The 57,671-nt window shown below is 50.7% G+C and carries 48 protein-coding genes and 1 CRISPR repeat array (2 of these 49 cut by a window edge); of the genes, 35 read left to right on the forward strand and 13 right to left on the reverse strand.

Annotation, left to right across the window (positions count from 1 at the left end; all coding sequences use genetic code 11):
• A CRISPR array of direct repeats spans positions 1-2,722; the repeat unit is 30 nt; unit sequence GTTTGGATCTTACCTATGAGGAATTGAAAC (it extends 582 nt beyond the left edge of the window).
• 293 nt (positions 2,723-3,015) lie between these two features.
• Both BN1247_RS03875 and BN1247_RS03880 read left to right on the forward strand, forming a co-directional pair.
• Positions 3,016-4,278, forward strand: a complete 1,263-nt coding sequence (locus BN1247_RS03875; protein ID WP_231633119.1) for an esterase/lipase family protein — start codon at positions 3,016-3,018, stop codon at positions 4,276-4,278.
• A 39-nt stretch (positions 4,279-4,317) separates the two neighbouring features.
• Complete coding sequence (locus BN1247_RS03880) at positions 4,318-5,256, forward strand: alpha/beta fold hydrolase (protein ID WP_054949220.1); 939 nt, start codon at positions 4,318-4,320, stop codon at positions 5,254-5,256.
• Between the two features lie 6 nt (positions 5,257-5,262).
• Here the strand turns inward: BN1247_RS03880 and BN1247_RS03885 are convergent, their stop codons facing one another.
• The 3 genes from BN1247_RS03885 to BN1247_RS03900 form a co-directional block, all read right to left on the reverse strand.
• Positions 5,263-6,744, reverse strand: a complete 1,482-nt coding sequence (locus BN1247_RS03885; RefSeq protein WP_054949221.1) for an IS5 family transposase — start codon at positions 6,742-6,744, stop codon at positions 5,263-5,265.
• A gap of 316 nt (positions 6,745-7,060) precedes the next feature.
• The gene (locus tag BN1247_RS03890) at positions 7,061-7,933 is read right to left on the reverse strand and encodes a YitT family protein (protein WP_054949222.1); all 873 of its coding nucleotides are present in this window, start codon (positions 7,931-7,933) and stop codon (positions 7,061-7,063) included.
• Positions 7,934-8,584: 651 nt separating this feature from the next.
• Positions 8,585-9,250: a helix-turn-helix transcriptional regulator gene (locus BN1247_RS03900; protein ID WP_054949224.1), complete on the reverse strand. Its 666-nt coding sequence runs from the start codon at positions 9,248-9,250 to the stop codon at positions 8,585-8,587.
• 295 nt (positions 9,251-9,545) lie between these two features.
• Between BN1247_RS03900 and BN1247_RS03905 the strand changes: the two genes are divergently transcribed.
• Entirely contained in the window at positions 9,546-10,295 is a 750-nt protein-coding gene (locus BN1247_RS03905; RefSeq protein ID WP_054949225.1) for an arylamine N-acetyltransferase family protein, read from the forward strand.
• 158 nt (positions 10,296-10,453) lie between these two features.
• On the opposite strand, the gene BN1247_RS03910 is transcribed toward BN1247_RS03905, so the two are convergent.
• Entirely contained in the window at positions 10,454-11,230 is a 777-nt protein-coding gene (locus tag BN1247_RS03910; protein ID WP_054949226.1) for a DeoR/GlpR family DNA-binding transcription regulator, read from the reverse strand.
• Between the two features lie 319 nt (positions 11,231-11,549).
• On the opposite strand from BN1247_RS03910, the gene BN1247_RS03915 reads away from it, so the two are divergent.
• From BN1247_RS03915 to BN1247_RS03985, 15 genes are all read left to right on the forward strand, one after another.
• Entirely contained in the window at positions 11,550-12,659 is a 1,110-nt protein-coding gene (locus BN1247_RS03915; RefSeq protein ID WP_054949227.1) for an MDR/zinc-dependent alcohol dehydrogenase-like family protein, read from the forward strand.
• A gap of 235 nt (positions 12,660-12,894) precedes the next feature.
• Positions 12,895-14,220 (forward strand): MFS transporter, encoded by a 1,326-nt coding sequence (locus BN1247_RS03920; RefSeq protein ID WP_054949228.1) that lies wholly within the window; start codon positions 12,895-12,897, stop codon positions 14,218-14,220.
• A 94-nt stretch (positions 14,221-14,314) separates the two neighbouring features.
• A complete protein-coding gene (gene rpiB, locus BN1247_RS03925) occupies positions 14,315-14,797 on the forward strand; it encodes a ribose 5-phosphate isomerase B (RefSeq protein WP_054949229.1) in 483 nt (160 codons plus the stop codon).
• Complete coding sequence (locus BN1247_RS03930; RefSeq protein WP_054949230.1) at positions 14,778-15,782, forward strand: dihydroxyacetone kinase subunit DhaK; 1,005 nt, start codon at positions 14,778-14,780, stop codon at positions 15,780-15,782. Before rpiB ends, BN1247_RS03930 begins: the two co-directional genes overlap by 20 nt.
• A gap of 16 nt (positions 15,783-15,798) precedes the next feature.
• The gene (gene dhaL / locus BN1247_RS03935; protein ID WP_054949231.1) at positions 15,799-16,446 is read left to right on the forward strand and encodes a dihydroxyacetone kinase subunit DhaL; all 648 of its coding nucleotides are present in this window, start codon (positions 15,799-15,801) and stop codon (positions 16,444-16,446) included.
• A gap of 628 nt (positions 16,447-17,074) precedes the next feature.
• On the forward strand, positions 17,075-17,767 hold the full coding sequence (locus BN1247_RS03940) for an aspartate/glutamate racemase family protein (protein WP_054949232.1): 693 nt from the start codon (positions 17,075-17,077) through the stop codon (positions 17,765-17,767).
• 402 nt (positions 17,768-18,169) lie between these two features.
• The gene (locus tag BN1247_RS03945) at positions 18,170-20,305 is read left to right on the forward strand and encodes a hydantoinase/oxoprolinase family protein (RefSeq protein ID WP_054949233.1); all 2,136 of its coding nucleotides are present in this window, start codon (positions 18,170-18,172) and stop codon (positions 20,303-20,305) included.
• On the forward strand, positions 20,302-22,332 hold the full coding sequence (locus BN1247_RS03950) for a hydantoinase B/oxoprolinase family protein (RefSeq protein ID WP_315969588.1): 2,031 nt from the start codon (positions 20,302-20,304) through the stop codon (positions 22,330-22,332). The genes BN1247_RS03945 and BN1247_RS03950 overlap by 4 nt, the downstream gene beginning before the upstream one ends.
• 119 nt (positions 22,333-22,451) lie before the next feature.
• Positions 22,452-23,786 carry a 4-aminobutyrate--2-oxoglutarate transaminase gene (gene gabT / locus BN1247_RS03955; protein WP_054949234.1) on the forward strand — a complete coding sequence of 445 codons (1,335 nt, stop codon included), beginning with the start codon at positions 22,452-22,454 and terminating at the stop codon, positions 23,784-23,786.
• Positions 23,787-23,998: 212 nt separating this feature from the next.
• Positions 23,999-25,411 carry an APC family permease gene (locus tag BN1247_RS03960; protein ID WP_054949235.1) on the forward strand — a complete coding sequence of 471 codons (1,413 nt, stop codon included), beginning with the start codon at positions 23,999-24,001 and terminating at the stop codon, positions 25,409-25,411.
• A 100-nt stretch (positions 25,412-25,511) separates the two neighbouring features.
• Positions 25,512-26,954, forward strand: coding sequence for an aldehyde dehydrogenase family protein (locus tag BN1247_RS03965; RefSeq protein ID WP_054949236.1), 1,443 nt, complete (start codon positions 25,512-25,514; stop codon positions 26,952-26,954).
• 19 nt (positions 26,955-26,973) lie between these two features.
• Positions 26,974-27,309 carry a DUF3870 domain-containing protein gene (locus BN1247_RS03970; RefSeq protein WP_054949237.1) on the forward strand — a complete coding sequence of 112 codons (336 nt, stop codon included), beginning with the start codon at positions 26,974-26,976 and terminating at the stop codon, positions 27,307-27,309.
• A 310-nt stretch (positions 27,310-27,619) separates the two neighbouring features.
• Entirely contained in the window at positions 27,620-28,558 is a 939-nt protein-coding gene (glaH, locus tag BN1247_RS03975; RefSeq protein WP_054949238.1) for a glutarate dioxygenase GlaH, read from the forward strand.
• A 263-nt stretch (positions 28,559-28,821) separates the two neighbouring features.
• Positions 28,822-30,084, forward strand: a complete 1,263-nt coding sequence (gene lhgO, locus BN1247_RS03980) for an L-2-hydroxyglutarate oxidase (RefSeq protein WP_054949239.1) — start codon at positions 28,822-28,824, stop codon at positions 30,082-30,084.
• Positions 30,085-30,227: 143 nt separating this feature from the next.
• On the forward strand, positions 30,228-30,902 hold the full coding sequence (locus BN1247_RS03985) for a uracil-DNA glycosylase (RefSeq protein WP_054949240.1): 675 nt from the start codon (positions 30,228-30,230) through the stop codon (positions 30,900-30,902).
• Positions 30,903-31,067: 165 nt separating this feature from the next.
• Here BN1247_RS03985 and BN1247_RS18105 read toward each other — a convergent pair whose 3' ends face one another.
• The gene (locus BN1247_RS18105; RefSeq protein ID WP_231633123.1) at positions 31,068-31,970 is read right to left on the reverse strand and encodes a vWA domain-containing protein; all 903 of its coding nucleotides are present in this window, start codon (positions 31,968-31,970) and stop codon (positions 31,068-31,070) included.
• A gap of 41 nt (positions 31,971-32,011) precedes the next feature.
• Entirely contained in the window at positions 32,012-32,488 is a 477-nt protein-coding gene (locus BN1247_RS18110) for a hypothetical protein (protein WP_231633125.1), read from the reverse strand.
• A 341-nt stretch (positions 32,489-32,829) separates the two neighbouring features.
• Between BN1247_RS18110 and yhfZ the strand changes: the two genes are divergently transcribed.
• The 10 genes from yhfZ (at position 32,830) to BN1247_RS04040 (ending at position 43,915) form a co-directional block, all read left to right on the forward strand.
• Complete coding sequence (gene yhfZ / locus BN1247_RS03995) at positions 32,830-33,762, forward strand: GntR family transcriptional regulator YhfZ (protein ID WP_054949241.1); 933 nt, start codon at positions 32,830-32,832, stop codon at positions 33,760-33,762.
• Between the two features lie 109 nt (positions 33,763-33,871).
• Positions 33,872-34,249, forward strand: a complete 378-nt coding sequence (locus BN1247_RS04000) for a PRD domain-containing protein (RefSeq protein WP_054949242.1) — start codon at positions 33,872-33,874, stop codon at positions 34,247-34,249.
• The gene (locus tag BN1247_RS04005; RefSeq protein WP_054949243.1) at positions 34,246-34,608 is read left to right on the forward strand and encodes a DUF2620 domain-containing protein; all 363 of its coding nucleotides are present in this window, start codon (positions 34,246-34,248) and stop codon (positions 34,606-34,608) included. The genes BN1247_RS04000 and BN1247_RS04005 overlap by 4 nt, the downstream gene beginning before the upstream one ends.
• Positions 34,609-34,642: 34 nt before the next feature.
• Entirely contained in the window at positions 34,643-35,938 is a 1,296-nt protein-coding gene (locus BN1247_RS04010) for a YhfT family protein (protein ID WP_054949244.1), read from the forward strand.
• A gap of 17 nt (positions 35,939-35,955) precedes the next feature.
• On the forward strand, positions 35,956-36,870 hold the full coding sequence (locus tag BN1247_RS04015; protein ID WP_054949245.1) for a phosphotriesterase family protein: 915 nt from the start codon (positions 35,956-35,958) through the stop codon (positions 36,868-36,870).
• Positions 36,871-36,901: 31 nt separating this feature from the next.
• Positions 36,902-37,972: an aminotransferase class V-fold PLP-dependent enzyme gene (locus tag BN1247_RS04020; protein ID WP_054951478.1), complete on the forward strand. Its 1,071-nt coding sequence runs from the start codon at positions 36,902-36,904 to the stop codon at positions 37,970-37,972.
• Between the two features lie 174 nt (positions 37,973-38,146).
• A complete protein-coding gene (locus BN1247_RS04025; protein WP_054948550.1) occupies positions 38,147-39,442 on the forward strand; it encodes an IS110 family RNA-guided transposase in 1,296 nt (431 codons plus the stop codon).
• A gap of 509 nt (positions 39,443-39,951) precedes the next feature.
• The gene (locus tag BN1247_RS04030; protein ID WP_054949246.1) at positions 39,952-41,106 is read left to right on the forward strand and encodes a YhfX family PLP-dependent enzyme; all 1,155 of its coding nucleotides are present in this window, start codon (positions 39,952-39,954) and stop codon (positions 41,104-41,106) included.
• 1 nt (position 41,107) lies between these two features.
• Positions 41,108-42,310 (forward strand): phosphopentomutase, encoded by a 1,203-nt coding sequence (locus tag BN1247_RS04035; protein ID WP_054949247.1) that lies wholly within the window; start codon positions 41,108-41,110, stop codon positions 42,308-42,310.
• Positions 42,311-42,322: 12 nt separating this feature from the next.
• A complete protein-coding gene (locus BN1247_RS04040) occupies positions 42,323-43,915 on the forward strand; it encodes a serine hydrolase (protein WP_231633127.1) in 1,593 nt (530 codons plus the stop codon).
• A gap of 204 nt (positions 43,916-44,119) precedes the next feature.
• Here the strand turns inward: BN1247_RS04040 and BN1247_RS04045 are convergent, their stop codons facing one another.
• Entirely contained in the window at positions 44,120-44,965 is an 846-nt protein-coding gene (locus BN1247_RS04045; RefSeq protein ID WP_054949248.1) for a C40 family peptidase, read from the reverse strand.
• 267 nt (positions 44,966-45,232) lie between these two features.
• Here BN1247_RS04045 and BN1247_RS17595 point away from each other — a divergent pair, with 267 nt between their 5' ends.
• Positions 45,233-45,382 carry a DUF3789 domain-containing protein gene (locus tag BN1247_RS17595; RefSeq protein ID WP_147675175.1) on the forward strand — a complete coding sequence of 50 codons (150 nt, stop codon included), beginning with the start codon at positions 45,233-45,235 and terminating at the stop codon, positions 45,380-45,382.
• A gap of 184 nt (positions 45,383-45,566) precedes the next feature.
• Here BN1247_RS17595 and pdxR read toward each other — a convergent pair whose 3' ends face one another.
• Complete coding sequence (pdxR, locus tag BN1247_RS04050; RefSeq protein ID WP_054949249.1) at positions 45,567-47,084, reverse strand: MocR-like pyridoxine biosynthesis transcription factor PdxR; 1,518 nt, start codon at positions 47,082-47,084, stop codon at positions 45,567-45,569.
• A 328-nt stretch (positions 47,085-47,412) separates the two neighbouring features.
• Here pdxR and pdxS point away from each other — a divergent pair, with 328 nt between their 5' ends.
• A complete protein-coding gene (gene pdxS, locus BN1247_RS04055) occupies positions 47,413-48,345 on the forward strand; it encodes a pyridoxal 5'-phosphate synthase lyase subunit PdxS (protein ID WP_082415784.1) in 933 nt (310 codons plus the stop codon).
• Between the two features lie 152 nt (positions 48,346-48,497).
• Here the strand turns inward: pdxS and ctaG are convergent, their stop codons facing one another.
• The 4 genes from ctaG to BN1247_RS04075 form a co-directional block, all read right to left on the reverse strand.
• Positions 48,498-49,409, reverse strand: a complete 912-nt coding sequence (gene ctaG / locus BN1247_RS04060; RefSeq protein WP_074011240.1) for a cytochrome c oxidase assembly factor CtaG — start codon at positions 49,407-49,409, stop codon at positions 48,498-48,500.
• A gap of 204 nt (positions 49,410-49,613) precedes the next feature.
• Entirely contained in the window at positions 49,614-50,057 is a 444-nt protein-coding gene (locus BN1247_RS04065) for a FixH family protein (protein WP_054949251.1), read from the reverse strand.
• Positions 50,058-50,069: 12 nt separating this feature from the next.
• The gene (locus BN1247_RS04070) at positions 50,070-50,684 is read right to left on the reverse strand and encodes an SCO family protein (protein ID WP_054949252.1); all 615 of its coding nucleotides are present in this window, start codon (positions 50,682-50,684) and stop codon (positions 50,070-50,072) included.
• A 100-nt stretch (positions 50,685-50,784) separates the two neighbouring features.
• A complete protein-coding gene (locus tag BN1247_RS04075; protein WP_054949253.1) occupies positions 50,785-51,354 on the reverse strand; it encodes a DeoR family transcriptional regulator in 570 nt (189 codons plus the stop codon).
• Between the two features lie 338 nt (positions 51,355-51,692).
• Between BN1247_RS04075 and BN1247_RS04080 the strand changes: the two genes are divergently transcribed.
• Positions 51,693-52,037, forward strand: a complete 345-nt coding sequence (locus tag BN1247_RS04080; RefSeq protein ID WP_054949254.1) for a c-type cytochrome — start codon at positions 51,693-51,695, stop codon at positions 52,035-52,037.
• An 82-nt stretch (positions 52,038-52,119) separates the two neighbouring features.
• On the opposite strand, the gene BN1247_RS04085 is transcribed toward BN1247_RS04080, so the two are convergent.
• Complete coding sequence (locus BN1247_RS04085) at positions 52,120-53,064, reverse strand: 1,4-dihydroxy-2-naphthoate polyprenyltransferase (RefSeq protein ID WP_054949255.1); 945 nt, start codon at positions 53,062-53,064, stop codon at positions 52,120-52,122.
• A gap of 355 nt (positions 53,065-53,419) precedes the next feature.
• Here BN1247_RS04085 and BN1247_RS04090 point away from each other — a divergent pair, with 355 nt between their 5' ends.
• The 4 genes in view from BN1247_RS04090 to menB are tightly spaced (each overlapping or abutting the next) and all read left to right on the forward strand, a layout consistent with a single transcriptional unit that may run on beyond the window.
• Positions 53,420-54,844 (forward strand): isochorismate synthase, encoded by a 1,425-nt coding sequence (locus tag BN1247_RS04090; protein ID WP_054949256.1) that lies wholly within the window; start codon positions 53,420-53,422, stop codon positions 54,842-54,844.
• Complete coding sequence (menD, locus tag BN1247_RS04095) at positions 54,841-56,808, forward strand: 2-succinyl-5-enolpyruvyl-6-hydroxy-3-cyclohexene-1-carboxylic-acid synthase (protein ID WP_074011043.1); 1,968 nt, start codon at positions 54,841-54,843, stop codon at positions 56,806-56,808. Before BN1247_RS04090 ends, menD begins: the two co-directional genes overlap by 4 nt.
• Complete coding sequence (menH, locus tag BN1247_RS04100) at positions 56,792-57,610, forward strand: 2-succinyl-6-hydroxy-2,4-cyclohexadiene-1-carboxylate synthase (protein ID WP_054949257.1); 819 nt, start codon at positions 56,792-56,794, stop codon at positions 57,608-57,610. The genes menD and menH overlap by 17 nt, the downstream gene beginning before the upstream one ends.
• Positions 57,607-57,671: the 5' end (the start) of a 1,4-dihydroxy-2-naphthoyl-CoA synthase gene (gene menB / locus BN1247_RS04105; protein WP_054949258.1), read on the forward strand. The gene runs 757 nt beyond the window's last position; the window shows 65 of its 822 coding nt (coding positions 1-65); it begins with the start codon at positions 57,607-57,609; its stop codon lies off the right edge, out of view. The genes menH and menB overlap by 4 nt, the downstream gene beginning before the upstream one ends.

Here is a 57,671-nt window from a genome sequence, read left to right on the forward strand (position 1 = left end):
CTGAATGTACCGTTGGTCAACGAGTTTGGATCTTACCTATGAGGAATTGAAACTAAATCTCTGCCAACTCGCCAAACGTAACAAACTCGGTTTGGATCTTACCTATGAGGAATTGAAACAAAGTCATGTCAGGTGAGGCATATAATAGTGCTTCGTTTGGATCTTACCTATGAGGAATTGAAACATCCCAGCCATCCCACACTCGTTCCTCCGCGCGCCCGTTTGGATCTTACCTATGAGGAATTGAAACACGCTAATGCCGGTAACTAACGGCGCTAGCGCGTAGAGTTTGGATCTTACCTATGAGGAATTGAAACAAAGGAATGACGATCGGCATCATCGGAGGCTGGCGCCGGTTTGGATCTTACCTATGAGGAATTGAAACCCTGCTGGCACCTCGCGAATTACCTTGATGTACTCACCAGTTTGGATCTTACCTATGAGGAATTGAAACTCCGAATGCGGCAGCTCGTCCCCTTGAACCTGGAAGTTTGGATCTTACCTATGAGGAATTGAAACCAAGATCGTCATAATCCAGCCCTATTTCGATTTTCGTTTGGATCTTACCTATGAGGAATTGAAACAGTATAGTGACAGAGTGAAAGAGATCGTTGCGGTGGTCGTTTGGATCTTACCTATGAGGAATTGAAACGTCGCGGCTAAGCGAGAATTGAGCGCGAGCGGGAGTGTTTGGATCTTACCTATGAGGAATTGAAACTCCCGTTTTGTGATCAACCCGTACTCCGATTTGGAGGTTTGGATCTTACCTATGAGGAATTGAAACCTGTGAGTGGGATTTCCCCGCTCTGGCACGTAAGCGTTTGGATCTTACCTATGAGGAATTGAAACCACCACTCGGACACCTTTTCAGGCGCTGGAATGGCCGGTTTGGATCTTACCTATGAGGAATTGAAACTCTAATCTGGTCGGTATTCGATAACATCTTCGATTTTCGTTTGGATCTTACCTATGAGGAATTGAAACTCCCGCACAAGCTTTTCCATCCAGCCGAAGTCTTGTTTGGATCTTACCTATGAGGAATTGAAACTAAAATCTGGTCTCATCCTCGTCCAAGACCCGAAGAAAGTTTGGATCTTACCTATGAGGAATTGAAACACTGAGGATGAAATACGACGGCGGTTAGGCGTTGCTATGGTTTGGATCTTACCTATGAGGAATTGAAACGGTGTGGCGCGCAGGGTTCACGGGCTAGTGCCGCGTGTTTGGATCTTACCTATGAGGAATTGAAACGGAATCCAGCGTTGAGTAGCTTGTTTCCGAGCTCTGTTTGGATCTTACCTATGAGGAATTGAAACATTGTCATCTGCATCGCCTGTTCTCACCAGACGAATATGTTTGGATCTTACCTATGAGGAATTGAAACCGGCTGTACAGAAAAGATAACCGCGACGAGGTATTGAGTTTGGATCTTACCTATGAGGAATTGAAACGACGCTGGAGTTCACGGGGACATCCAAAAGGGGGCGGTTTGGATCTTACCTATGAGGAATTGAAACGGTGCTACCACGTCGTCGCGCTGAATTCCAGAATCTTTCAGGTTTGGATCTTACCTATGAGGAATTGAAACCACTGTTCAACCAGGTATTAGAACGGTTCGGCGCGGAGGTTTGGATCTTACCTATGAGGAATTGAAACATATATGGGGACATGTTGTTTCCATCCGGTCGTGCAGTTTGGATCTTACCTATGAGGAATTGAAACCCGATATCGAGAATGTGGATTGGCCGCACGCGACCGTGTTTGGATCTTACCTATGAGGAATTGAAACGTCGAACGAGACAAAGGTGTTTAGCAGCGAGCACAAAGTTTGGATCTTACCTATGAGGAATTGAAACGGGAACAATGATATTTGTTAGTGTCTTCATTTCAATGTTTGGATCTTACCTATGAGGAATTGAAACGAAAAAATCCAAGAAAAAAATAACCAAAAGGAGAAGTTTGGATCTTACCTATGAGGAATTGAAACCTGCGCATCGCCGACGATAGCACATTGAAGGTGATGGTTTGGATCTTACCTATGAGGAATTGAAACTTGTACGGGATATTCGTGGAAACAAAGACAATCCGGTTTGGATCTTACCTATGAGGAATTGAAACCTACTATGCAGGCTAGGAATAGTCTAGTGTTTTCAAGTTTGGATCTTACCTATGAGGAATTGAAATGTGATTTCCGCACTGAAAGATTCTGGCATCTCGTGGGAGTTTGGATCTTACCTATGAGGAATTGAAATCGAAAGACAGGCGTGTACCCGTACGTCGAAGCGCCGTTTGGATCTTACCTATGAGGAATTGAAATATCTCGACAAACACGATCCGACCGCCAGGAAACAAACAGTTTGGATCTTACCTATGAGGAATTGAAATACCCACGGGGCGTTCAAAGATGTGCTCGCGTACGACGCAGTTTGGATCTTACCTATGAGGAATTGAAATAGAAGAAAATACAAAAGAAGAACAAGACGAAGAACAAGTTTGGATCTTACCTATGAGGAATTGAAATCTCGTCCCTAAGGCCATACGAGGATAGAAAAGTGAAGTTTGGATCTTACCTATGAGGAATTGAAACGATGTATTCTACAGTTTCTCGGTACCACGCTCGGGAGTTTGTATCTTACCTATGAGGAATTGAAACCAGTAATACAGGTGATACCTTTTACCGAGCGCATTTTGAGTTTGGATCTTGCCTATGAGGAATTGAAGTGTGACATTTTCGGGAGGAAACTTGAATTACCTTACGGAATAATATACAATTATGTCCAGATGGGTTGCATCCAGTGACGTTTATTTTTTATGCTTTTCCAAGCGACCATCTTTTCATTAACTTTTATAGAAAGCGCTAACATCACTCGCATTCATTCGAAGCGAGCTGTAGTAGTGAGATTTCAGAAAGGTATTCTTTAGAGGTATTCGGTACATCTCTGCAGAATCATCTGAGTAAGAGCAAGACTTCGGATGTAGATGGGTCTTTAAATTGTCATGAGGGGATGGGTTAAAGTGAGTAAAAAGTCTTCTATTGTCGCTCTAACTATTGTTATGTTTCTGTCCCTTTCTCTTGCGATTGGTTCCGTCTCCAACGCAATGGGGAGTAGCACTCTTGAGCTGGAAGAGACGTTTACTACCGTGAGTAACGGTTGGAGTAAAGTTGAACGTTGGAGAGATACGCGCCAACTATTTTCGATGGAAGATTATCCACCGGACGGTCGGGGTGATCAGGATGGTCAGCGGTTAACTTTTTTTGGCGGGGTGAAGAAACCTCATTCTAGCCGTTTTCTATTGTATTACGGCCCAAACTACGATTCGAACCCGATGCCTGTTCCGGTGCTTCTCGTTCACGGAGCCAACGATCATGCCGACCGGGCGTGGGCGAACCCGAATGAACTAGGCTCATACGGATGCGGTGCCATAAAATGTCCTGATACCGGTTTGATGCAGTATCTAGTTGGGAAAGGTTACAAAGTGTTTGCCATTAATTTTCCACACAAGCAGGGTGACAATTACTATTCCGCTCAACAAATTAGCGATGCCATTACCATAATTAAGGACGAAACCGGAGCGAGTAAAGTCGATGTCATCGGTTGGAGCAAGGGTGCTTTTGCGGCGCGGATGTATGTTTCGTCTGTTACCAAGCCTAGTGGTACCGCTTACGCGAATGATGTCCGTAAGCTAGTTCTAATCGGTAATCCTAACAAAGGCTTCGATTACATTTTTCGTCACGGTTGGTGGCATAACTTCAGTATCTTTCCAGAATGCGGCGGCCAAGTGAATGCACCATCACCACATACGGAAATGGTTTGTTACGGATTATGGAATAAACACCCAGAATTGTCCATATTCAATACTGGCTCTGGTAACTTTTATCCAGGTCAAAAACAGATGTTGTCTAGATGGGACTTGAAATACCCTCTCCCAACCTATGAACAGGATTGGTATACAACATATTACGGAGGTAGGGGTCTCTACACAGCAGGTAACGGCATTGACGCGGCTATTGCGCAAGGATCGTTAGTACAAAAAATTCTCGATGCGGGCATCCCAGCGTCAATCGAAACGTATTTACTTTCGGGGGACCAGAATGACATTCCGACGATTCATAATGAACATATGGGGCCGAGTGATGGTGTCGTTTTTATAGAAAGCGCAGCTTCAAGTGAAGGTATTGGCAATATGGCTGGAAACGTCACTGTCCAGCATAACCATTTGGAACTCGGATGGGCTTCGGCTTCAGCACATCAGATTGATCGGTGGCTCAGGCAATAGGATAATACTTATGAAAATACTCATAAGGAGGAGCAACACATGGCACTACAAACGTATGAGAAGCGTTCAATCCAGACAAAGCGGCTCAACGTCTCTTATTTAGTTAGCGGGAAACCAGGGAATGAACCGCTCATTCTCATCCACGGAAACGTATCGTCAAATCTTTTCTTAGAAGATACCGTAAAATTGGTAGAAAACTACCATGTGTTCGCCCCAGACCTTCGCGGCTACGGGGAAACGGAGGCGCTCCCGATCGATGCGACGCACGGGTTGCGGGACTGGGCTGACGACCTAAAATCTTTTGTGGATGCATTAAATATTGATCAGCCGATGCACTTACTTGGATGGTCTATGGGCGGCGGTATAGCGATTCAGTATGCCATCGATCACCCTAAAGATGTAATGTCTATCACCTTAGTAAACCCCATTTCTCCATACGGGTTCGGGGGGACAAAGGATATCTCGGGAACTCCTTGTTATCCGAATAACGCTGGATCCGGGGGCGGGACGGTCAACCAGCAATTTGTAGAGAGTATACGTACTCAAAATCGAAGCACAGAGGATGCAAACAGCCCGCGTCAAGTGCTGAATCAGTTTTACTTCAAACCGCCGTTTCGCGTCACGGAAGATAAGGAGGAAGCGTTTGTCGATTCGATGCTGTCGACTCGCGTAGGAGAAGGGTTTTATCCAGGTTCGTTTGAAACGTGTAACGAGTGGCCAGGCGTAATCCCCGGGACAGACGGCGTAAACAATGCGCTTTCACCTAAATATATGAACTTGTCTAGCTTCGTGCAAATTGCGCCGAAGCCACCCGTCTTATGGCTACGCGGATCCGACGATCTAATCGTTTCTGACACGTCCTTCTTCGATTTTGCCTATTTGGGGAAGCTCGGTCACGTACCGGGGTGGCCAGGTGACGACGACTTCCCCCCGCAGCCGATGGTTTCGCAAATGAGGCATTTTTTAGAAGCCCGGTGATTTAAATCAACTAAACCGCCTTACCTGTAAGTGAAGCGAAGCGATTAACGATAATAGTGACGAAAAAAACATGGAAACCTTTGTCCCTATTGTCCTGCGAGTTGGATTTTGGCATGCCAAAATCCCGGTTTGAGTTGGTTTTTTCTTAAACCGGAACCGGCAAAGTCTTTTGAGGTTCTGAACCATTGCTGTCAATAGCGCTTGTTCTTGCATGCAGTCTAGTCCCCGGCTGCGTGCGCGGTCGAGTCCGTGATCACATTTACTCTCGGCAAATATATGCTCGCATCGCGTGCGTAGCTTTTGGAGGTGGCGATACTTACTAGATAGCTGAATAAGTCTCGCTTTATTCTTAACCTGAACGGCCTTGACTTTGGCCAGCCGTTTGCGTTGTAATTTAGGGTTTCGCGTTTGGCGTTTCCATGTAGGGACGTCCTCTAATGTTAGATTTCGCAAAGAAACCAAGGGGATCATCCCCTGTTCGAACAGGGCATTCAAGTAGTCTGGCGTACCGTATGCTTTATCGGCTGAAAGGGTGCACACACGAATGGTCGGATGACAAAAACGAATCGCCGCAAGTTGTTGCATGCTCGTTTCACGTTCAGCCACTCCAGATGCTATGCTGGCTTGTGTCGACAAAATGACGCCCGATGTGACATCTGTTACATTGTGTATTAAATACCGTAGGTGAGCCTCTTGCCCCTTTGCCTTTTTATACAACCGTGCATCAGGGTCTGTTTTACTGCGGTGTGTCGCGTTAGAAAAAGTCTTTCCGTGAAAGTTCTCATGTGTGGCTTCTTCCTGCAGTCCCTGTTTTTTTCTCGATGCTTTGTCGGCTGAACCGGGAGACGATGGCGGGTCATCGTCGGTGTCATGAGGCGATGAAGACGGTTCAGCTTGACCGTCTTGTTGAGCGATTCTCGCCAAATAGTCCTCAATGGACTCTACGGGTGTACAAGTCATTTCTTTTAAGCTGTGAATCGAAGCGTTAGCCCGCACCTGAGTCCCGTCGACGCCAACGTGAACATCGGGCTTGACCAATCCTGCTGCAATACATTGATTGATTACATGAACCATAAGCTTTTCAAATATACCGTGTTGCCGCCAAAGTTTCCGAGTCTTGACAAGCGTCGTCCGATCCGGTAGCGATGGGCGGGAGGGATCAGGATGTTGAATTGATTCAAAATCGAGCCCACAGAACCACAAGTATCCCGCATGCATAGGAAGTATCTCATACAGGCCGCGTTCGGAGTGGTTAAATAAATAGGAAAGTAGGATCAATCGCACGATGCGTTCCGGGTCGGCAGCCGGTCGTCCACTTCGTTCCGTATATAACGGAGCCACCCAGTCGTAAACGCAGGAGAAATCGATCGCTTCATTTAATTGTCGTAAAATATGACTTTTGGGTATGAGTGCTTCCATATCGATGAATTGAAACAGTTGCGGTTGGGTTGCGGATGATTTTTGTGCTTTCAAGGCTCTCACGCTCATTTCACAAGATCTTGTCACTCACTCTATTTTATACGATTATAACTTCGATGACGACTTTTTCACCGGGCTTTTAGAGCGGTATGAAGAGGCGGGAGGGGCATATTCGGAGATTGTGATCGAAGATGCAGGACATGCGCCCCATATCGAGAAACCGGATATATTTTTAGAGGAATTGTATAGTTTTTTACGAGCTAACAGAAAATAGACGTACATCTGTTGGCAATACGGCCTGTAAGACAGCTCTTGTCGACTTCCCTCAATTCACGCTCGATTTGTTGCGGTCGAGCGTGAATCGAATCGCACAATCGGCACAACGTCAACTGTTGCTCGGACGGGCAAGCAGTTCGCGCTCTTGTTCTGTAAACGTAAATCCTTCGCCTAATACTTCTTGGACATCACTGACAACGATAAAAGCGTAAGGGTCGACGTGGTGGACGAGTTTTTTTAAGCGGGAAATCTCGCTTTTGTTAACCACACAATAAAGCACTTCTTTGTCGTTGCCAGTAAAGCCACCGCGTCCTTTTAACAATGTCGCGCCTCGGTTCATCTCTTTAATGAGGTAGGAGGAGATTTCGGCTGGTGCAGAAGACACGATGATCGCCGCTTTGGCCGAATAGACCCCTTCTTGGACAATATCGATGACACGGGCGCCCACGTATAAGGACACGATGGTGTACATCGCAATGTCGCGGCCGAGAAAATAGGCTGAAGTGGCAACGACGGCTAAGTCTACGAGAAATAACGAGCGGCCAACACTCCATCCAAGGTGTTTTTCCATTAACCGTGCGATAATGGCGGAACCGCCAGACGTTCCGTTGAAGCGGAAGATAATGCCGATGCCGATACCGATCATTACGCCAGCGTACAGTGCGGCGAGCAACATATCGTCTTTCATCGGCTCGCCGATGCCGTTTGTCATCCATAGGGCCACGGAGGTGGCTGTCGTAGAAATAACGGTATACACCATTGGCGTTCGTCCGAGTTCGCGCCAACCGATGATTAAGAGGGGGAGGTTAAGCATCAAGTTGGTTAAAGCGGGCGACCAGTCAAATAAATATTTTAAAAGCAGTGTGATTCCCGTCACACCACCTTCTGCTAAATGGTTCGGAATGGCAAAATAGTTGATCCCGAAGGCAAAAATAAAAGACCCCAGTATTACCATGGATACATTTTTCACATGCTGTTGCATACGTCATCACCTTTTACGATTACAATTTTTCCGTGGTCACCTGTACAATTATATAGATTGCCTTCAACGGGGACAAGAGGGAGTGACAACAGCTTTTTTCGGTCTGGCAAGCGGTAAACAACACCGTATAATGATGAGGAATAGGGATCTAGGAGGGGGCTTTTATTGGAGAGATATGGAAAGACAAATCCTTGACGAATTAAAAGCGGACGAATTACAAGCGATCAAACGCGAGTTACAATCGATGAATAACCGAGAAAAGCAGCAGAAGGAAAAGACAGAAACGACCAATCACGATAAAAGGTTGTCTCATTTCCTGGCGTTTTTTAAAGGTATCATGAATTGCCGTTGTCGTTGTGGCCCCTACGATTGCTATTGCGATCGGAGTTATTCAAGTATTGACGAGTTGGCTAACGAAATAAGAAAATATGAAGGACGAAGAACTGCGCCGCCTATGACAACAGATGACGTCACGTGCGGCGCAGTCCAATTTCGGTCGCATCATTCAAGAAGATACCCTTAGATGCTCATATACTCACAAAGTCTATATTCGCAGATATTCGAGCCTGATACTTACTTTAACTCCGCGATTCGAGTCTGATCCTCAGAATATTCAAGTTAGATACTCAAGAATGGCGCTAACGTGAACGGTTAGGACTTCTTTTCTTCAACTTTATATACACAGCGATTTTCCCCAGTCAGAAGGTGTTCAGTTCGTTCAATGTGAACGTCGTCCCCTAAGAGAGAGCGGAACAGGGACAATTCGTTTTGGCACAGCTGCGTGCAAGCAGCGGCGGCGTCACAGATCGGGCAGTGCTTCTCCACGAGCAAAAATTGTCCATCCTCTTGTTCGCGAATTTCAGCCATGTATCCTTCATCCGTGCGAATCGCGGCTAATCGCCTTAGCTTCTCCTTGAGATCAGTTGCATCCGACATGCGCGCTAAATATTGATCGTGAAGTTTTTTATTGCGGACGTGTAATAATTTATCTAGGCCTGATTGCCCGAAGGATTCCTTCATCGCATCGATTAAGCTAACGGTTAGCTCTGAATAGCCGGTTGGAAATAGTCGGTTCGCTTCCGAGGTGAGACGCCATAGCTTAGCTGGACGTCCCATCGGGCGAGCTTCTTCCTCAAAATCGACCAGTCCTTTTCCCTGTAGGGAGTATAGATGCTGGCGAACAGCCATGCCGGTGATTGATAATTCCTGAGAAAGCGTAGCGACGTCCATCGGCCCGTGTTGCTTGAGGAGATCGACGATCGTTTGCCGTGTTTTACTGGACGATTCCTTTTTCGTACGTGTTCTGTTCGAGTGCATTTCAAAACTTCCTTCCATAGACAGCGCGAAACGCAATTATTAGTAAATATTATAAATAAATATATTGACAAAGTCAAAGGTAGACCTTAACATCAGCTTTATAAATCAAAAACTTTATAAAGTAATTTATTTGTAAAGGTGGTGGCTATGTGTAGCAAACAGAGGCGTGGGCGTGGCATGTAGCAGGCATTGGGCGGTGCATACAGTGCAAGATGTGGTCCGTGTGATGAGACCCGAACCGAAAAAGTAGTTTTCCAAATTAAGATACTGTAACAAAAAGAAAGGGGTTAGGATGATGAACGTTAGCGATTATTTACAGCGGTTGAACGTCGCAGAGGAGCCGAGACTGGACTGGCAGTATTTAGGTGTTTTGCAAGCACGACACATGTTGACGATACCCTTTGAAAATCTTTACATTATGGAGGGTAGAGAAATCGAGTTGGATGTGAACGCCTTTTTTGACAAGATGGTTGTTCAGCAGCGAGGCGGGTTTTGTTACGAGTTAAACGGTTTGTTGTATTGGCTTTTACGGGAACTCGGTTTTGACGTGTTTATGCTTTCGGGCCGGGTGATGCGCGCGGAGGGCGGATATGGCCCCGAATTTGATCATATGGCATTGCTCGTAAGGCTAGGACAAGATTATCTTGTCGACGTCGGTTTTGGGGACTCTGTTCGATCGCCGCTACCTTTCTCGGGAGATGAAGTCCACGACGTCAGCGGTACGTATCGTTTGCAGAAGGATTCGCTTGGGGAATCAGCATATTTCTTCCAGAAGGTCATCGAAGGGCAATGGGTCAGTGAGTTCAAATTTACGACGATTCCTCGGGAGTTAAATGAATTTACTGGGATGTGTCGATACCAACAAACGTCTCCGGAATCTCATTTTACCCACCGACCGATCGTCTCCATCGCCACCGACGATGGCCGGATCACCTTGTCGGGAGATCAGCTAACGGTAACGGCTGGAGAGGAAAAAAAGAAGCTTACGATTGCCTCTCCGGAACAGCGCCGCGAAATATTAAGGGACTACTTCGGTATTTCGTAATCTGTATCGCCGGTTTAATATTGTGAGACAGTCCTAGTGAGCTTTGATCGCCGAACATCCCGTTCCCTTGAGGCAAAGGGACGGGATGCTTTACGCAACTTTTTGTTAGGAAGCGTGGCAAGTTTTGTTCAAGCGAGGGTTTCACGGCTGTTAATCGGTTACGAGGTGGTCGTAACTTCTACACCAAAATGATTAAACTGCGCGATTTCCTCATCGGAGAAGTGCGCATCCGTAATAAACGTATCGACTTGTGATACGTCGGCAAAAGAAGCGATTGAGCTCTTCCCGATTTTTGTATGGTCGACTAAGGCCACAACTTTGCTCGCTTTCTTGAGCATTTCCCTTTTTAATTCCACTTCGTATATATTAAAATCCGTCAAGCCGGTATCAAACGTGAATCCGTTTGCAGAAGTAAACATCGCGTCAACGTTTATTTTGTTCAGGACGTCGACGCCGAGTGTCCCTTCGAGGGAGCTCGAACCGGTTCGGACGACGCCGCCTAGTAAGATCACTGTGATGTCGGGGTGATCCCTTAACTCTAACGCGGTGTATATGCCGCTGGTGACGACCGTTAGACGTTTTTTTCCTCTCTTTAACAAACGGGCTAATTCTAAAACTGTCGAACTGGCATCGAATAACACACATTGTCCATCGGTAATTAATTGTACGGCCTGGGAAGCGATGTGCATTTTTTCTTGCTTGTTCTTTTTTTTCCGCGTCGAAAAGCTCGTTTCGTTTTCGATATAATCGGTAAGTACTGCTCCGCCGTGTGTGCGCGTTAACAAACCTTCTTTTTCCATTTGATTTAAATCGGATCGCAAAGTCGCTTCAGAAACGTCTATTTCCTTAGCGAGTTCTTTTACTGTTAAGCGTTGGTTTTTATTTAAGATCTCCATGATTTTGTTTCTTCTTTCGGCAACAAATAACTTGACCATACAACCATCCTATCTATTTGCATTCTTCTTCTAATGGTAGTGCAAATCGATGCGCTAATCAAGCGCTCTACTTATGATATTAGAGGCCTTTTACTCCCTAACTGGATTGCGGAACGAAAGTAACCGCAAATAGATGGTGGGGATGCTAGTGAATAGTAAGTGTTAATGAAACGACAAAAAAGAAAAGTAATGAGTAAAAACGAAAATAAATCGTTGACAAAACGATAAGTAATGATAAGATAAAAAATAACTGATCGCAACAAAGCGAGGAACGATGCGTTGAAACCGATTGCAAAACTGCAAAAGGAGGAGATCAATCATGCCGAAAACGAGTGTGCAACGAAAGGCACAGCCAGTTGACATTCCGAAAACGATGAAAGCGGTTGTCGCTTATGCGCCCGGGGACTACCGGTTCGAGGAAGTAGCGACGCCGACAGTGGACAATCCGCAGGAAATAGTCATTAAAGTTGAAGCTTGCGGGATTTGCGCCGGGGACATTAAAGCGTTTGACGGTGCACCTAGCTTTTGGGGCGACGAGACACAGCCGGCTTACATTAAAGCGCCGATGATCCCTGGGCACGAGTTTATCGGGCGGGTTGTCGATAAGGGGGCGGCAGTGACGGATTTTGAAATCGGTGACAGAGTCATTTCCGAGCAAATTGTACCGTGTTGGGAGTGTCGCTTTTGTAGGCGCGGGCAGTATTGGATGTGTGAAACGCACGATTTGTACGGGTTTCAGAACAACGTGAACGGCGGTATGGCCGAATACATGAAGTTTACGAAAGAAGCCATTAACTATAAAGTTCCAGAGGATTTGCCGATTGAGCAGGCGATTTTAATTGAGCCGTATGCGTGTAGTTTGCACGCCGTACAGCGTGCCCACATTCAGTTGGGGGACATCGTCGTCATTTCCGGTGCGGGAACGCTCGGTCTAGGGATGGTCGGCGCGGCCAAAAAGTCGGGACCAGAAAAGCTGATCGTCCTCGACCTGAAAGACGAGCGTTTGGAATTAGCGGCGAAATTCGGAGCCGACCTTGTGTTAAATCCGACAAAAGTCGATGTCGTAAAAGAAATTAAGGCGCTGACGGACGGGTACGGCTGTGACGTATACATCGAAGCGACGGGACACCCGAAATCGGTGGAACAAGGCTTGCACATGATCCGCAAACTCGGTCGTTTTGTCGAATTCAGCGTGTTTAAAGACCCGGTGACTGTCGATTGGAGTATCATTAGCGATCGGAAGGAACTGGACGTCTTAGGGTCGCATTTAGGACCATACTGTTACGATCTCGTCATTAAAGGCATCCATAGCGGCGATTTGCCAACGGAAGGTGTCGTGACGCATAAATTGCCGCTCGAAGCTTTTGCAGAAGGATTTGCTTTGATGAAGAAAGGGGATAAATCGTTAAAGATAATTCTTGAACCGTAGGTTAGAATCGGCGTTCAGGACCGAATTGAGGATCGTAATTTTAGGATCGCGGGAAGACCGTAATTCAGGACCGTAATTAAGGACCGAATGAAAGGATCCCAGTTCTAGAAACCGGCACGGATGGCGTTACGCAAGCTGACGGGGAATAGGCATGAATGGACGAGATGCATATTTCCCCGTCACTTTATCGGTTCTTATATCAGAAGATTAACAACGTTAAAGAGGGGCGTATCAAATGACGGATCTCGTACATAAAGGCCGTTTTATCGATAAAATTGGCATCCCGTCAAAAATTTTTTGGGGCTATGTCGGCGTCCTTATTTTTATGATGGGGGACGGCCTAGAACTCGGTTGGCTCAGTCCTTATCTACTCGACCAAGGCATGACGATGCAACAGTCAGCATTTTTACTAACTGCGTACGGCGTGACGATTGCCATTTCTTCATGGTTTTCCGGTGTGCTCGTGGAAATGTTCGGTCCGCGGAAGACGATGCTTCTAGGCCTGCTGCTGTACATTTTCGGGACGATCGGGTTTGTCGGGTTCGCGATCCCCAACCTTTCTTATGCGCTCATGCTCCCGACATACGCCCTCCGAGGGTTCGGGTACCCACTCTTTGCGTACAGTTTTCTCGTATGGATTGCCTACCGTAGCCCGCAAAAACAGCTCGGTGCAGCCGTCGGCTGGTTCTGGTTTGTGTTTACGGGCGGTTTGAGTGTGCTGGGCGCCTACTACTCAAGTTGGGCGATTAAGCACTTAGGACATATTAACACGTTATGGAGCGCCCTTTTTTGGGTTGTGCTCGGTGCGATTTTTGCACTCCTGTTTAACCGGGACAGGATGGTACGAGGTTCAACTGACCGAAAAAGTAGGGCCTCTAAAGTGAAGGGGCTGTTGAAAGGGATCACTATTGTGAAAAGAGAGCCGAAAGTCGGCATCGCGGGTATTGTACGCATCATTAACCAAGCGGCCCAATACGCGTTTCCCGTCTTTCTACCGACTTATATGGCTCGGTACGGCATTGAAACAACCGTTTGGCTTAATTTATGGGGGTCGATTTTCCTTTCAAATATTGCCTTCAACCTCTTTTTTGGGTTTATCGGAGACAAATTTGGCTGGCGCAACACGGTGATGTGGTTCGGTGGCGTAGGATGTGGGACGTTTACATTGCTATTGTTCTATGTGCCACAATGGTTCGGCGGCAATTTGTTGTTGATCCAAATTGTCGGCATTTTGTGGGGGGCGTGTCTTGCCGGTTACGTGCCACTATCGGCGCTTGTTCCTTCTCTCGTTAGAGAGGACAAAGGTGCCGCGATGTCTATTCTCAACCTCGGGGCCGGTCTTTGTGTCTTCGTTGGTCCGGCTATCGTCGGTTTATTCTATGATTTAGTCGGTAGCGAAGGGGTCATTTGGATCCTCGCGTGCTTGTACTTTTTTGGCGCGTATTTGACGAAATTTATCCATTTGCCCGATCGTGCGAAAACAGCCGGAGATGCGCCCGTAGGACATGAAAGTGGAAAACGTTCAGATGACCCCTTAGCCGTGAACGGTACTGTTAGGTAAGGTGAGGCAAAGCGAGTAAGTGGACTAGCAAAACAGGGAGTCATCGCCAAGCTCCGAATGTGACATTCAAATACGTAGCGGGGAGAGATTAATCGTGAGAATCGCGTTAGGATCCGACCACAACGGGTATTTCCTTAAAGAAGAGCTAAAAAAGCACGTGCAGGATCTCGGACACGACGTCATTGACTACGGATGTGATTCGTGTGAAGCTGTCGACTACCCAGATGTCGCCTTTCGCGTGGCTGAAGATATCGTGAGTAAAAAAGTGTCGCGAGGTATCTTGATTTGTGGGACGGGGATCGGTGTCGCCATTGCAGCAGGAAAAGTTCCTGGGGTCCGAGCGGCTCTCTGCCACGATACGTATTCGGCGGAGCGGGCACAAAAAAGTAACAATGCGCAAATTTTAACGATGGGTGCCCAAGTGATTGGCGTACAATTGGCGAAGAAGGTAGTAGATGCGTATTTGAAGGCGCAATTTAGCGGGGGTAACTCCGGGCGGAAGGTACAGAAAATTATTAATAAGGAAAACGAGTTATTGAAAGGGGAGGCAAACGGTTATGAAGAAACTCATCAATAATGCAAGAGACGTTGTCGAAGAGACGCTTGAAGGGTATGTAGAGGCACATCCGTCATACGTCAAACAACTTCCCACAAGTAAGCGGTCACTAGTGACTGCTAAAAAGACGCGCGACGGTAAAGTTGGCGTATTAATCGGCGGGGGCTCCGGTCACGAACCGGCATTTTTGGGCTATGTCGGTGCAGGCATGGCTGATGCCGTGGCAGTCGGAAATATTTTTGCCTCCCCACCACCTAATCCAATTTTAGAAGCGACGAAAGCAATCGACAAAGGAGCCGGTGTCGTCTACGTTTACGGAAATTATGCCGGCGATGTGATGAACTTCGGCATGGCCGCTGAACTTGCTGAGCTAGAAGCGGGGATCCGCGTCGGGCAAGTGATTGCCACAGACGATGTCGCCTCAGCCCCTAAGGAAGAGGCAAACAAACGTCGCGGCATTGCTGGAGAGTTTTTCGTTTGGAAAGTAGCGGGTGCGGCTGCGGACAGAGGATACGGTATGGACGAAGTGATGCGGCTCGCCAACAAGGCTAACGCCAACACCCGCACGATGGGCGTCGGGCTTGGCCCGTGTTACATCCCGCAAACTGGCAAGCCGAGCTTCGAACTTGCGGGCGATGAGATGGAAATCGGGCTCGGACACCACGGTGAACCAGGGATTGAAAAAGGAAAGCTACAATCGGCTGATCAGGTGGCCGACCGCCTGCTAACTGACATTTTAACCGATATGCCGCTCGCACGAGGTGCAAAAGTTGCCGTTCTCGTCAACGGGTTAGGCGCAACCCCACGTATGGAATTATATATTATTTTCCGGAGGGTTAAACAGCTGCTTAGCGAAAAGGGCATCGCCATTTACCGGACGTATGTCGGCGATTACATCACCTCGCTAGAGATGAGTGGCTGTTCGCTGACGGTGATGACATTGGATGACGAATTGGCAGTGGCCGTGGACTATCCTGTCGATTGTCCGATGTTCGTGCAAAAATAGAGGGGGGTCGCCTGCGATGTACACCGTAGAAGACTGGAAAAGATATTTTAAATCCGTTGCAGTAGCGATTGATAAGGAAAAAGACATTCTTTCAGAACTCGATCGGAAGATCGGCGACGGCGATCACGGCGTGACAATGTCGATCGGTTGGCAAGCGGTTAAGGAAAAACTAGAAGGCGAATTAAAGGATGTGCAAGATTGCGGGAAGATTTGTGTCGCGGTTGGCCTAACTTTTTTAAATGCCGTCGGTTCGACGGTCGGGCCGTTGTACGCGACTGGTTTTCTAAGGGGCGCAATCGTGCTACAACAAAAATCGATGCTGTCGGGAGAGGACCTTGTGCAATTTTGGACGGCTTTTGTCGACGGGATTAAGGCGCGTGGACAGGCGGAAGTTGGCGACAAAACGATGGTCGATACGTTTGCTCCCGCCAGCGATGCCTTGAGAGAAAACTTTGCACAAAGTGGTGATTTGCTCCGTGCTTTTACGGAAGCCGTTGCTGCTGGGGAACAGGGCATGCGATCGACACGAGAACTTATCTCGAAAAAAGGCCGTTCGAGCTGCTTGGGACAGCGGTCGGTAGGCAATCAAGACCCGGGGGCTACGTCGGCGTATATCTTATTGCAGACGTTCCTGCAATCGATCCGCGCCGTGCAAAACGTATAAGGTTTAATGCTGGATGGTTCCCTGTTACGGTAACCGTGGCGACTACCATTTCGTTTATCACAACAGCAACAAGCTATCACACAGCAACAAGCGGGAACCACCATTTGGTGAGTCGTTTCAAATGGGGTCTCATTTGTAAAGTTAGGCCGCCTTCTGCAGGCGGCTTCTTCATTTGCCACTCTCGTAGATATTTCCCATTCTTATCGCAGTGGGAGATCAGCCAATGGTTCGCATTTACATCCTTTGTGCGACAACGGTAAATCTGTATTCATCACTTTTAAAATATAGCTCGGTGTATTCGAACGGCGTATTGTCTTCTAACATATACCATAGTCTGACTTTTATCGCGGGCTTGATGTCGTTTATCTGGCCCCTATGCACAAGCAGGAACCGACACATTCAGTCAAACGTTGATGGGGCTTGGGGCACTAGGGGTCTTCATCTTCGGTTTGGCGAAGAATCGTCGGATCGGAAATAACCTATAATGATTGACACTATTGTTTATCATATTTTCACTTCAAAAACAGTCCGCTCATCCTCGGTAGCGTGTTTTGCGGAGTTGGCGTAGTTTTGGTCATTAGAAATTTATTTTAGTATAGTAGTATAAAACGTTCCGGGGGGATTGTCCGTGAAAGTCATTGGTCTCATTGGTGGGATGAGTTGGGAATCTACTGTTGAGTATTATCGGATCATTAACGAGTCGGTGAAACAAACACTCGGGGGGTTGCATTCCGCGAAGTGCATTTTGTACAGTGTGGATTTTGCCGAGATCGAACGGGATCAAGTAGCAGGGAACTGGAAAAAGGCAGGGCACACTTTAGGCGCTGCAGCGGCAGCTCTGCAAAAAGCGGGGGCGGACTTTATCGTCATATGTACGAATACGATGCATAAAGTCGTCGACGACGTTGCCGCACATATTAGTATACCGATTTTACATATTGCCGAGGCTACGGCAACGCAAATTAAAGAAAAGGACTTGCAAACCGTAGGACTACTCGGTACGAAATATACGATGGAGCAAGATTTTTATATTTCGCGTATCGAACGTCACGGCATCGATGTATTAGTACCCGTGGGAGAAGCGCGAGATGTCGTTAATAAGGTCATATTTGAGGAGTTGTGCCTAGGCGATATTCAACAATCATCGCGCGAGTATTACATGCAAGTGATTAAGAATCTCGTAGACCGTGGGGCTGAAGGCATTATTTTAGGTTGTACCGAGATTGGGTTATTACTCGAACAAGAAGATTCCCCTGTGCCACTATTCGATACGACTGTCATCCACGCGCAAGAAGCGGTCCGCAAGGCGTTAGGGGAATAACTTGCATTAAGGTGCTTGACAAATTTTAAAAGATGTCATGACGCGCGGAGGAAGCTTCCGCGCCGTATATTTACGCGACTTACGATACTTGTTAGTCTCCTATATTTTCCCTGAGAATACTTTCCCTTATAAAAAAAATGATAAAATACGCTTGTCATCTAATCTTGAGTTTGCTATAATAACAATCATTACTTTGTGATAGATTTCCCTTTAAACCATAGAACTTACAGAAACTAACTACCTAGCGTCATTGAACGGTTTCCAACAGTTACTGGCGCTCTGGCTGTCTAAATCGGTTGACTTGTTTTCCGACAAGCAGTTCCCGATTGTGAGCCAGTCCTAATGGGTCGCTGACGACCGATTTTGGGCTGGCTTTTACTATTTTATGAGGAGGGGTTGCGTGTGGCAGATGTACGCGTTGCCGTCGATGTGGGCGGCACATTTACGGATGTATTCGTGTTTAATCAGTCGACAGGAGATATTTCGGTGACGAAAGTGTCCTCGGTGCCTGCGAATCCCGCAGTCGGGATCATTAACGGAGTGAAAAAAAGCGGGGTCCCCGCCGCGGACATCCGTTTGTTCAGTCACGGGACGACGGTGGGAACGAATGCGCTCATTACGCGGCGGTTGCCGCGAGCAGGGTTGGTGGCAACGAGAGGGTTTCGCGACGTGTTGGAAATTGGTCGGGCGACGAAGGAAGATTTATGGGACGCCTATAAAGACCGTGCGACCCCTTATATCCCGCGCCGGGATCGGCTGGAAGTGACGGAACGGATTAACTACGACGGACGGGTAGTCGCTGCGCTCGACGAGGCGGAGGCACGGCGGGTGGCACGCATTTTCAAGCGGCGGGAAGTCGAGTCGATCGCTGTCTGCTTTATTAACGCTTATGTAAACGGTGTCCACGAACGACGGATGAAAGAAATTTTGGAAGAAGAAATTCCCGGGGTGATGGTGTCCATTTCTAGTGAAGTGTTGCCGGAAATTTTTGAAGCCGAGCGCACGAGTACGACGGCTGTTAACGCGGTTCTCGGTCCGGTGTTAGACAAGTACATGAACCACCTCACCCGGGAATTGAAACATATGGGCTATGAACGGGAGGTGCTCGTTCTTCACTCGGGCGGCGGTGTAATGACGGCCGAGACGACCTCCCGCTTCGCCGCGCGAATTGCCGCTTCGGGGTTGGCGGGTGGCGCGGTTGCAATGTCCCACGTCGCCAAACTGTGCGGTTACCCGCATGCGATGGGACTAGATATGGGTGGTACGAGTACGGATGTGTCGCTCATGTGGGACGGCGACCTCCGGGTGACGAAAGACTGGAGTATCGAATACGGTTACCCGATTCGCTTTCCGGCGATCGAGATTAAGACGATCGGTGCGGGCGGCGGTTCAGAAGCGTGGATTGACGACGGCGATTCCTTGCGCAACGGCCCACAGAGCGCGGGCGCTGATCCCGGCCCTGTCTGCTACCGCAAAGGCGGTGAGACGCCGACCAATACGGATGCTAATGTCGTGTTAGGACGACTGGGGGTCAGTCTGTTGAGCGGGGACATGGCGTTAGACGAGGCGGCTGCGCATCGGGCGATCGAAGAAGAAATCGCCGTTCCCTTAGGAATGGACACTGTTGAAGCAGCGGCAGCTATTATTCAATTGGCAAACGCTAACATGTGTGATGCGCTGCGTCTCATTTCTGTACAGAAAGGGTATGATCCGCGTGACTTTGCGCTTGTTGCTTTCGGTGGAGCGGGGCCGTTACACGGAGCGGAAGTGGCGAAGGAGATGCACATACCGACAGTGATCGTGCCGCCGCACCCAGGCATTGCCTCGGCGATGGGCTGCTTGCTTGTCGATATCGCACACGATTTTTCACAGTCGATGGTCGTGTCGGCGACGGAAGAAGGTTTAGCGGAACTTGAAGGCACGTTTCGTTCCTTGGAAGAGCAGGCATTGGAACAGTTAGTGAAAGACGGGGCTGCAGCGAAAGACGTCGAATTGTTGCGTTTTGTGGACATGCGCTATACGGGACAGTGGCGCACCCAAGCGATTCTGTGGCAAAAGGGAGGCATAGACGAGCTGTTGACAGCGTTTCACCGCGAACACGAGCGGGAATTCGCTTTTTCTCGCCCCGAGCAGCCGGTGGAAATCTTCGGTGTGAGACTGCGGGCGGTCGGACGGATTCCAAAACCAGCTTTACCGCGTCATCAGAAGAGAGAGGTAACCATTTTATCTGCTCATGAAACGGTGGGAACCGCTTCTGCATGTCGGCGGGGCGGAGATGACACTCCTTCGAATCAGTCGCATGAACAAACCGTTGTCGTCCGCCCGTTCGACTCGCGACAAGTGTACTTTAAGGAAGCGAGTGGTTTCACGCATACACCAGTCTTTAACCGAAGTGAATTGCCTGCGGGCACGCGCATCGTCGGACCGGCAATCGTCGAACAGATGGATTCGACCACCGTCATTCCACCGGATGTCGTCGCAGAAGTGGACGAGTACTTGAACATTATGATGCACATCGAGCAGGGGGTGTCGTCGTGAACAAAGTGAGCGCTGCAAACAAATTAGAGCCTCTTAATAAGGTAGATGCCGTCGGAGAAGGACATGTTGCGAATGAAATGAACGAACAGTTGGATCCTGTCACATTTGAAGTGTTGAAAAATGCGTTTATCAATTTGGTCGACCAGATGTCGGAACAAATTTTGCGCACGTGCTATTCTTTCGTCATTTATTGCCGCGATTTTTCCAATGCGCTCAGCGATGCCGCAGGGAATACGGTGATGCAGGGAAGTCAAGACATCGCCGTCCACGTCGGGACGCTGCACCAGACCGCTAAGGCGGTGCTCAAGCAGTTCGCAGACGACATCCACCCGGGGGACGTGTTTCTCATTAATGACCCTTATCTCGGAGGCACGCACTTTTGCGATGTGCGGGTGATCCGGCCGGTGTTTGTCGACGGGGAATTGCTCGCATTGCTGCAATCGAATGGTCACTGGGCAGACGTCGGAGGCAGTGTGCCCGGTTCCTTCGACGTGAAGGCGAAAGACTACTACGGCGAAGGGTTGCGCATTCCGCCGCTCAAAGTGTGGGATCGCGGAAAGTATCGCCAAGATGTCGCCAATTTGTTGGCCGCGAACATGCGCGTGCCGGAAGATCGGTTGGGCGATTTGCGCGCCCAGGCTGAGGCGACGCGCGTCGGAGAGAAACGATTGTTGGAGTTGGTAGAGAAATACGGAAAAGAGACCGTAAAAGCGGCCTTTCGCGAGAGTCAAGACTACGTGACGCGGGTCACTGCGAGCCGGATCGAAAAATTGCCCCGGGGCACGTGGGAAACGGAAGATTACATCGATAGCGACCCGACGATCGGGGACGGCATGATCCCGATCCGCGTTAAAATGCGCATCGACGAAGAAGGAATACATTACGACCTCACGGGCACGCATCCGTACATTAATTGTTTTTTGAATTCGGGCTACGGGGCGACGTATTCTGCACTACTCGCGGGAACGAAGACGTTTTTCCCCGATATTCCGCTCAACTCCGGGTTTTATCGCCTGATTAAGGCGACGATCCCCGAGGGGACGGTCGTGAACGCACCCGATCCTGTCGCTGTGACCGGTTTTTGTTCCGGCGTCTTTGAAAAAGTGATGAATGCCATTTTTGAGCTGTGGTCGGGGATCGTTCCGGAACGGGCTATGGCCTGCTCCTTTAACTTGGAATACTTGCTCGTCGGCGGAAGGGATAAGCGGCCTGGCTACGATTCATTCTTCATGTGGTACGACTGGATGGCGGGAGGCTGGGGCGCTCGGCAGGGAAAAGATGGCTCAAATGCGACAGCGCCCGTCTTCGGCGTCGGGTTGTCTGTGCAGCCGGTGGAAGGGCAAGAACGGCTCAGCCCGGTCGTGACGACACAGCACCAAATGATTACCGACTCTGGAGGTCCGGGGCAGTTTCGCGGCGGTTGCGGCGTGGAAAAAGGTGGCGTTCTCACCGACAGTGAGAAGGTCGTCATCTCTAACTGCTGTGACCGCAGTATCTCCTTGACGTGGGGCATCTTTGGTGGGCAGCCGTCCATCCCGCACGGCGTATGGCTCAATCCGCAAACAGCGGGTGAAAGTTATTTGGGAGCCGTTTTTTCCGGAGAGCCTTTACAGACGGGCGATTGTTTCACTCGTCCGAGTGCGGGTGGGGGCGGTTTAGGCGACCCGCTCAAGCGGGACCCGCGCCAAGTGTTAGAGGATGTCATTGACGAGTACGTCTCTGTCGAACGGGCGCGGAAGGACTACGGCGTCGTCATTGAGCCGATCGACCCTGAAGTGTGTAAGTACGCCATCGACTGGGAACAGACGGAAGCCGTGCGGAGAGACATCCGCGCCCAGCGGAAGCAGTGGCTGCAGCAAGATCCGCTGGAGGTGCTGCAAGACTTCATCGACGAAAAGATCGATGCGCTAGACGTCGTTCGGCGCTACGGGGTCATCGTCGATCGCGCCAAACAGCAGGTGCTACCGCGTTCGACGGAACAGTTCCGCGCGATGCTACACCGGCGTACAGTACCGTTCTGGGAGTGAGTGGCGTCGTCCACCGGGTTGCCGCCTAAATAAACGCGATTGTTACAAGCTAATGGCGCACAAGCTAGCGTGCGATGAAACATATATAAAATTTCGTAGAAACAGAGAGGAAGATCGCCATGACAACGACACAAACAGAAAAAATGTTACCAGGGAAACTTTCTTCCGCACTTCATGTGCGCCGCCAAGCGGCAGTGCCAAGAGGACCGTACAACGTTTCCCCTTTATATGTAAAAAAGGCAGAAGGTGCAATTCTCACGGATGTCGACGGGAATGAGCTCATCGATTTTGCTGGCGGGATCGGCATGCAAAACGTGGGACACTGTCACCCGAAAGTCGTTAAGGCCGTGCAAGAACAAGCATCCAGCTGCATGCACAGTTGTTTTCACGTCATGCCCTATGAAAATTATATCGAGCTAGCAGAAAAATTGAACGAGCTCGTTCCCGGAGACTGGGAAAAGAAGACACTGTTTATTAACAGTGGTGCGGAAGCGGTAGAAAATGCGGTTAAAATTGCACGCAAAGCGACGGGGAGGAGTGGCATTCTCTCCTTTCAGCGCGGTTACCACGGACGGACGCTCATGACGATGTCCTTAACGAGCAAAGTGAAACCGTATAAGCACGGGTTTGGTCCCTTTGCGACAGATACGTACAAATTGCCTTATCCGTATTATTACCGAGCGTCGCTAGGCACGACGCCGGATGAGGTAGACGCAAGCATTTTACAACAAATCGAGCAGTTTTTCATCGAGGAGGTTGCGGCGAGCGACATCGCGGCGATCGTGATGGAGCCGGTGCAAGGGGAAGGCGGCTTCGTCGTCCCGTCGCGCACCTTTGTACAGGGCATCCGCGACATTTGCGACAAGTATGGCATTCTCTTCATTGCCGATGAAATCCAGACGGGTTTCGGGCGTACGGGAAAAATGTTTGCCATTGAGCATTTCGGGGTGGCCGCCGACTTGGTAACGATGTCGAAGTCGATCGCCGCCGGGATGCCTCTCAGTGCGGTAACGGGTCGGGCAGAGTTGATGGACGCACCGGAGAGTGGACAGTTGGGAGGTACCTTTGCCGGGAGCCCGGTATCGTGTGCCGCGGCACTCGCTGTACTAGAAGTGCTCGAAGAGGAAAAATTGTTAGCACGCGCGGCGGTCATCGGCGAGCGCATGCACGCAGCATTTACAGAGATGGCGACAACGTACGACATCATCGGCGATGTTCGCGGACTCGGGGCGATGACAGCGATCGAACTCGTGGAAAACCGCGCCACGAAACAGCCGGCGACAGCGGCGACGGCGCGCATTTTGGAGCGCTGCTGGAAAAATGGGCTACTCGCCGTCAGCGCAGGCATTAACGGGAATGTCCTCCGCTTCCTACCGCCTCTCGTCATTGCGGACGAACAACTGACGGCGGGATTAAATATATTGACGACGGCGATTGCCGCGGAGTACCGCTAACAGAGGTTTTTACGGGCCATGCGTAGCAGGAATAGCAGCGATAAGAACGGCTGATCGAGTGGAGCCAAAAGTGTCCACTCGATCGACTAAAGGCAACGAATCGTGCCCGTCCGATCGACTGGGTGCAACGAACGGTGTTTACAAAGTTGACGACAACGTATGTCGTTTGTGTGGTCGACCGCAAAGCGGAAAAAAGAAGCGGAGGATGATTTGTGAAACAAGAAGCTCAACTGGATAAAGTGTTGTCGCGATTTGACGTCTTAGCGCTCGCTTTTGGCGCGATGATTGGTTGGGGATGGGTTGTGCTCGCCGGGGAGTGGATTAGCCAAGCAGGTGTGCTCGGATCGGTCGCCGCCTTTCTCGGCGGCGGAGCGATGGTGCTGTTTGTCGGGCTCGTCTACTCGGAACTGACGTCCGCCATGCCGGAAACAGGCGGGGTTAATATTTTTTTAACTCGGGCGTTGGGGAGTCGCTGGGCGTTCATCGGTTGTTGGTCGCTCGCGATGGGATACATCTCGGTCGTCGCCTTTGAGGCGGTCGCGCTCCCTACCGTCATCGACTATTTGTTTCCCGGTTTTCAGGCGGGCTATTTGTGGGAAGTTGCCGGCTTTGAAGTTTACCTATCGTGGGCGGGGATCGGCATTGCCGGATCGCTTATCGTCATGTGGATCAACTACCGTGGCATTAAGCAAGCCGCCTTTTTCCAAATTGTATGTACCGTTATGCTCACACTCATCGGACTCGTACTCATTGTAGGTAGTCCGCTGACGGAAAGCCCCGCTGGGGTGTCACCGCTATTTGCGGGGGGAGCGGTCGGTTTGTTCGGCGTGCTAATCATGACGCCGTTCATGTTTGTCGGGTTTGACGTCATCCCGCAAACGGCGGCAGAAATCAATCTACCCTATAGGCAAATCGGGAAAGTGTTAATTTTGTCCGTCGCGATGGCCGTCGTCTGGTATATCGGCATCGTATATGCCGTCGGCCATTCTCTTAGCCGCGAGGCGATTACTACCTCTTCCTTACCGACAGCCGATGCGCTTGCAGCCGTTTTGGGGACGCCTTGGGGCGGGAAGTTACTCATAATCGGCGGCATTGGCGGGATTTTGACGAGTTGGAACGCCTTTTTTGTCGGGGGTAGCCGCATTTTGTACGTCATGGCGCAAAAAGGGATGCTGCCGCAAATATTCGGTAGGTTGCACCCAAAGTATCATACACCAGCTAATGCGATCTTGCTTATCGGCGGTGTGTCGTTGCTCGCCCCTTTATTCGGCCGTCAGACGCTGCTCTGGCTGACGAACGCGGGTAGTCTCTCCATTATGATTACGTATATCCTCGTGTCTATCGCGTTCGTGTGGCTGCGGAAGCGGGAACCGCAGATGGAACGGCCGTTTCGCGCTGGTAAATCTGCTTGGATTGGCTGGGCAGCTATTGTGACCAGTGTGATTTTAGGTGTGCTTTACTTACCGGGAATGCCAGCCGCACTCGAGTGGCCGTATGAATGGGCGATGTTACTCGCTTGGTGGGGCGTCGGTGCCGTCTATTTTTTCCGTCTGCGCGCGAGAGAGAAGTCTCGGGAGGGCGAGGTTGCAGAACGAACGACCGCAACGGTGGATCGTGCTCAATAACCACCGCCCTGAATGGTGGTGTGCCCAATAACGGATCGCTGGTCATGATAGCTTATGCGCACACAATAATGGATCAATCGTAAACAGGAGTGAGAGAAAGATGAGAATTGACAACTACATTCGCGGGTGGCGCAAGCCTGAGCGAGGGGAGTATGTCCAGTGTGTGAGTCCGCACGACGCGAAGGAAGTGTGTGCGGCGTATCCCCGAAGTACCGCGGAAGATGTGCGGCTGGCAATTGCAGCGGCGAAAGAGGCGTTTCCCGCTTGGAAAAAGTTAACTGCTCCACAGCGCGGCGCTTATTTGCAGCGTGCGGCGCAAATATTGAAGGAAGAGGCTAAAACGATCGGGCGGGATTTGACTCGCGAAGAAGGAAAAACGTTGGCTGAAGGGATCGGGGAAACATTGCGCGCTGCGGCTATCTTGGAGTTTTTCGCTGGCGAAGGGTTTCAACCAGCGGGAGAAGTCATCCCTTCGGCAGACCGAGGAACATTTTTGTACACGACGCGGATGCCGCACGGACCGGTCGGACTCATTACGCCGTGGAATTTTCCGATCGCCATACCGGCGTGGAAAATGGCGCCAGCACTCATATACGGCAACACAGTTGTCCTTAAGCCAGCGGAGTTGACGCCCGTATCCGTCTACCACCTCGTACGGGCGCTGCACGAAGCGGGGATCCCGGAAGGTGTCGTCAACTGTGTATTTGGTTCGGGATCCGTCTTAGGAGCGGAGATGGTGGGGCATCCGGATGTAAAAGCGATTTCCTTTACTGGTTCAAACAGCGTCGGGTCGCGCATCCGCGAACAGTGTGCTGCCCTCGGTAAGCCAGCGCAGCTAGAGTTAGGCGGCAAAAACCCACTCATCGTGCTCGAGGACGCTGACCTTGAGCAGGCCGTATCGCTTGCGATCTCCGGTGCGTTCCGTTCTACCGGACAGAAGTGTACTGCCACGAGTCGTGTGATCGTCGCCGAAAAAGTGTATGATGAGTTTCGGGAACGGTTACTGACGGAGACGAAACGAGTGCGGGTCGGCAATCCTTTGGACGCGGCGACGTTTATGGGACCGCTCGCTTCCCGTGAGCAGTGGGAAACAGTGAGGCGCATGATTGCCGCGGGCAAAGCAGAAGCAGCGTTGCTCACCGGGGGCGAAGTGCCTGAAGATGAACACTTAGCGGGTGGTTATTACATTCAGCCGACGATTTTTGAAAATGTGCCGCGGGAGGCGACGATTGCACGGGAAGAAATTTTCGGCCCAGTGATCGCACTGTTCAAAGTGAAAACGTTTGACGAAGCGGTTGCGTTGGCAAACGATACAACCTTCGGATTGAGTGCCTCTGTCTGCACGCGCGATTTGTCGCTTGCGCACCGCTTTGCGGAAGAAATCGAAGTCGGAATGGTCCACATAAACTCCGAGACGGCCGGAGCCGAGCCACAGGCGCCGTTTGGCGGGTGTAAAGGGTCCGGAACGGGGCTGCGCGAACAAGGAAAGACCGCGATCGATTTTTACACCCAAGTGAAGACCGTTTACATGACTCACAGTTAAAACGGGAGAGGGATAGCACATGTTTACTGGGAAAACGTATTTTTTAGCGGGACACGCCCGCCTGCCGCAAGGTATTGCGGCGCATAGTGTGTACGACGTCTTGACGATTACGGTCGAGGTGGACAATAAATACCAAGTAATCCTCGAAGCGTCATGCACGCTGGCGACCGACCATGGAAGGGATTATGTCAGCCAAATTTTACGGGGCTGCAGCCTACAAGATGACTTCGAACAGTTGCGCCGCCGCATTATGAATTACTACAAAGGTAAGGCGCAAAGCGCGATCGTCGCTGCGTTGAAGGACTTGTACAACCAATACTTAGAGCAGCAACAAAAAAACGGTGCAAAACAATAAATTTAGGACTTCGAACGACACAAAGGCACCAGAACAGGGACAAGAAAATAAACAAACGAAACCACTTGACAAATAGGAATAGTGGGTTTAAAATGAACTCATAATTGATGAAACGGATCGTATTCATGGGTGGCTGATCCCTTCCCAACTCCGATACGAACGCTCGTCAATCGCACACACAACCGTAAATACGGACTGCCTACATTTGCCGGACTTTGAGCGATCAAAGCACCACGCAAACAGAACAGCCAGTCACACCATCCTAAGGGGTGGTATGACTGGCTTTATATTTTTTCGAGGAGGAAAAAACATGGGATTAGTAACGAGTGAAAAAGAGCGAAAGTATGTCCAGAAGCACCGCGCCTACGAGGTGATGCCGCACCCGAAGCACCCGCGCCTTTACCATTTGCAGCTTGATGGGGAACTGTTGGCCCGCTTTTTCGACAAATGCAAAGAGGAGACGGAACAGTCGTTAGAATACGTACCGTATGCGCGGCACGTGATCGCCCACTACATGCGGGAGTTGTTCGGCGGCTCCTTCCAAGAAACGCTGCGCGGCATTCTCCACGACCGCGAGAGCGGTGGATTTACGATCGGGGTGCAGGGGTGCACGACTAACCCCGCCGACTATGTGAAGTTTGCCACCGCCCTCACCCACTTAGTCGGGATTCCCAACTTTGACGCGATGAGCGGCAAGTACTACGCCCGCTTTACAGTTAAAGATACGGATAACAGCGATTCGTATTTGCGTCAGGCGTATCGCCTGTTTACACTACACACCGACGGCACGTTCGTCGATGAAGCGACGGATTGGCTGCTCATGATGAAGATGGCAGAAGAAAATGCGGTTGGTGGGGAATCGCGTTTGCTCCATCTCGACGATTGGGAGGATTTAGAGAAGTTTAGCACCGATCCGCTCGCCACGTATGAGATGACGTATAAGGCGCCGCCGAGCAAAAACGTGCAAGAAGTGGTACGGCGGAGCACGTTTTTCCAGCACAACAACGCCCCGTGCATTTGCTTTATCGACCAGTTTGCCCATCCGGAGACGGTCGAGCAGGCCCTTTACTTAAAGAAATTGTCGCATTCGGTAGAAAACAGTCCCGCGACGCACGCTTTAAAGCTTCCCGTAGGGGATCTCGTCATGCTGAACAACTTGTTCTGGATGCACGGGCGGGCCGCTTTTGAGAAACACCCCCAACTGCATCGCGAGCTCATGCGACAACGGGGCCGCTTCGCGCAAGTGTAGCATGCATCCGTACACACTGATGTTTAACAAAGGAGCGCTTGGAACACGAACGCGTATCGATCGACTTACGCGCCGAAACATTAACTGCGGCAGACACATTAACTTCGTTAATAAGAATTAAGGAACGATTTACAGGCAGGCTCTCCGGCGGAGGAAGCCTGCCTTCTTATACAATTTAAAACGAAGGTTGCCTTCTTGTGTTAACGATCGGAGGTTGTTTTCCAAGACAAAAAAAAGGGAAGCAACTTAGGAGGTAGTGTACATTGTACGATGTAGTCATTATCGGGGGTGGCATCGTCGGTTTATCGACCGGGAGATTGCTCGCCGAACAGGCACCCCACGCAAAAATAGCAGTTATCGAAAAAGAAGATGGTCCGGCTCGCCATCAAACCGGCCGCAACAGCGGCGTGATTCACTCCGGCATATATTACACACCGGGCAGCCTGAAAGCAAAATTGGCGCGGCAGGGAAATGCTGCCATGGTGCGGTTTTGTGAAACACACGACATCCCTTACGACGTCTGCGGCAAAGTCATCGTTGCGACGGAACGGGAAGAGGTACCGCTGTTGGAGCGGTTGTACGAAAGGGGACAGCAAAATGAGATCGCCGTCAGTATGCTCGGCTCCGAAGAATTGCGCGAGATTGAGCCCCACGTCAAAGGCATACAGGCGATTCGCGTACCGAGCTGTGGCATCGTCGACTACAAAGCCGTATCCACGGCACTTGCCCGTATCATTCGCGAGCAAGGGGGTGACCTGCTTTACGGGACGAAAGTGGAAAAGATCGCGGAAGGAAAGGACGGCGTCACGTTGGAGACGAACAAAGGCAGTTTCCAGTCCCGCTTCGTCATTAACTGTGCGGGCTTGTACAGCGACAAGGTAGCACAAGGAAGCGGCGTGCGCACAGGCATGAAAATTGTCCCCTTCCGCGGGGAGTATTACGAGCTCGTGCCGGAAAAGCGCCATTTGGTGAAGAACTTGATCTATCCCGTGCCGAATCCGGATTTCCCTTTTTTAGGTGTCCATTTTACGCGCATGATGGACGGTTCCATTCACGCTGGGCCCAATGCGGTGCTCAGTTTTAAGCGCGAAGGCTATCGGAAAACGTCGTTTAACATACGAGAGTTTTCCGAGGTGATGGTTTACACCGGCTTTTGGAAGCTCGCCATTGCCAATATGGGTGAAGGATTGAAAGAGATGTGGCGTTCGTTAAGCAAAAAGGCGTTCCTAAAAAGCTTGCAACGGATGATTCCGGAGCTTACGTTAGAAGATATTCGCCCCGCCGATGCAGGCGTACGTGCGCAAGCGTTAAAGCCGAACGGTGATTTAGTGGACGATTTTGCGATTTTTCACGGAGAACACTCGCTGCACGTCTGTAACGCTCCTTCGCCGGCGGCGACGGCGTCGATTTTGATCGGCCAGACGATTGTCGAAAGCATACCGGACGCGGTTCTCGCGTCGCGCGTGTCGATGAACGTTTCTAATGGTACGGTGTCTTCGGCGAAAATACCAGCAACGAATCCGTAGGTCACGCTGTGTTTTCATGCAACTCCGTAGCTCCCCTCGTATTTTCACGCATCTAACGGGGGAAGACCGCCTAAATGGGCGGTTTTTCTGTTATATTATATTATAGTTGCATACAACAAACGACAATAAGGTGTGTTTTAAACGTGGCAATTTTAAAAAATGATTGGGCGCCGTTGTTGGAACAGGAATTTACGAAACCGTATTACCTTAAGCTACGGCGTTTTTTAGTAGACGAGTACAACAATCGCGTCATTTATCCCGACAAATATGACATTTACAACGCTCTACACTATACGTCTTACGAAAACACGAAGGTCGTTATTTTAGGTCAAGACCCGTATCACGGCCCCGGACAAGCCCACGGTTTGAGTTTTTCGGTCCAACCGGGAGTGAAAGCGCCGCCGTCTTTGCAAAATATTTTCAAAGAACTGCACGACGACTTAGGTTGCGCGATCCCGAATAACGGGTGTCTTATTAAGTGGGCCGAGCAAGGCGTGTTGTTGCTCAACACGGTACTCACCGTCAGACAGAGGATGCCTCATTCACACAAGGGCATGGGTTGGGAGACGTTTACCGACGAAGTGATCCGCACGTTGAACGAACGAGAGACGCCAGTCGTATTCATTTTATGGGGCAGGCATGCGCAGGCGAAGCAAGAACTGATTACGTCGGCCAAACATTGCATAATAAAATCCCCTCATCCGAGCCCGTTTTCGGCGAACAGGGGCTTTTTCGGAAGCCGCCCGTTCTCGCGCACGAATCGGTTTTTGCGGGAAATTGGGCGGGCGGAGATTGACTGGCAGCTACCGGACGTTTGAGCTGGAGACGTGTGTTAAACGAGCCAATTATTAAGAATTGTTCAGTATATGTGTGACATGAGCGGTATTCGTCGACGTTTCCTGAATAAACAGATGAAACGTCGACGTTTTCACTGTGAGACAGGTTGAAAAATAGCTGGGAGTATATCAGTAACGTAACGATGATCACTCGCTATGTTCTTTCTTCTTTTCTCCCGCTTCATTCATTTTCTTGTTGCCTTCTTCGACATATTCCTTCCACTGTTGGTTGCCACTATCTACAGCTTGTTTCCATGCCTCATTCCCGGTATCCACAGCATAGCGCCATTTTTCATTTGCGTAATTAACTACTTTGGAAAACATTGTTGAAGAAGGGTGTTCACGATCATTATATTTTTCTTTTAAATAAGCTTGTGCCGATTTCAAGCGTTCTTTCTCGCGCTCGCTCTTCTTTTTCATGCTTTCCTTCGTACTTAAAGCTAATTTTTTCATCCTTTCCTTAATTTGAATAGATTGCTCTTTTCCTTCTTCCTTCCATTCTAACCAGCTTTTCTGTATTTGTTCGTACTGCTCCCTCATGTATTTCTTTAATTCGCGTTCCGAATCGACATACGTAAATTCCCCATTACCTGCACTCGCCACTTTTTTTAATAGGTTTTTCCCTTCATTATCTACATCAAAACCAATGATGTTCACGATTGTTTCAATATCGGAAGAAACCAAATCTTTTGCTGCTTTAACCGGATTACCGCCACACGTTTCGATCCCGTCGCTCACGACATACACCACGACGTCATCTGTATTTTTAGGAATATCGTCCTTAACTGTTTCTAGGGCGAGGGCAATCGGCGTCCAACCTGCCGGCTTCACTTTATTCAAAGCATTTTTGAATTTTTCACTATCGTAATTCCCTTCATAATACTTTTCCGAACTACCACATGACAATTTTTTATCCGCTTCGCTGCCGGATCCTTTGTGACCATAGACGCGCATTGAAATTGTCGCTTCTTCCGGAACCTGCTTAGCAAATTCCAAAACGGCTTCTTTTGCCGCTTCAATTCTTGTCTTATTGCCCACCATTTCTTCCATACTTCCACTTGCGTCAATTAAAATGGCATAATGTGCGGTTTTTAAAGTGGGCGAGTTATGGTTTCGTCAGGTCGTTCAACATTGACATCAAATGAAAAGTCAAAATTTACAAATGTCTCCACTTCCTCGTGGTAATCTTCGGATAGTAAGTAGAGCATTTCCTCTAAATATTGTTCCTCCGTTAGGTTATCTGGCAATTTATCAAGTGTTTCGTTAACCTTTGCTTCATCGTATCGATCACCGCTAAAAACACCAGGATATCGTAGCAACTCTTTTTCAATATCTGTTAATGTACGTTTAGGATTTTCAATTTCGTAATATTTCACTTTCCTCGGTATGTATTTATCTTCCGTTTTATTTTTGGTATTATTTTCTGCTTGTTTCGGTTTATTTTCCTTACTTTCGGGCGCCTGAGATTTAACTGGCTGCTCGTCCTTTTTTACTGACTGATCATCTGTAAAAGAACATGCTGTTAGAAAAATTGCCAAAAAGATAACCGAGTATAAGATTCTCTTCATTAAAGTCCCTCTTCCTTCCAAGTGTATTTTTCCACTCTAGTATTCTATCATAATTATCATTTATTGAGGAGTGCGATTGTAGAATAATTCGTCTATGTCCTACGGTTCAGGGATACTAAGTAGTTCATCGAAGTGTTTTCTACCTTTTGCACGGATGGGCGCAAGTGTGGCTTTTTGTCGAATAAGGTTCTTCCTCGCGTCGCAAGTTGTGTTTTTGTACTTGCATCGCTTACATAAACGACGTATACTTGATTAAAATACAGTATATTGTACTTTGTAGAGGCGAGCTACGACGGTTTAAGAGCGTATGGAACAGCCTCATATAGAAGAGGAGGTGGGTTATGGCGTCCTTATCCGAACGTCTATATACAAAAAACGGATTGGCGGCTCGCTCGATTGCACGCCGACTGCTGTCGATGGCGGTAGGAGAACAAATTCCTCGCGTCAGCGACTTTGCGAGTGAACTGTCGCTCGGGCGAGGGACGGTACAAGGGGCGCTCAGGTTGCTGGAGGAGGTCGGTGCGATTCAATTAGAGTCGCGAGGACATTTAGGGACTTATTTGGTTAATCGCGATGTGAGCTTGTTGTGGAAAGTAGCTGGAATCACCCAATTAATGGGCGTGATGCCCCTCCCGTATTCTCGAAAATACGAAGGCTTAGCGACAGGGTTAGTCGAGGCGTTTAGCGAGATTGCCGTACCGTTTAACCTTGCCTTTATGCGCGGGTCAGAACACCGGTTGGATGCGTTAAAAAATGGCCGTTACGATTTCGCGGTCACTTCGCGCATGGTTGGTGAGCTCGCGCGAAAACAGATGGAAGGGTTCCACATTGCTAAACGGTTAGGCCCGTCTTCTTTTGTATCTGGGCATGAAATATTTTTTGCCGATCGCCACGAAGTGGCGATTCGCGATGGTATGCGCGTTGGCATCGATTACTCGTCACCCGACCAATACATGTTGACGTCGTATGAATGTCGCTTATTGCGTGTTGAATTTGTCGAAATGAATTACATGCAATTACTAGATATGCTAAAAGAAGGGGTCATCGACGCCGCTGTATGGAACAAAGACGAACTGCGTTACGCGGAATACTTAGGGCGTGCGCCGTTTCAAACGGAACATGCACGTCATCTTTCGCGAGCAGTGAGCGAAGCGGTGTTAATCGTCGACGGCGAACGTCCGGAAGTCGAACAGCGGATTGCAGATTTGTCCATTGACACGATACACGGTGTGCAAAGGGCAGTGGAACAAGGGCAGAAGTTCCCGTGTTACTAAAAGAACATTTAATTTTACAGATTTTCATTGGGTGAGCTTTCGTTTTAAAAAAGCAATATCCCACTTCTAATGACAAAAATACTAAATACAGTATATTGGAGAGATTGATGTGTTGCAGCAGTTGGACGATCGGCTAACGATTTTGGTCAATGGCGATGTCGTCGTTCCGCAGGCAGCTGAACTTGCGAAAAAGGCGGCGCTCAAGTTACAGGATGCTTACGGCGCGTTACCGGTAGATCAGGTAAACATGCTGGTGACACACCTTGCGACGGCGTTGACGCGCCTCGAGCGAGGTGAAGCGGTGCAAGCTCCCCCAGAAGCACTACTCGCAGAAATAACGACTTCGCCGCTCATGGAAAAGGCGGTCCAAGAAATTGCGTGGATCGAGCGCGAGTGGGACAGTACCTTACCGGACGAAGAAAAACAGTTTTTATGTGTGCACTATGTATCTGTTTTAAATCAGCTCACAGGAGGCGGAAACGAATGAAAGTCGTAATTGGCGGACAAGTCGACAAGAAGGAAGTTGCCGCGTTAGTGGAAGCACACGGGCCAGAAGGCGTAGAGACGACGATTAAATCGGACATTGAGGCTGCGATGGCAATTAAAACGGGTGCGGCCGATTACTACTTCGGCGCCTGCCATACGGGTGGGGGTGGCGCACTAGCTATGGCGATTGCAATCCTTGGACGCGATCAGTGTGAAACGGTTTCTATGCCAGGGCGGAAGCCGGATGAAACAAAAGTACGTGAAGCGGTGCAAGCGGGAAAAAAGGCGTTCGGATTCACTGCCGATCATAAAGAAACAGCTGTACCGCTCATTTTGCAAGCGATTAAAGAATTAACCTAAACCGCAACTAAGGGAGAGAAAGGGGAAAGCTTCCATGGAAATGATTATCGTCATTTTAGTCGGGGCACTCGCTGCGGTATTGGCAAACAAGGGGATCGCCGTCTTTAACGACGGTTTGCGTCCCATCGTACCCGAACATATCGAAGGGCGTCTCAGTCGGCGGGAATTGGCGCTTACTTCCTTTGCCATGGGGTTTGGTCTGGTGATCGGGTTCGGGATTCCGTTTACGTTGACGGCTAGCATTATTCTCATTCACAGCATAATGCTCGGGACAGACATTATTGGACTGGCGACACCGAACAACAAGTGGGGCACACCGCTGGCAGCTGTTTTTGGCGGTGCTTACGGGGCAGCTTTGTTCGCTGGGCTGGAAGGGTTTGTGAAACTGTTTGATTATTTGCCGGTGAATTTTCTCGAACAGATGGGTGAGGTTGGTACGCCAGTAGTCGTCACGTTTATGGCGTTCCCGGCACTGGCAGTTGCTCTCCAGTTTAGCGTAAAAAAAGGTATTTGGACGTTTTTGGTGTCAGCTTTCGTGAGGCAACTCGCTGTTTGGTTTAACGAAAGTGGGTTTTTAACTTTTGGTGGTACGACGGTGACCTTAAACCAAGAAGGGATGGCTCTCATTACGGGGATGATTTTCCTCTTCACGTACGCCATTCGACAAAAGCCGGCCACAGAAGGTGCAACGATCGATTTGGCAGCCGTCTTTAGTGACCGCGTCAGTCGCATTCGTAAAAATGTCGTCTACTTTATGCTAATGGGCGGACTAGTCGCTGCCGGTACGAGTTTATTAATTATGGCTGGTGACCCGATTTCCCTCAATTTATTGGCGGAAGGGAAGCAGACGGATGCGGCTATTGCGGCGTTGGCACGTGCTGTAGGGTTTATTCCGCTCGTCGCTAGTACGGCGATTGCGACCGGTGTGTACGGGCCGGTCGGGTTTACGCTCGTGTTTGTCGTCGGCTTGTTAATACCGAATGCTTGGTTGGCCGGGATCGTTGGCGCGGTCGTCATTTTTGCCGAAGTAATGTTGCTCAGCCACATCGCGCGCTTTCTCGACAAATACCCAGGTGTACGGGAGTCGGGTGAGAACATTCGCACCGCGATGACGCGCATTTTAGAAGTGGCGCTGCTGATTGGTGGCGCGAACGCCGCGAATGCGATTGCCCCGGGATTCGGATTTTTCATGATTGCTGGCTTTTATTTGCTGAATGAAATCGCAGGACGTCCGATCGTACGCATGGCTGTCGGGCCGATCGGCGCAATTGCAGTCGGGATTATCGCGAACTTACTCGTACTTGTCGGCTTAATGCCGCCACCGCAATAAGGAAAGGGGAGACTCGCATGATACAGACAGTCACCGGATCGATCCAACCGTCAGAGCTCGGGGTTTGCTCCGTACATGAGCATTTGTGTATCGACTTGTCGCGAGTAAAGAAAGACCCGGACACCGTATTAGACGATCCGGAAGGGATGCGACTGGAATTAGAGCTTTTTCGCCGCGCTGGCGGACAGGCGATTGTGGAAGTGACGAATGAAGGTATGGGACGAAACGTCACGTTGCTGAGACAGCTCAGTCAGCAGACAAATGTCCACATCATCGCTAGCACGGGATTTTATAAAGATCCTTTCTTACCGGATAAAACGATCGGCTGGGAGGCGGACGACTTCGCTGCCCATATCACGGGCGAGGTGGTGAACGGGATTGATGACAGCGGTATTTATCCGGGGATCATCGGAGAAGTCGGAAGTAGTCGCGGCGAAATCAAACCGATTGAGGAAGCGCTATTGACAGGGGCAGCTCTTGCAGCCAAGGCGACAGGGCTACCAGTTACGACACATACGACGCTCGGCACGATGGCGATGGCTCAAGTTGAACTGTTTCAGCGTCTCGACTTGCCGATGACGCAGGTTATTATTGGGCACCAAGATTTGAATGGCGACGAAGGGGAAGTTCTCGCCGTCGCCGAAGCTGGCGCGTACGTCGGCTTCGACACGATCGGCAAGACGAACTACCGGTCAGACGAGGAGCGGTTGCGTACACTGTTGTCTTTATGGGAGCGGGGATACGGGGAGCAAATTTTGCTTTCGGCCGACCTCACGCGCAAGTCTCACTGGGAACAACACGGTGGATCCGGCTACTCCCTCGTTCTCCGTTCGTTCGTACCGAAACTGCGCCAGGCGGGATTGACAGAAGGCGACGTGCATCAACTACTCGTAGACAATCCGGCGCGAGCATTGAATCGAAAGGGAGATTAATGTGACATATCGGTCATCCGTTCTGCAGTCGATGACAGTCAATGAGGCGAAAGAACGACAATTTGCGTTAGTAGATACGATTTCGCGCCACTTCAGCGGCGAGGAAATGCTAGAGATGGGAGATGTCGGGGTGCATCCGCTCGTGAAGCGGCCGCGGCGAACGGCAAAAGTGGAAGCCGTACTCGCTGACGTGTTCGGTACGGAAGCAGCAGCGCTCGTCCGTGGGGCTGGTACCGGGGCAATTCGCCAGCTACTGGCGGCGTTGCTTGAGCCTGGGGACGCGATGTTCGTCCATCGCGCCCCGATGTACACGACGACGAAAGAAACGGTGCGCTCGTTGTCTCTCACACCGATCGTCGTCGATTACAACGACTTAGCGGCGGTGGAAGAGGCACTCCGGTGCCATCCGGAAGGCAAGCTGTTTTATGTACAGCACGCGCGGCAACAGCCGACCGACACATACGATTTGGGAGAAGTTATTCGACGCGTAAAAACAGTAGCCCCCGACTTACCGATCGTCGTCGACGATAACTACTGCGTGTTTAAAGTGCCGCAAAGCGGTGTGGAACTCGGTGCCGATTACGCGACCTTTTCGGCGTTTAAACTGCTCGGTCCGGAAGGGATCGGTGTCATCGTCGGCAAACAGGCAGCCATTGACGTGGTCCGCGGACGTAATTACTCGGGCGGAAGTCAAGTGCAAGGACCGGAGGCGACGGAAGTGTTACGCGCCCTGACTTTAGCACCTGTGACACTAGCCGTACAAAACGAACAAGTAGAACGCTTGTGCGAGCTGCTAAATGAAGGGGTACCTGGTATAAAAACGGCCTACGTGACGAATTCGCAATCGAAAAACGTCATCGTCGAACTGGAGGCACCTGTGGCTAAAAAGGTGATTGCTGCCAGTGAAGCGTTAGGAGCTGTCGTTTATCCGGTGGGGGCCGAGTCGCGATACGAAGTATTACCGATGATTTACCGCGTGTCGGGAAGCTTTCTAGAAAGTAGACCAGAGCTTAGCGAATACGGTCTACGCATCAACCCGATGAAGGCAGGAGCGGATACAGTCCTACGCATTTTACGGGACGCGATTGCAAGAGTCACTTAACTCGGACGGAGGTGGAAAAATCATTTAGATGGGAAATTATAGGGGAAATTGTACAAAGGGAGCCATTCCTGTAATGAATTAATTTGAGGTTTGCACAAAAAAAGTGCCTCCAGTAAGCTTGGGTTAGAATGTAGCGCTACACTCATTCATCCCAAGGCAAAAGGAGACACTCACATGAAGTATAAGATGAAACAGAAGAAAAATCAACGCATTTTACGCATGACCGAAAAAACCTTAATCGTTGGGGCAGACATTGCCAAGCAGACACACGTCGCTCGTGCGATCGACTTTCGGGGGATCGAACTCGGAAAAGACTGCGTGTTCGAGAATACGCACCAAGGGCTAACCAAACTGGTGAAGTGGATGAAGGACTTAAAACAGGTTCACAACAAAACAGATGTGCTGTTTGGCGTTGAACCAACTGGACACTATTGGTTTCCTTTAGCGGCATTTTTAAAAGAAGAAGGCATCAAAGTCGTTGTGGTTAACCCACATCATGTCAACCGAAGTAAAGAGTTGGAAGACAACTCACCGACGAAAAACGACTACAAAGATGCCAAAGTGATCGCGGATCTTATCCGCAACGGTCACTACGCTGAACCGAAGTTCCCGACACAGGTTTATGCCGATTTACGGATCATCATGAACCTGCGAGAAAAAGTAATGGTGAACTTTAATCAAGCAAAACTGCGTATTCAGAACTGGCTAGACCGCTTCTTCCCTGAGTACCATCAAGTGTTTAAAGACTGGGAAGGCAAAGCATCGCTAATGACCTTGCGTGAATTTCCAATGCCCAATGAGATTGTCGCTTTAGGCGCCGAAGCCATTCTCAAGCATTGGAAATCGGAAGTGAAGCGGGCTGTCGGGATAAAGCGCGCCGAGAAGTTGGTGAAAGTAGCGACAACTTCTATCGGGCTTACAGAAGGCATGTATGCCGCGAAGATTGAATGTTCGATGCTGCTAGATCAGTACACCTTGTTAGCTGACCAACTAGAAGAGATCATGCGGCAAGTGGAGCAACTGCTTGAGAAAATCCCCGGTACCGAAGCAATGATGACCATTCCCGGTGTGGGCATTGTCACACTCGCTGGTTTTCTAGCAGAAGTGGGTGATTTAAATGACTACGACCACGGGCAACAAATCATCCGCTTGGCGGGGTTGAATCTCAAAGAGAATAGCTCAGGCAAGAAGAAGGGGAAAGCGAGTATTAGTAAACGAGGACGTGCAAGGTTACGTGCCCTGCTATTCCGATGTGTCCTCCCGATGGTCGCTAAAAATGCCGAGTTTAAAGCGATGCATCGTTACTACACGACACGTCGTCACAATCCCCTGAAAAAGAAGCAATCGCTTATTGCCCTATGCTGCAAACTGATCAAAGTTCTGCATACGCTCGGTACGAGGCAGATTGCGTATGATGCGAAGGATGTTCTGGGTCCAGTGCGCCAGCAACAGTTACAGATGGCTGCTTAAAACGAATTAGCCAATCGTCGTGTGACCTTAAGTTTTTCCGTAGGGAAGGCAAAGACAACTGAAGCACGGAGTAGCCGCAGTACAATTTCCATAAGGGCAACGACCCAGTAAGGGAGCAAGAAGCGGCCTCCACCCCTTGAGAGGTAGAACGAAGGAATGTAAGGGCAATAGACCCCGTGTGACATGGGAGGGTAAACCGCAAGGGTGAAAGTGGAGATCCAGGGTGCGATCATCGCATAATGACTGGGGGAATATGGAATTTAGTGTTATTTCTCTGTTCCCGCACCAAACCCCGATCCCATAAAAACACAGTTATGCACTTATTATCCATCACACTCAAATGTCAAGGGCTGAAATACGGTGAATGAGTGAGGAAACACGAGATAAAACTAATTTATAGTGGGAGAGAAACCATATGTTACATGCGATGGGTCAATTTACGAGAGTTCGCACACAATCGACGGACAACGGTTGGCTTAGCCAATTGGCGATCGGGGGAGGGTTCGCTCGTGTTCCTCAATACGACTAGACGACGCAATCCGGACCTCATGCGTGCCGCTGTCAAGCTCCATCAAGCGGGGGACATCCCACCGAATACTTACCTCATCGACCTCGATACCGTCGCTGATAACACGCGCTTGCTCGCGAATGAGGCGGCGCAGTACGGGGTAAAACTGTACTTTATGAGTAAGCAAGTAGGGCGTGTCCCCGCCTTTGCCCGCTGGGTAGCTGAGCACGGAATCCCACAAGCGGTCGCGGTAGATGTCGCAGAAGCGCGCATCTTATCCGAAGCAGGGGTTCGCCTCGGTCACGTCGGCCATTTAGTGCAACCTGGCCGTTCCGAATGGGGGGACATTTTGCGACTGAAGCCGGAAGTCGTGACTGTTTTTTCCTTGACGCGTGCGCGGCAGTTGTCTATGGCGGCAGAGCGGCTCGGCTGTGTACAGCCAGTTCTCCTTCGCGTCGTAAGAAGCGGAGATACGCTCTACCCGGGGCAATACGGAGGGTTTAAGCTGGAGGAACTGTCCGCTATGTTGCCTGAGCTACAACGATTGCCCGGTATTCGCATCGTCGGCGTCACCTCTTTTCCCGTGCTGTTGATGGACGGACAGAAGCATGAGATGCAGTTAACCCCGAATGCCGAAACGCTGCTGCTGGCAAACCAGGCGCTAGCGCAGGCCGGGATTCGTGTCACACAAATTAACGGACCGAGTGGCACGAGCTGTACGACGATCCCGCTGTTACACCGCGCTGGCATCACGCACGGAGAACCGGGGCACGCCTTAACGGGGACGACGCCGCTTCACGCAATGCATCCTTTACCCGAGCGGCCGGCAATCGTTTATGTGACAGAAGTGTCTCATCGCGATGACGATGATATCTACGTCATCGGCGGAGGCTTTTACACGCGCTCACACGTCGCGGCAGCAGCTGTGTCCAACCGACCAGCGGACATCGTCGACAACATTCTTCCTGCGGCGCCACTTTCTCCGGAGAATATTGACTATTACGGTGCGCTTAAGCCGGAACGAGACGTCCAGGCGGGGGACACCGCAGTATACGCCTTCCGTACGCAAATATTTGTCACCCGTGCACACGTCGCGTTAATTCGCGGCGTTCGCGAAGGCCAACCCGAAATCGTCCATCTGCAAAGGAGAGGATAGTATGGCAAAAATCGTGTTGCTCGTGCTTGACAGTTTCGGGATCGGCGCGATGGCCGACTGTTCTGAAGTGAAACCGGAAGATAGCGGCGCCCATACGTACCGACACATTCGCGAAACAGCGGCATTACACATCTCGACGATGTACACCCTCGGTTTAAATCAACTGGTCGATGGAAAAGGTGAGCCGCGAGGCGCGTATGGGAAGGCTGCCTTGGCGCACTACGGCGCCGATACGTTCATGGGCCACCAAGAGCTCGTCGGGAGCATCCCACGCAAGCCGAACAAACGATTAATGAAAGATGTCCACTTAACTGTGGCTCAAGCGATCGAGCAGGCGGGTTATCGCGTACGCCAGCCGTGGGCGGATCGCCCCGTCTTATTAGTGAACGAAGCGGCTGTCGTCGCCGACAATATCGAGTCTGAAGTAGGGAACATCATTAACGTGACGGCCGATTTGACACGCATGCCTTTTCCGGAAGTGGTCGCCTTAGGCAAAGTCGTGCGCAGCGTCGTCGATGTTAGTCGCGTCATTGCCCTCGGTGGGCCGTATACATCGATTGACCACATTTTGTCTGTCGTCAAAGAAAACGAACCTAATCAGTGGGGCGTGGACAGTCCGCGGGCGAACGTATACGGAGAAGGGTATTGTGTGCGGCACATGGGGCACGGTGTCACTGTCGAGCGACAGTTTCCTTACATCGCCGAACAGCACGGCATACGCGTGCACCGCATCGGCAAAACAGCGGATGTGTTGTACGGCACGGGTCCGGCACAATCGATCGTCGAGACGCGATCCGTTCTAAGTACGTTGGAGGAAATGTACCACCGGGAGCAAAGCGATGCCGCTTTTCTCGTCACAGTGCAAGAGACGGATTTGGCGGGCCACAAAGAAGATCCCGCATGGTACGCCTCACTCTTAAATGAGACCGACCGATGGCTAGCGGCGTTTATTCCAGAAATGGGTGCCGAGGATGTACTGATCGTAACCGCCGATCACGGAAACGACCCGACGATCGGGCATTCGCGCCATACACGCGAGTATACCCCGATTCTCATCACTGGACCGAAGGTAAGTCGGACATCGATTGGCACGCGTCCCACGATGGCCGACATCGGCGCGACGTTGAGCGATTTTTTTGGACTGCCACCGACGGAAGCAGGGAGTAGTTTTTTAGCCGACGTTTTTAAAATCACATATGCGTAAGGAGGAAGAGAGATGAAAAAGTATGTCGCTGTCGTATTAGTTGCTGCTTTGTGTGTGCTGCCTTTTTCTTTTTCCGGCGGAATAGTGGATGCGAAGGGACAACCGACGATTGCCGGTCAGCTAGAAATACTGTTGGATAAACACGAGGTATCCAAAGAAGGGCGTTTTTTTGCCCACGAAGGGCGGGGCACGTTAATATTAGAAGCAACTGGAAAAAAGGTGAAACACAATATCGACATTTTCATCAACGGCAGGCGAGTCGATATTTCTCCGCACACGAAAGGGAAACCGAAATCGCATATTGAAATTGATGTCGGCGCCTATCTACTAGACGGGCTTAACGATATAATAGTAAAACGCACAAATAACGGCGCGAAAGTGCCAAAAGTGATTGTACCTTATCCTGAACTGATCGACGGGACTCCGGAACAAGTCGGTATGAATAGCAGCAAATTAGCAGCGATCGATCGGATCGTCGAGGAAGCGATCGAAGAAGGGATCACACCCGGGGCAGTCGTCTTGGTAGCTAAAGATAATAAAGTTGTTAAAGAAAAAGCGTACGGATTAGCTTACAAATACGACATGGGGCAGTTACTCGACAATCCGCGAGCGATGACGACATCGACAATTTTTGACCTCGCCTCTGTGACAAAAGTGATGGGAACGACACAAGGTATTATGAAGCTCGTCGCTGAAGGGAAAATACGTATAGAGGACAGCGTCGCCAAGTACATGCCCGATTTCGCGGCCAACGGAAAAGAACACATTACGATTGCCGATTTGCTTACTCATACATCGGGTTTGACACCGTGGAAACCGACTTATTTTTATGCGGAAAACGAACGGGAAGTGCGTCGTTATATTAACGAACTGCCACTGGAATATCCGAGCGGCACGAAGCGGGCATACAGCGACTTTAGCTTCATGGTGCTAGGTTTCATCATTGAAGAAGTTTCGGGTGAGCCACTCGATGCATATCTCGAAAAAAACATATACGCCCCGTTAAAGATGCAGGATACGATGTTCAACCCTTCTGATCGTTTGAAACAGCGGATTGCCGCCACTTCTTGGGGAAATCCGTACGAGTACAAAATGGTTGACGATCCTAACTTCGGCTATTATGTGGAAGAGGATGCAGACGATTTTTGTTGTTGGCGGGATTATACGCTTATCGGGGAAGTGAACGACGGGAACAGTTACTACGCAAACGAAGGGGTCGCTGGGCACGCCGGTCTCTTTTCGACGGCGCGAGATTTGGCTGTGTTAGGTCAAGCGATGCTTAACGGCGGGGGATACGGGACGAACAAGTTATACGACAGTGAAACTGTGGCAACATTTACGGCTGAGCAGCGGTTCGGTCACGGCTTCGGCTGGGAACGAAACGGAAGTTACATGGGGAGCCAGCACTCTGGAGAAGCTTTCGGCCACACCGGCTTTACTGGTACCCAGGTGATCTTCGATCCGGTGCACCGGTTACAAATCGTCGTTTTGACGAACAAGCAAAACAACGGACCGCGGGAGAGCGGCAGTTATTACAGTACGTTTGCGTTGACGCGGAACATCGCTGACACTGTCTACGAGTCATTCGCTCAGACGAACAAGTAGACGTTACCGCTGCCGGCGACGGCAGCTGGTCGATGATTGCTACGGGAAGAGGCAACAGAGGCATCTTTTCCGTTCTAGTTGACTTAACCGTTCACTCAAATCTATCTTTCAATGGAAATTACTTGACGCCGTCCACTTACGGGACGGCGTCTTTTTTCTGAAGAAAGTCATGGATCTCTCGTAGTTTCGTTTTCGTTTCCTCGGTTACTTAATTCTTCGTGCACCCTTATATTTATCCTTCCAAAAGTCGCTCGTTATGTATGCAATTTTTACTCCGTCCGCAGTCGAGACGTGAAAAAACTGGCCATTCGCATAGTAAAGTCCGACATTGTTCACTTGGCCGTCAGTGCGCGTACTGAAAAAGACGAGGTCACCGGCCCTTAAGTTACTTTTGCTCACAGCTGAGCCTGTTTCCCACTGTTGGTCGACCCATTGTGGTAGCGCCGTATTCAACGCCTTTTTGTACACGTATTGCGTAAACCCAGACGTGTTAAAACCGGTTGGCGTCGTTCCGCCCGCCTTATACGGCGTGCCTAACAGCGCCTTCGCTTCTTTAATTAACGGCGTATCTGCAACCGTGCGGTATCGTTTGGCACCTTCATAACGGACGTCCCAATACGAACCTTTTGTCAATGTGTCAATTTTGACGCCTTTGCTCACTGTGGCGTGAATGATTTTGTTATTGCCGATGTAGATGGCGTCGTGGGTGATCTGATCCTTCTCCTTATCTTTGAAAAAGATCAAGTCCCCAGGTTGTAAGTTGGCACGGCTCACTGACGTGCCGTATTGCCACTGCTCTCTAGAGCTTCGCGGTAACTGAAAGTCGATCGCTTCGCGGTAAACGTATTGGATAAGGCCAGAACAGTCGAACGCCTGCGGCGTCGTGCCGCCAAACTTATAAGGTGTTCCTAAGTACTTATGGGCTTCATCCACGACTTTTTGACCGTTACTTTCGGCGGCCTCTGCTGTCTGTCCCGTTCCGAGGACGAAAATCGTTAACAAGGTGAAAAGAACGGGAAAACATAACTTTACAATTCTACTATTTACCAAATCTTTCACACTCCTTCTTCCATATGTTATAAGTTTTTCCTGTGCGACGTCAAGTGTAAAAGTGAAACGGGAAGTACATGAGGATTACCCACGTCTGAAACCGTGGGCGTTCAGTCAGCTGTATCTTTAACGGAGTAAGCATACTAGCTACAAGCGGTGTCCTTGTAATATACTGTGTATTACCTTGATAGGATTCGTTTACTGCCAAACAGCAGGTGTTCTATAGGTACTTCGCACTTTCATACGGATGGCAAAAGGAGAATGATTATGTGTTGGTTATGGATCGTACTCGCATTTGTAGGGGGGACGTATTTTGGCATAGTCATCTTTTCGCTCATTTCAGCTTCAAAGCTTGCAGATCGAAAATACGAACAGCTCGAGCGAAAAGAAGGACAAAAAGCAGACCGAGACAACTAACCCGATTGACAAGACGATGGACACGCTCCTAGACTCAAGGTGGTGGGGCCGTTCACTGTGAGAAAAGAATGCCGTAACCACACCGTAATATCACCTGAATAGCATCGTCACGCGGTAACCGTATGTGTCATCGAGTTACTACCTAATGGTATGTATTCACTGTCGGCTCTTTTGGCGGCAGACTCTAAAATTGCGGCGTTCGTCCCCTCTGGTCTAATTCCGAGATGTGTGCGGCGATGAGCGCGCATAACCGCTCAATCCCCGTTTGGAGCTCTTTTTCGTGTACATAAGAGAAGCTGAGGCGCAAATGGTTAAATTGCAACTCGCCGGGGTAGCATGTTGAACCCGGTAAAAACGAGATGTCAGAGGCTTCGGCTTTAAGCAGCAGGTCGTTCGTGTTTACCCATGTCGGGAACGAGAGCCAAATGTTGAAGCCGCCACTCGGTGTGTGCCACTTTACTTCGGGTGGCGCATACCGTTCCAACGCGGCAAGCGTCGTATCGCGGCGCCGTTTTAAGTGTTCGCGCAGCCGCGCCAGTTGTGAAAAAACGTTTTTTGACTGCATAAGGGGCAAAATCGCTTTTTGTGTAAGTAATGGACTGCCTAAATCAGTCAACGTTTTGGCGACGAGTAGACGGTTAAACACGTTGCCGGACGCGACGATGGCGGCGATGCGACAGCCGGGCGCTAAAATTTTGCTCAGACCTTTAATATAAATCGTGCTTCCGGACCGATCTAAACTCTTAATGTGGGGCGGCGGCGTCTGTTCAAAATACATTTCACTCCACGGGTCATCTTCGACGATGATACAGTTCATACTTTGCGCAAGGTCGAGCAGCTGCAAGCGACGGCGGAAGGAGAGGACGGTGCCTGTCGGGTTTTGGAAAGTCGGAACGGTGTAGATCAGTTTTGGCGTGTACGTATCGCATAAGCGGATTAAATGATCGACTTGCATTCCATCGACGTCCACCGGTACTGGTATGACTGTTGCGCCTCTCCCGCGAAATACGTCGATCGCTTCCGTGTACGTCGGTTCTTCGGCGACGACGATATCCCCGGGGCCAAGAAAACTGCGCGCGACGAGGTCGATCGCTTGTTGCGACCCGTTGGCGATGAGAATCTCGGCGGCGTGCGCCTCGACACTTTGGCTTTGCAAATAGTCGGCCATGGCGTGACGCAGTTGCAAATCCCCTTGAATTTCCCCGTATGCCGCGAGTGCTTCCGGATGGTGTAAAACGGTGTGACTGATGTTTTGCGCCAAATAATCGGTAGGTAGGAGGCGCGGGTTGACGACGGACAAGGCAAAGTTGGCGGCGGCGTCCGTTTGATGGTAGCGCAACGATTGCGAACGGTGCAAGTAATCGGCGACTTGGACAGGTAATCTGTCGTCAGGTGCCATGTCGCTATGACGCGCACCGAGCGCGTTGTCCGTACTGTGACGGTCGCGGGGCGAATCGATTGGCGCTTCGCCGCTAACAAACGTCCCTTTTCCTTGAATGCGTTCAATGAGCCCTTTTTGCTCCAAACGTTTATACGCTTGTACGACTGTGACCGGACTGACGCTGATGTTTTGTGCCAATTGCCTAACGGAAGGCAAGCGTCCCCCTGGCGTGAAATAGCCGGACAAAATACGATCGGCGATCGCTTGATAAATTTGGGTGACGAGCGGTATTTGTGACTGCCGGTTCAGTTCGATTTGCATCAGTTATTCTCCCCTATTTACATATATTCCACTTATTTACATGGATTGGCTTTACATAGATTGGCGTACGTTTTTTTATTGTTTCGGTTAGTTGGAAGAGTTACCGCGTTACTGCGTTAAAGGTGCTCGTAAAAGTAGCGATGATTTTTGCAGCGACAATTTAAACTGTTACAACGCTGCTGTAACAGTTTACGCCCCTAACTGTTACACAGTGATCTTTACTGTTACAACCAATGCTATATAAACTATAAATTAACGTAAGTCATTACGCAAGGACATAGCTCGACACATAACGCACAATGCATGAGGGGAAGGAATGGTGGCTAGAATGACGAATCAGAAGCACAGGACTGTGACTGAGGGCACGCAAGAGTCGCCCGCGACCGAAACAGCGGCTAAAGGCAAGCGAGGTGGACTGAAAGTGCCGCGGGGCGGGGTCATTATGGACGTCGTCAACGCGGAACAGGCGAAAGTAGCGGAAGCAGCTGGGGCGGTTGCGGTCATGGCGTTAGAACGCGTACCGGCGGACATTCGCGCGGCCGGAGGAGTGGCACGGATGGCTGACCCGCGCCTCGTCGAAGACGTGCAGCGAGCCGTCAGCATTCCCGTGATGGCGAAAGTGCGGATCGGTCACTTTGTCGAGGCGCGTCTCCTAGAAGCGCTCGCCGTCGACTACATCGATGAAAGTGAAGTGCTTACCCCGGCAGACAACAAGTTTCACATTGACAAAACGCAATTTTCCGTTCCGTTCGTGTGCGGTGCACGCCATTTAGGGGAGGCGCTCAGACGGATCGGTGAAGGGGCGCAAATGATTCGCACGAAAGGAGAGCCGGGTACCGGTAACATCGTCGAAGCGGTCAAACATATGCGGGCGATGATGAGCGATATTCGCAAGGTGCGCGCGATGTCGCGGGATGAATTGATGGCAGAAGCGAAGCAGATCGAGGCGCCGTACGAGTTGCTCGTGCAAGTACACGAGACAGGTAAGTTGCCGGTGCCAAACTTAGCAGCTGGCGGCGTGGCCACCCCTGCCGATGCCGCACTGATGATGCATTTAGGGGCGGACGGCGTATTTGTCGGATCGGGCATTTTTAAAGCGGCCCACCCAGAAAAATTCGCCCGCGCGATCGTACGCGCAGCTACGAATTTCGACGATTACGCCCTCATCGCCCGATTGTCGGCGGATTTAGGTGAGGCGATGCCAGGGATCGACGTGGCACAACTCGCGCCGGAAAAACAGATGCAAACGCGCGGTTGGTGAACAGGGGACGCGAATCGCATGAGCCAACCAGTTAGCTATGAAAAAAACAACGTACCGATGCGAATCTGTGTCGGTACGTTGTTTCCTAATTAGCCTGTGAGAATAACCTGTGAGTCGATTGTTACAGTAGAGACGTGTTTTTAGCTTGTTTATTACTTGTTGGTCGCGGCACTGTAGGCGCTCGCGTAAGGACGCTGATATTCTTCGATGTTGGCCACTTTTTTCTCCCGCCGCACCCACTGTGTAAAGATCTTTACCAAGAAGGTCATGAACATCGTCTCTTGGGCTAGTTTCATAATGATACCACCCAATTGTTGATCTTCACCCGGTGAAAACAGGTTGAGCTGCGAGAACAGTTCCGGCGGTACAGATGACCCCGGCGGCAAACAATAGCCTAAAGCGAGTGACCACAAGTTCGGATCGTTATACGTCGCATAGAGTGGCCCCGTGGCAAAAATAATCATCGCACACGCAGGTAACAACAAACCGCTGTTGCCAAACAGATAGGCAATACGCTTCAATTCGGATAGGTTGCTGCGGTCGGGAACAGGGGCGACGATGTGCCACCACATTAAAAGAGCTGTACTAAACAGTAAAAACTGAAAGATGCGGTGCAACGTGTAATTCATCATTAAGAAGTCGAGCAAGCTCGGCAAATGGTAAAACGATAATAAGACGTTAAACAAGATCAGCCCGATAAACGGGTTCAATACGGCTTTATAGATCCGGTTTAACACGCGTATCTCGTTCATCCACGTAAAAAACCAGCTCGGGCTACCGAGTAACAGTAACGGTGGCGCCACGAAAAACAAAACGCCCATTTGCGCCATATGGGCACTGAACATGACGTGGCCGAGAATGTAAAGCGGGCCGCCATACGCAAAGTAAAAGACGACGAGTCCGATGAGAAATGTTACTTTTTGCTTTTTTGGTACGGGGGCAGATCCCGGAATATGTTCGCGCGCTGATCCGACGATCCATAAGTAAGCGACCCCGAGTGCGATCGTCAAAATCATGAAGCTCGGGTTCCACAACGCGGTAAAGCTGAATTGATCCATAAACATGCTGACCAAAAGAAGCACCTCCTAAACAGGTGGATACGAGTAACGAGTAAGTATAGCTAACGACAAGACAGCGGCTTGACAGTGATAGTATGCGTGATCATCTTAACGACTGAGCGAAAACAGGACGATGGCTCCCGAGACACACTTAACCGTATTCTGTATATAAATTGTACCGTAAATCGCGACAGTGTCAATTCCATTCACTTATTCGACGGTAAAGGGTTGCTTAGGCATATTATGCATCCCGCGTGCCGTAACATGTGCGATCACGTAATACGTCCCTTTCTCCTCAAACGTTTTGTCGATGGCGTAAACGCCGTCGCCCGTGTGCTTACCTTCGATTTTATCGTGTTTATCCTCGCCGTCGCGCCACACTTCGAACAGCACTTCATCCGCGTCGGTCACTTTTTCCTCTGCTTGGGTGACGGTCGCTTTAATGGTTGTCGCTTTTCCTTTTGCCACTTTCTCCGGTAAGTCGATCGCGACTTCGATCGGGTCTAACGCTGTCGGTGTGGAGTCATCTTGCCCGGTATCAGCATGCGCGTCCGACGCGTGATCGTCCGCAGATCCGGCTTGATCGTCCGTACCAGCGGCGCAGCCAGTCGCGACAAGTAGACAGACAGCGAAAAGCGCTACGATTTTTTTCAACGCGAGTACCTCCTATTTTAATGCTTTAATGTCTTTAATAATGTCGTCAACCGGCGGTTTTAAACCGTCGTACATTTTGACGACTTTGCCGTTGCCGTCGACTAAGTAAAACTTCGTGCCGTGAATGACTTGGTCGGAATTAGGGTCGTCTTGCACGATCGATTTAAAGCTCTCTTGGGAAAACTCAGCGATTTCTTCCTGCTTATAGCCTGTTAATAAGTGCCAACTAGCTAAATCCATCTCGTTTTCCTTCGCGTACTTTTGCAGCGTTTCCGGAGTGTCGACGTCCGGGTCGACACTGAACGAAACGATGGGGATATTAGCGTCGTTATCTTTTAACGCTTTTTGGATTTTAACCATGTTTGCCGTCATCGGTGGACAAACAGTGACGCAGTTCGTAAAAATAAAATCTGCCAGCCAGACGTCGCCTTTTAAATCCGCGAGACCAAATTTTTTCCCGTCTTGATCTGTGTACGTAAAGTCAGCAACTTGCCAATTAGCTTCTTGCTCTTCTTGCGACTGTGTGCCGTTACTTTGCGCATTGTCGAGCGGGGAGCCACCCCCACAGCCGGCGACGACAAAAACGAATAACGCGACGATTACAGCTACGGGCCATTTTTTAACCAACGGTATCACCTATCCCTAATCGTTTAGTTTAGATTTCCCCAAACCGTAGCAACGAAAAAAAACAACATGCCTTGAGCAATTGCGCGGTCGAACGCGTGTGTTAATGTTTATGGCAACAGCTAGAGGTCGTCAAAAACTGTGTGGCGTCCGTAAATGTCAGTACTTTTCCGCCAAATCCTTTGACGAACATTTCCGCGTGTTGCTTGTTCTCGAAGGTGAGTACTTGCGGTTGACAACATTGAATGTGCAAAGCGCTATCAATGACGTACCATGCAATTTCAGCGCCAATCGTCGTATGCATGAGGAAATCGCGGCAAATCGCTTGGATGACAGTGTCGCCGAGTTGACGGTGCCGGATGAGGCCGCAATGTGCGCAACAGGCTGATTCGATCGCGTTGTCCTCTAAAATAAGCCGATAAGACAGCCGATCGTTTACCGGGCGGCTGCAAAGGACACACGCACTTTGCGGCACATTTTTTTTCATCGGTTGCTGGCTTAAAGTGATGCCGCCAAACGTTTTTATAATGATGCCTTCTTCGAGTAGCGGCTTTAAGTCACGGTGCACGGTCATTTCCGACACGCCGAGCTCTCTACTTAGCGCAGAAATCTTCAAGTGTTTTTTTTCCTGGATCAGTTGTTTAATGCGGCTTTGCCGTTCGATCGGTAACATGGAGCAACCAACCTTTATAGCTTGATGGGTTATCACATAATATAACAACTTAAAAGTATCATATCCATCATAGATTATGTAGAAATGCGATTTCAAGCGACAGAGATGGCAATTGTGTGAAGGATACATCGGAAGGATGAAGTGTCGATAATTTTTCACATAAAAAGTTAAAAAGGTATTGTAACCGTTCACCGACTTCATTACAATTTCGGTTAAGGCTACGTTGTCGTGCATGTTACGGGTACGTACGCAATGAGAAGCCTTTAGGTAGGGAGTGCAGAGCAGTTTTCGTTTTTCGGTGTACAACGGGCAACAGTTAAATCAAGGAGGAGAACGGAGTGCGGAAAAAATTATTGACATGGGTGTTCGTCGGCCTATTAGTCCTCGCTTTGGCGGCATGCGGGGGTAAAAAAGACGATGCGGCAGACGGCGGGGCGAAAGACGATAGCAATGCGACCGCCGCTTCTGGCGAAGAGCTTTTTAAAAGTAGCAACTGCATAGCCTGCCACGGGGATCAGTTAAACAACGGCTCGGCGCCAGCCCTCGATAAAATCGGTGCCACGCTGTCTAAAGACGAGATCGTCGACGTGATTAAAAACGGTAAAGGCGGCATGCAAGCCCAAACGCAAGTGTCTGATGACGACGCAGAAGAACTGGCCGCTTGGTTAGCGGACAAAAAATAACAGCTTTACATAAACGGTCAGTATCATAAAAAAGCGGTGCCCACGATAAACTGTGGGCGCCGCTTTTGTTTTTAGCAATACCTTATGAAAACAGGTGCGCACACACGATGCCGGCAGCGAGTAACAGTCCGAAAAACGTGTGCGTTTGCGACGTCGCTTTCATCGCGGGCATCATTTCGGCCGGCGTCGTTTTTCCGACGAACGCGAGCGTGGCTAGCCACGCTTTCGGGAGGCTGAGGAGGACGAGGAGTAGCCACGGGGACGCGTAGCCTACGGTGACGAGGGCGATCATCCATAAGTAGGAGAGGGCAAACATCCCGCCTAAAAAAGAGACCGCGCCTGAATGTCCGAGTAAGATGGCGAGTGTCTTCCGACCGTGTGCTTTGTCCCCGCGCAAATCGCGAATGTTGTTGGCCATTAAAATGCTGCCAACTAATATGGACATCGGGATGGAAACGAGGACACTGACGGTAGTAATCGTACCTGTTTGGATAAAGAACGAAAGGAGGATGAGGATTAGTCCCATGAAAATACCCGCTGTCAACTCGCCGAAGGGCGTGTAGGCGACGGGATAAGGGCCACCCGTGTAAAAATAGCCAGCTGCCATACAGGCTACCCCGATCACGGCGATCCACCAACTACTATTCATACATATATATACGCCGAGTGGGACGGTCGCGGCAAACAACGTCACCGCTAAGATAAGTATGACGCGCGGCTCGATTCCGTAGTGGACAGTGGCGCCACCGATGCCGACGGAGTCGGCTGTGTCTAGCCCGCGCTTATAGTCGAAATATTCGTTAAACAAGTTGGTCGCTGCTTGAATCATCATGGAAGCGAGTAACATGCATAAAAAAACTGGGACATGGATCGATCCGTGCGGTAGGGCCAGTACGGTGCCGATAATGACCGGCGTAAAGGAAGCGGTCAACGTGTGTGGCCGCATCTGTTTCCACCATACGCGCCAATTCACCTTTTGGTACGGTATTTTTTGCAGTTTCTGGTTGCTTTCTAAACGTTGTTGCATTTTCCTCTCCCTCGTCTGTCCCACGTTTGTCGTAGTGCGACTTATCATTTCTAACATTCCTTTTATTTAATGGCTGTTCTGTAAGAAAACGCTCTACAGATTAACAGTCAGTTTAAGTTTATGAAATCCAACCCACAGTGTCAATATGGCCCGTATCGCGATACAGAAAGCAATCCGCTAGCAATCCGCTAGCAATCCGCGGGTATGCGCGTGCAATTGAACAGACGAGCGGGTCTTTTTTTTGTTATAATAAATGCGTGTTGTCCATGTTTACTATTGAACGTACGCTAGAAGTTGGCTCACTCGAGCACGAGGAAAGTTTGTGTTCGGAGAGTGGGCCAGGAGGGGATATATCGTGGCTATCGTCAAACAGCTGGATCTTTGTGAGCTACTCGTGGAAGGTGCACGTCGTGCACAGCAACTTGGACGCGAGGTGCTCGTCAGCCGCACGGTAAACGTTGCAACCGTCGATCCGCTGTCTTTTTTTGTCGCTGCAAGCAGTGATCGCGGCAGCCGAGTATACTTTACTGACCCGGCGCAAGAGGTTGTTCTCGTAGGGATCGGTAAAGCTTATGAAATAGAAGCGAACGGTGAGGAACGCTTTAGCGATGTCGAACGCGAGTGGGGGCGCTTAGTAGCGGAGGCCGTGGTCGAACTGCCGGAAGATACAGTAACAGCGATTGGCCCACTGTTGTTAGGTGGGTTTTCGTTTGATCCAGAAAGGCACAAAACGGCACTGTGGCACGGGTTTCCCGATGCTGCTTTTCATTTGCCCACTTTTTTACTAACGCGAACGGCGGGGCAGTGTTGGCTGACTGTGAACGAAGTCGTCCATGCGGCAACGGACGCGAACGCGCGCGCCGACGCCTTGCGAGCGCAGCAAGCAGAACTGTTAGATGCTGTGGGAAAAGGCACTTACTTGCCGCTGTACGAGGCGGACGGCGATCCGACGTACGCGTCTAAGGAAATTGAGCCCGAGAAATGGAAGGACGCCGTGGCGGAGGCGGCGCGGGATATTCGCGCCGGTCGGATGGATAAAGTTGTGTTGGCGCGCGAATTGCGCTTGACTGCGGACCGCGAGATTGCCGTCGAACGCGTGCTGGAGCGGTTGTCGCAGCAGCAACCGAACAGTTTTGTATTTGCCGTCGAGCGCGGGGAGCAATGCTTCGTCGGAGCGACGCCGGAGAGGCTCGTGAAGCGCGAGGGGGATACGTTTTTTACGATGTCGATGGCTGGTTCGATTGCGCGGGGGGAGACGGCAGCGGAAGACACCCGTCTCGGCAATCAGCTATTGCAAGATGAGAAAAATCGGATTGAACACGGCCTCGTCGTCGACATGATCCGCCGAGCAATGGCAACAGCGTGCGACGGTGTCGATGTGCCAGCGGTGCCAGAACTACTTAAAGTAAAATACATTCAGCACTTATACACACCTATTTTTGGTCGCGCGCGTGCAGGTGCAACACTCTTGTCCTTGGTGGAAAAACTGCACCCGACTCCAGCGGTCGGCGGGTATCCGCACGAGTCATTCGCGAATATTCGCGAGTTGGAATGTTTAGACCGCGGATGGTATGCGGCGCCGCTCGGTTGGCTCGACTGGCGGGGGAACGGCGATTTTGCCGTTGCACTGCGCTCGGGCCTCATTCGTGGCAACGAAGCGTCACTGTTTGCGGGATGCGGCATCGTCGGCGCTTCGGACCCGCAAAGCGAGTACGAGGAGACGCGTTTGAAATTTCGTCCGATGCTGCAGGCGCTAGGGCTAGGAGGGACGGACGAGTGACTGCTTATGAAGAGGTCGTCACCGCGTACAGCGGGGCGTTTGTCGACGAGCTGGCCCGTTCCGGGATCCGCGATGTCGTGGTCAGTCCCGGCTCGCGTTCCACGCCGCTTGCCATGCTCGTAGCCGAACATCCAGAGCTTGACGCATGGGTACACGCGGACGAACGGTCGGCCGCTTTTTTTGCGCTCGGGATGGCGAAAGCAGCGCGTGCGCCGGTCGCTTTGTTGTGCACGTCGGGCACGGCGGCAGCCAATTATTTTCCTGCGGTCGTGGAGGCGTCGCTCGCACGGGTGCCGCTCGTCGTGCTGACGACGGATCGCCCACACGAGCTGCGCGACGTCGGAGCGCCGCAGGCGATCGACCAGACCGGCTTATTCGGTTCACATGTGAAGTGGTTTCAAGAGATGGCGTTGCCGGAGATGTCGCCGGCGATGCTCGCGTACGTCCGCGCGACGGCATCGCGCGCGATTGCGACGGCAGGAGAAGCGCCAGCCGGTCCGGTACACCTGAACTTTCCGTTTCGCGAACCGTTTGTACCCCTTCTCGAAACCGACGACTTGTGGCGCGCGGGCCGGGAGGAGACAAAGAGCTACGTGCGGGTGACGGGCGGCCGCCGCCAACTTGACCCGCTGCAAGTGGACGAGCTCGCCGCAGTGCTCAGCGGGGCGCGACGTGGGTTAATCGTCTGCGGGCCTCACGACGATCCCGCCTTTGCGCCCGCAGTCGTTCAGTTAGCGGAACGCCTCTCCTTCCCACTTCTCGCTGATCCGTTGTCACAAGTGCGCTACGGTACGCACGACAAGGCGCTCGTCATTGACGGTTACGACGCCTTTCTGCGCGAACAGGCAGTTGTGCGCCGCTTAGCGCCGGACGTCGTGCTCCGCTTCGGCGCAATGCCCGTCTCTAAGGCGTTGCTGCGCTACTTAGAGGCTCACCCGTCTTGCCGCCAAATCGTCGTCGACGGCGGCGCGGGCTGGCGCGAGCCGACATTGCTCGCTGCCGATATCGTCTATGCAGACGAAACGCGCTTTTGCGAGGCGATAGCGACGAAAATTGGTGCAGCTGCCGACGGTCCGCGGAGGGCGCTAGGGGAGGTTCCTTCTTGCGGTAAGCAGGTTAAGGAAGATGGGGGTACGCGTCTTGCGGACGGAAGGGACTGTACGATGTGGGCAAATTGGTGGGCTGACTGCTGGATCCGTTTGAATGCGATCGCGCAGGCGGAAGTACAGCGACAGGTCGCTCACTTTGCTAACGATCACTTGTTTGAAGGGCGCGTGTTTTCCGAATTAGCGGCGCTGCTGCCGGACGAGGCTGTCCTTTACGTCGGCAACAGTATGCCTGTGCGCGACCTAGACACGTTCTTTGCGAATAGTGCGCAGCGGGTGCGCACGCTGGCCAACCGCGGGGCGAACGGGATCGACGGAGTCGTCTCTAGTGCGCTCGGGGCGAGTACAGCTGGCGGGCCACTCGTGCTCGTCATCGGCGACGTGTCCTTTTACCACGACTTGAACGGGTTGCTTATGGCCAAGCTTTACGGGCTTAAGGCGACGATTATTTTACTGAACAACGACGGCGGCGGCATTTTTTCTTTCTTACCGCAGGCCGCAAATCCGAAGCATTTCGAGACGCTGTTCGGGACGCCGCTCGGTCTCGATTACGCACACGCCGCCGCGCTGTACGGTGCCTCTTACTGCCGGGTAACCGATTGGGAGGCATTTCGTCGCGCGGTCGATGCGGGCGTCGCAGCTGACGGTCTTACGATAATTGAAGTACCGACGGCGCGTACGGCGAATGCGGAGGAACACCGGGCGATTTGGCACGAGGTGTCAGATGCGATTAAGGGAGAACTGACAGGAGATGGCACCGCTGCGGTGTACCCCCAAGGAGTATCAAATGATTGTGCCACTGCTGACCGCGCCGCTGCCGGGCAGGAGGAGGGCGTTCGCCATGCGCCTCGCGATTAACGGTATTCAGTTGAACGTCGAAACATACGGTGTCGGATCACCGCTCTTGTTATTACATGGGTTCACTGGTTCGGCGGCGACGTGGGAGCCGTTTTTTGCGTCGTGGGGTCGCCACTTTCACCTCCTCGCAGTCGACGTCATCGGTCACGGGCGCTCCGACGCGCCGCGGGATGCAGCGAGGTATGATATGGATCTCGCGGCGGCAGACTTGGTCGCCGTCCTCGACCACTTCGGCTATTCACGCGCACACGTGCTCGGGTATTCAATGGGTGGTCGGTTGGCGTTGACGTTTGCCGTCCGCTATCCGCAGCGGGTGCAGGCACTCCTGTTGGAAGGCAGTTCGCCCGGCCTTGCAGCCGCGGCAGAGCGAGAAGCGCGCTTCCAGCGCGACGACCGTTTGGCCGCCTCGATTGAACGAGACGGGATCGAGGCGTTCGTCGACCGCTGGGAGTCGTTGCCGCTGTTTCGCTCGCAGCAGCGCCTACCGGAGGCTGTGCGTGCCCGCTTGCGCGAACAACGGCTGCAGAATGATGTCATCGGTCTCGCTGGCAGTTTGCGCGGGATGGGCACGGGGGCGCAGCGTCCGCTGTGGGAGGAGCTACCGCAGTTACAGATGCCGCTCAAGTGTGTCGTCGGCGCCTTAGACGACAAGTTCCGGCTGATCGCCGCGGAGATTGCTGCGCGCGTGCTGGGGGCAGAAGTAGAAGTCGTCGCGGAGGCCGGTCACACGGTGCACGTGGAACAACCGTCTATTTTTGATACAATAGTGTTAGATTTTTTTAGAGAGGTGGAGAAAAAGTGACAGTTGCCTGGGAAAAAGGAGCAAAAGCGTACGAAGATATTTTGTACGAAACATACGGAGG

Source organism: Numidum massiliense (assembly GCF_001375555.1).
Lineage (GTDB): Bacteria > Bacillota > Bacilli > Thermoactinomycetales > Novibacillaceae > Numidum > Numidum massiliense.

Bases quoted from the DNA above. Each gene is read 5' to 3' on its own strand.
- BN1247_RS03930 (WP_054949230.1), top strand. From the start codon at position 14,778: ATGAAGAAACTCATCAATAATGCAAGAGACGTTGTCGAAGAGACGCTT.
- BN1247_RS04040 (WP_231633127.1), top strand. From the start codon at position 42,323: ATGAAAAAGTATGTCGCTGTCGTATTAGTTGCTGCTTTGTGTGTGCTG.
- BN1247_RS04025 (WP_054948550.1), top strand. From the start codon at position 38,147: ATGAAGTATAAGATGAAACAGAAGAAAAATCAACGCATTTTACGCATG.
- BN1247_RS03915 (WP_054949227.1), top strand. From the start codon at position 11,550: ATGCCGAAAACGAGTGTGCAACGAAAGGCACAGCCAGTTGACATTCCG.
- pdxS (WP_082415784.1), top strand. From the start codon at position 47,413: ATGACGAATCAGAAGCACAGGACTGTGACTGAGGGCACGCAAGAGTCG.
- BN1247_RS18110 (WP_231633125.1), bottom strand. From the start codon at position 32,488: ATGAAGAGAATCTTATACTCGGTTATCTTTTTGGCAATTTTTCTAACA.
- glaH (WP_054949238.1), top strand. From the start codon at position 27,620: ATGGGATTAGTAACGAGTGAAAAAGAGCGAAAGTATGTCCAGAAGCAC.
- BN1247_RS04035 (WP_054949247.1), top strand. From the start codon at position 41,108: ATGGCAAAAATCGTGTTGCTCGTGCTTGACAGTTTCGGGATCGGCGCG.
- BN1247_RS04075 (WP_054949253.1), bottom strand. From the start codon at position 51,354: ATGTTACCGATCGAACGGCAAAGCCGCATTAAACAACTGATCCAGGAA.
- BN1247_RS03880 (WP_054949220.1), top strand. From the start codon at position 4,318: ATGGCACTACAAACGTATGAGAAGCGTTCAATCCAGACAAAGCGGCTC.
- BN1247_RS03885 (WP_054949221.1), bottom strand. From the start codon at position 6,744: ATGAGCGTGAGAGCCTTGAAAGCACAAAAATCATCCGCAACCCAACCG.
- gabT (WP_054949234.1), top strand. From the start codon at position 22,452: ATGACAACGACACAAACAGAAAAAATGTTACCAGGGAAACTTTCTTCC.
- menH (WP_054949257.1), top strand. From the start codon at position 56,792: ATGCGCCTCGCGATTAACGGTATTCAGTTGAACGTCGAAACATACGGT.
- BN1247_RS04015 (WP_054949245.1), top strand. From the start codon at position 35,956: ATGATACAGACAGTCACCGGATCGATCCAACCGTCAGAGCTCGGGGTT.
- BN1247_RS18105 (WP_231633123.1), bottom strand. From the start codon at position 31,970: ATGGAAGAAATGGTGGGCAATAAGACAAGAATTGAAGCGGCAAAAGAA.
- pdxR (WP_054949249.1), bottom strand. From the start codon at position 47,084: ATGCAAATCGAACTGAACCGGCAGTCACAAATACCGCTCGTCACCCAA.
- BN1247_RS04085 (WP_054949255.1), bottom strand. From the start codon at position 53,064: ATGCAACAACGTTTAGAAAGCAACCAGAAACTGCAAAAAATACCGTAC.
- yhfZ (WP_054949241.1), top strand. From the start codon at position 32,830: ATGGCGTCCTTATCCGAACGTCTATATACAAAAAACGGATTGGCGGCT.
- dhaL (WP_054949231.1), top strand. From the start codon at position 15,799: ATGTACACCGTAGAAGACTGGAAAAGATATTTTAAATCCGTTGCAGTA.
- BN1247_RS03920 (WP_054949228.1), top strand. From the start codon at position 12,895: ATGACGGATCTCGTACATAAAGGCCGTTTTATCGATAAAATTGGCATC.
- BN1247_RS04020 (WP_054951478.1), top strand. From the start codon at position 36,902: ATGACAGTCAATGAGGCGAAAGAACGACAATTTGCGTTAGTAGATACG.
- BN1247_RS03970 (WP_054949237.1), top strand. From the start codon at position 26,974: ATGTTTACTGGGAAAACGTATTTTTTAGCGGGACACGCCCGCCTGCCG.
- BN1247_RS03910 (WP_054949226.1), bottom strand. From the start codon at position 11,230: ATGGTCAAGTTATTTGTTGCCGAAAGAAGAAACAAAATCATGGAGATC.
- BN1247_RS03905 (WP_054949225.1), top strand. From the start codon at position 9,546: ATGAACGTTAGCGATTATTTACAGCGGTTGAACGTCGCAGAGGAGCCG.
- BN1247_RS03900 (WP_054949224.1), bottom strand. From the start codon at position 9,250: ATGCACTCGAACAGAACACGTACGAAAAAGGAATCGTCCAGTAAAACA.
- BN1247_RS03965 (WP_054949236.1), top strand. From the start codon at position 25,512: ATGAGAATTGACAACTACATTCGCGGGTGGCGCAAGCCTGAGCGAGGG.
- BN1247_RS04005 (WP_054949243.1), top strand. From the start codon at position 34,246: ATGAAAGTCGTAATTGGCGGACAAGTCGACAAGAAGGAAGTTGCCGCG.
- BN1247_RS04010 (WP_054949244.1), top strand. From the start codon at position 34,643: ATGGAAATGATTATCGTCATTTTAGTCGGGGCACTCGCTGCGGTATTG.
- ctaG (WP_074011240.1), bottom strand. From the start codon at position 49,409: ATGTTTATGGATCAATTCAGCTTTACCGCGTTGTGGAACCCGAGCTTC.
- BN1247_RS17595 (WP_147675175.1), top strand. From the start codon at position 45,233: ATGTGTTGGTTATGGATCGTACTCGCATTTGTAGGGGGGACGTATTTT.
- BN1247_RS03890 (WP_054949222.1), bottom strand. From the start codon at position 7,933: ATGCAACAGCATGTGAAAAATGTATCCATGGTAATACTGGGGTCTTTT.